At 59.4% G+C, this 57671-nt stretch carries 48 protein-coding genes, 4 tRNA genes and 1 pseudogene (1 of these 53 cut by a window edge); 18 read left to right on the top strand and 35 right to left on the bottom strand.

Features of this window, described 5'->3' with window-relative positions:
• Window positions 1–288: 288 nt before the first annotated feature.
• Window positions 289–1622 (top strand): annotated as a pseudogene (locus tag ACR9WD_RS07035) (IS1380 family transposase).
• 771 nt (window positions 1623–2393) lie between these two features.
• Here ACR9WD_RS07035 and serA read toward each other — a convergent pair.
• From serA to ACR9WD_RS06990, 9 genes are all read right to left on the bottom strand, one after another.
• Entirely contained in the window at window positions 2394–3989 is a 1596-nt protein-coding gene (gene serA, locus ACR9WD_RS07030; protein WP_434923048.1) for a phosphoglycerate dehydrogenase, read from the bottom strand.
• 460 nt (window positions 3990–4449) lie between these two features.
• Window positions 4450–5649 (bottom strand): non-hydrolyzing UDP-N-acetylglucosamine 2-epimerase, encoded by a 1200-nt coding sequence (gene wecB, locus ACR9WD_RS07025; protein ID WP_066137834.1) that lies wholly within the window; start codon window positions 5647–5649, stop codon window positions 4450–4452.
• Window positions 5642–6925 carry a UDP-N-acetyl-D-mannosamine dehydrogenase gene (gene wecC, locus ACR9WD_RS07020; protein WP_434923047.1) on the bottom strand — a complete coding sequence of 428 codons (1284 nt, stop codon included), beginning with the start codon at window positions 6923–6925 and terminating at the stop codon, window positions 5642–5644. Before wecC ends, wecB begins: the two co-directional genes overlap by 8 nt.
• Before the next feature lie 151 nt (window positions 6926–7076).
• The gene (locus ACR9WD_RS07015) at window positions 7077–8828 is read right to left on the bottom strand and encodes a glycosyltransferase family 4 protein (RefSeq protein ID WP_434923046.1); all 1752 of its coding nucleotides are present in this window, start codon (window positions 8826–8828) and stop codon (window positions 7077–7079) included.
• Window positions 8825–10006 (bottom strand): glycosyltransferase family 4 protein, encoded by a 1182-nt coding sequence (locus tag ACR9WD_RS07010; protein ID WP_038991401.1) that lies wholly within the window; start codon window positions 10004–10006, stop codon window positions 8825–8827. Before ACR9WD_RS07010 ends, ACR9WD_RS07015 begins: the two co-directional genes overlap by 4 nt.
• Window positions 9993–11900, bottom strand: a complete 1908-nt coding sequence (locus tag ACR9WD_RS07005) for a glycosyltransferase family protein (protein WP_434923045.1) — start codon at window positions 11898–11900, stop codon at window positions 9993–9995. Before ACR9WD_RS07005 ends, ACR9WD_RS07010 begins: the two co-directional genes overlap by 14 nt.
• Before the next feature lie 6 nt (window positions 11901–11906).
• The gene (locus ACR9WD_RS07000; RefSeq protein WP_434923044.1) at window positions 11907–14591 is read right to left on the bottom strand and encodes a glycosyltransferase; all 2685 of its coding nucleotides are present in this window, start codon (window positions 14589–14591) and stop codon (window positions 11907–11909) included.
• Window positions 14592–14594: 3 nt separating this feature from the next.
• On the bottom strand, window positions 14595–14951 hold the full coding sequence (locus tag ACR9WD_RS06995) for a hypothetical protein (protein ID WP_434923043.1): 357 nt from the start codon (window positions 14949–14951) through the stop codon (window positions 14595–14597).
• A gap of 55 nt (window positions 14952–15006) precedes the next feature.
• Window positions 15007–17895 (bottom strand): heparinase II/III domain-containing protein, encoded by a 2889-nt coding sequence (locus ACR9WD_RS06990; RefSeq protein ID WP_434923042.1) that lies wholly within the window; start codon window positions 17893–17895, stop codon window positions 15007–15009.
• Here ACR9WD_RS06990 and ACR9WD_RS06985 point away from each other — a divergent pair.
• Window positions 17894–18148, top strand: a complete 255-nt coding sequence (locus tag ACR9WD_RS06985; protein WP_434923041.1) for a hypothetical protein — start codon at window positions 17894–17896, stop codon at window positions 18146–18148. The genes ACR9WD_RS06990 and ACR9WD_RS06985 overlap by 2 nt on opposite strands.
• Before the next feature lie 550 nt (window positions 18149–18698).
• Window positions 18699–19109 carry an FAD-dependent oxidoreductase gene (locus tag ACR9WD_RS06980; RefSeq protein ID WP_434923040.1) on the top strand — a complete coding sequence of 137 codons (411 nt, stop codon included), beginning with the start codon at window positions 18699–18701 and terminating at the stop codon, window positions 19107–19109.
• On the opposite strand, the gene ACR9WD_RS06975 is transcribed toward ACR9WD_RS06980, so the two are convergent.
• Window positions 19010–19714 (bottom strand): class I SAM-dependent methyltransferase, encoded by a 705-nt coding sequence (locus ACR9WD_RS06975; RefSeq protein ID WP_434923039.1) that lies wholly within the window; start codon window positions 19712–19714, stop codon window positions 19010–19012. The genes ACR9WD_RS06980 and ACR9WD_RS06975 overlap by 100 nt on opposite strands.
• Window positions 19715–20126: 412 nt before the next feature.
• The gene (locus tag ACR9WD_RS06970) at window positions 20127–20396 is read right to left on the bottom strand and encodes a hypothetical protein (RefSeq protein ID WP_434923038.1); all 270 of its coding nucleotides are present in this window, start codon (window positions 20394–20396) and stop codon (window positions 20127–20129) included.
• A 280-nt stretch (window positions 20397–20676) separates the two neighbouring features.
• Between ACR9WD_RS06970 and ACR9WD_RS06965 the strand changes: the two genes are divergently transcribed.
• The 3 genes from ACR9WD_RS06965 to ACR9WD_RS06955 all read left to right on the top strand — a co-directional run bounded on the left by ACR9WD_RS06965 (window position 20677) and on the right by ACR9WD_RS06955 (window position 25577).
• The gene (locus ACR9WD_RS06965; protein ID WP_434923037.1) at window positions 20677–23058 is read left to right on the top strand and encodes a SpaA isopeptide-forming pilin-related protein; all 2382 of its coding nucleotides are present in this window, start codon (window positions 20677–20679) and stop codon (window positions 23056–23058) included.
• 91 nt (window positions 23059–23149) lie between these two features.
• The gene (locus ACR9WD_RS06960) at window positions 23150–24541 is read left to right on the top strand and encodes a SpaH/EbpB family LPXTG-anchored major pilin (RefSeq protein ID WP_434923036.1); all 1392 of its coding nucleotides are present in this window, start codon (window positions 23150–23152) and stop codon (window positions 24539–24541) included.
• 193 nt (window positions 24542–24734) lie between these two features.
• A complete protein-coding gene (locus tag ACR9WD_RS06955; RefSeq protein ID WP_434923035.1) occupies window positions 24735–25577 on the top strand; it encodes a class C sortase in 843 nt (280 codons plus the stop codon).
• Between the two features lie 139 nt (window positions 25578–25716).
• Here ACR9WD_RS06955 and ilvC read toward each other — a convergent pair whose 3' ends face one another.
• The 3 genes from ilvC to ACR9WD_RS06940 all read right to left on the bottom strand — a co-directional run bounded on the left by ilvC (window position 25717) and on the right by ACR9WD_RS06940 (window position 29274).
• A complete protein-coding gene (ilvC, locus tag ACR9WD_RS06950; RefSeq protein WP_038991389.1) occupies window positions 25717–26748 on the bottom strand; it encodes a ketol-acid reductoisomerase in 1032 nt (343 codons plus the stop codon).
• Between the two features lie 120 nt (window positions 26749–26868).
• Entirely contained in the window at window positions 26869–27387 is a 519-nt protein-coding gene (gene ilvN / locus ACR9WD_RS06945) for an acetolactate synthase small subunit (protein WP_038991387.1), read from the bottom strand.
• A 3-nt stretch (window positions 27388–27390) separates the two neighbouring features.
• Window positions 27391–29274 (bottom strand): acetolactate synthase large subunit, encoded by a 1884-nt coding sequence (locus ACR9WD_RS06940; protein WP_038991385.1) that lies wholly within the window; start codon window positions 29272–29274, stop codon window positions 27391–27393.
• 617 nt (window positions 29275–29891) lie between these two features.
• On the opposite strand from ACR9WD_RS06940, the gene ACR9WD_RS06935 reads away from it, so the two are divergent.
• Window positions 29892–30353, top strand: a complete 462-nt coding sequence (locus tag ACR9WD_RS06935) for a hypothetical protein (protein ID WP_434923034.1) — start codon at window positions 29892–29894, stop codon at window positions 30351–30353.
• A gap of 80 nt (window positions 30354–30433) precedes the next feature.
• On the opposite strand, the gene ACR9WD_RS06930 is transcribed toward ACR9WD_RS06935, so the two are convergent.
• The 9 genes from ACR9WD_RS06930 to ACR9WD_RS06890 form a co-directional block, all read right to left on the bottom strand.
• The gene (locus ACR9WD_RS06930; RefSeq protein ID WP_434923033.1) at window positions 30434–30958 is read right to left on the bottom strand and encodes a hypothetical protein; all 525 of its coding nucleotides are present in this window, start codon (window positions 30956–30958) and stop codon (window positions 30434–30436) included.
• 80 nt (window positions 30959–31038) lie between these two features.
• Window positions 31039–31563 (bottom strand): isopentenyl-diphosphate Delta-isomerase, encoded by a 525-nt coding sequence (gene idi / locus ACR9WD_RS06925; RefSeq protein WP_434923032.1) that lies wholly within the window; start codon window positions 31561–31563, stop codon window positions 31039–31041.
• Window positions 31564–31593: 30 nt separating this feature from the next.
• Entirely contained in the window at window positions 31594–32454 is an 861-nt protein-coding gene (locus ACR9WD_RS06920) for a prenyltransferase (protein WP_434923031.1), read from the bottom strand.
• Window positions 32451–32765, bottom strand: a complete 315-nt coding sequence (locus ACR9WD_RS06915; RefSeq protein ID WP_434923030.1) for a lycopene cyclase domain-containing protein — start codon at window positions 32763–32765, stop codon at window positions 32451–32453. Before ACR9WD_RS06915 ends, ACR9WD_RS06920 begins: the two co-directional genes overlap by 4 nt.
• Window positions 32755–33084: a lycopene cyclase domain-containing protein gene (locus ACR9WD_RS06910; protein ID WP_121866643.1), complete on the bottom strand. Its 330-nt coding sequence runs from the start codon at window positions 33082–33084 to the stop codon at window positions 32755–32757. The genes ACR9WD_RS06915 and ACR9WD_RS06910 overlap by 11 nt, the downstream gene beginning before the upstream one ends.
• Complete coding sequence (crtI, locus tag ACR9WD_RS06905; RefSeq protein ID WP_434923029.1) at window positions 33081–34673, bottom strand: phytoene desaturase family protein; 1593 nt, start codon at window positions 34671–34673, stop codon at window positions 33081–33083. The genes ACR9WD_RS06910 and crtI overlap by 4 nt, the downstream gene beginning before the upstream one ends.
• Window positions 34670–35614 (bottom strand): phytoene/squalene synthase family protein, encoded by a 945-nt coding sequence (locus ACR9WD_RS06900; protein ID WP_434923028.1) that lies wholly within the window; start codon window positions 35612–35614, stop codon window positions 34670–34672. The genes crtI and ACR9WD_RS06900 overlap by 4 nt, the downstream gene beginning before the upstream one ends.
• A gap of 5 nt (window positions 35615–35619) precedes the next feature.
• On the bottom strand, window positions 35620–36753 hold the full coding sequence (locus ACR9WD_RS06895) for a polyprenyl synthetase family protein (RefSeq protein WP_423299944.1): 1134 nt from the start codon (window positions 36751–36753) through the stop codon (window positions 35620–35622).
• Window positions 36750–37247 carry a MarR family winged helix-turn-helix transcriptional regulator gene (locus ACR9WD_RS06890; protein WP_434923027.1) on the bottom strand — a complete coding sequence of 166 codons (498 nt, stop codon included), beginning with the start codon at window positions 37245–37247 and terminating at the stop codon, window positions 36750–36752. The genes ACR9WD_RS06895 and ACR9WD_RS06890 overlap by 4 nt, the downstream gene beginning before the upstream one ends.
• A gap of 116 nt (window positions 37248–37363) precedes the next feature.
• On the opposite strand from ACR9WD_RS06890, the gene ACR9WD_RS06885 reads away from it, so the two are divergent.
• Together ACR9WD_RS06885 and ACR9WD_RS06880 are read left to right on the top strand one after the other, a co-directional pair.
• On the top strand, window positions 37364–38194 hold the full coding sequence (locus ACR9WD_RS06885; RefSeq protein WP_434923026.1) for a tryptophan-rich sensory protein: 831 nt from the start codon (window positions 37364–37366) through the stop codon (window positions 38192–38194).
• Entirely contained in the window at window positions 38191–39654 is a 1464-nt protein-coding gene (locus tag ACR9WD_RS06880; protein WP_434923025.1) for an SDR family oxidoreductase, read from the top strand. The genes ACR9WD_RS06885 and ACR9WD_RS06880 overlap by 4 nt, the downstream gene beginning before the upstream one ends.
• Before the next feature lie 21 nt (window positions 39655–39675).
• Here ACR9WD_RS06880 and ACR9WD_RS06875 read toward each other — a convergent pair whose 3' ends face one another.
• The 6 genes from ACR9WD_RS06875 to ACR9WD_RS06850 form a co-directional block, all read right to left on the bottom strand.
• Window positions 39676–40236, bottom strand: a complete 561-nt coding sequence (locus ACR9WD_RS06875; RefSeq protein ID WP_434923024.1) for a MarR family winged helix-turn-helix transcriptional regulator — start codon at window positions 40234–40236, stop codon at window positions 39676–39678.
• A gap of 112 nt (window positions 40237–40348) precedes the next feature.
• A tRNA-Leu gene (locus ACR9WD_RS06870) sits at window positions 40349–40433 on the bottom strand.
• Window positions 40434–40525: 92 nt separating this feature from the next.
• Window positions 40526–41017 carry a thioredoxin-dependent thiol peroxidase gene (gene bcp / locus ACR9WD_RS06865; RefSeq protein WP_434923023.1) on the bottom strand — a complete coding sequence of 164 codons (492 nt, stop codon included), beginning with the start codon at window positions 41015–41017 and terminating at the stop codon, window positions 40526–40528.
• A 66-nt stretch (window positions 41018–41083) separates the two neighbouring features.
• Window positions 41084–41156 (bottom strand) — tRNA-Lys (locus tag ACR9WD_RS06860).
• A gap of 434 nt (window positions 41157–41590) precedes the next feature.
• Window positions 41591–41663, bottom strand: a tRNA-Lys gene (locus ACR9WD_RS06855).
• A gap of 49 nt (window positions 41664–41712) precedes the next feature.
• A tRNA-Lys gene (locus tag ACR9WD_RS06850) sits at window positions 41713–41785 on the bottom strand.
• Window positions 41786–41958: 173 nt separating this feature from the next.
• Between ACR9WD_RS06850 and ACR9WD_RS06845 the strand changes: the two genes are divergently transcribed.
• From ACR9WD_RS06845 to ACR9WD_RS06835, 3 genes are all read left to right on the top strand, one after another.
• The gene (locus ACR9WD_RS06845; RefSeq protein WP_434923022.1) at window positions 41959–42891 is read left to right on the top strand and encodes a 2-hydroxyacid dehydrogenase; all 933 of its coding nucleotides are present in this window, start codon (window positions 41959–41961) and stop codon (window positions 42889–42891) included.
• A gap of 150 nt (window positions 42892–43041) precedes the next feature.
• Complete coding sequence (locus ACR9WD_RS06840) at window positions 43042–44886, top strand: ABC transporter substrate-binding protein (protein ID WP_434923021.1); 1845 nt, start codon at window positions 43042–43044, stop codon at window positions 44884–44886.
• 72 nt (window positions 44887–44958) lie between these two features.
• A complete protein-coding gene (locus ACR9WD_RS06835; protein WP_434923194.1) occupies window positions 44959–46452 on the top strand; it encodes a malate:quinone oxidoreductase in 1494 nt (497 codons plus the stop codon).
• A gap of 77 nt (window positions 46453–46529) precedes the next feature.
• Here the strand turns inward: ACR9WD_RS06835 and ACR9WD_RS06830 are convergent, their stop codons facing one another.
• Window positions 46530–47036, bottom strand: coding sequence for an OsmC family protein (locus ACR9WD_RS06830; RefSeq protein ID WP_434923020.1), 507 nt, complete (start codon window positions 47034–47036; stop codon window positions 46530–46532).
• 262 nt (window positions 47037–47298) lie between these two features.
• Here ACR9WD_RS06830 and ACR9WD_RS06825 point away from each other — a divergent pair, with 262 nt between their 5' ends.
• Both ACR9WD_RS06825 and ACR9WD_RS06820 read left to right on the top strand, forming a co-directional pair.
• On the top strand, window positions 47299–47886 hold the full coding sequence (locus tag ACR9WD_RS06825; RefSeq protein ID WP_434923019.1) for a helix-turn-helix domain-containing protein: 588 nt from the start codon (window positions 47299–47301) through the stop codon (window positions 47884–47886).
• 190 nt (window positions 47887–48076) lie between these two features.
• Window positions 48077–51466 (top strand): efflux RND transporter permease subunit, encoded by a 3390-nt coding sequence (locus tag ACR9WD_RS06820; protein WP_434923018.1) that lies wholly within the window; start codon window positions 48077–48079, stop codon window positions 51464–51466.
• A gap of 87 nt (window positions 51467–51553) precedes the next feature.
• On the opposite strand, the gene ACR9WD_RS06815 is transcribed toward ACR9WD_RS06820, so the two are convergent.
• The 3 genes from ACR9WD_RS06815 to ACR9WD_RS06805 all read right to left on the bottom strand — a co-directional run bounded on the left by ACR9WD_RS06815 (window position 51554) and on the right by ACR9WD_RS06805 (window position 53353).
• Window positions 51554–52189, bottom strand: a complete 636-nt coding sequence (locus ACR9WD_RS06815; protein WP_434923017.1) for a CueP family metal-binding protein — start codon at window positions 52187–52189, stop codon at window positions 51554–51556.
• A gap of 33 nt (window positions 52190–52222) precedes the next feature.
• Entirely contained in the window at window positions 52223–52825 is a 603-nt protein-coding gene (locus ACR9WD_RS06810) for a DUF305 domain-containing protein (RefSeq protein WP_066137750.1), read from the bottom strand.
• 93 nt (window positions 52826–52918) lie between these two features.
• Entirely contained in the window at window positions 52919–53353 is a 435-nt protein-coding gene (locus ACR9WD_RS06805; RefSeq protein ID WP_434923016.1) for a hypothetical protein, read from the bottom strand.
• Between the two features lie 144 nt (window positions 53354–53497).
• Between ACR9WD_RS06805 and ACR9WD_RS06800 the strand changes: the two genes are divergently transcribed.
• From ACR9WD_RS06800 to ACR9WD_RS06790, 3 genes are read left to right on the top strand one after another with little or no spacing between them, the layout of a single operon-like run.
• A complete protein-coding gene (locus tag ACR9WD_RS06800; RefSeq protein ID WP_236641100.1) occupies window positions 53498–53950 on the top strand; it encodes a MarR family winged helix-turn-helix transcriptional regulator in 453 nt (150 codons plus the stop codon).
• A 34-nt stretch (window positions 53951–53984) separates the two neighbouring features.
• Window positions 53985–54407, top strand: a complete 423-nt coding sequence (locus ACR9WD_RS06795) for an organic hydroperoxide resistance protein (protein WP_413456178.1) — start codon at window positions 53985–53987, stop codon at window positions 54405–54407.
• A complete protein-coding gene (locus tag ACR9WD_RS06790) occupies window positions 54400–54837 on the top strand; it encodes a DoxX family protein (protein ID WP_434923015.1) in 438 nt (145 codons plus the stop codon). The genes ACR9WD_RS06795 and ACR9WD_RS06790 overlap by 8 nt, the downstream gene beginning before the upstream one ends.
• Window positions 54838–54971: 134 nt before the next feature.
• Here ACR9WD_RS06790 and ACR9WD_RS06785 read toward each other — a convergent pair whose 3' ends face one another.
• Both ACR9WD_RS06785 and ACR9WD_RS06780 read right to left on the bottom strand, forming a co-directional pair.
• Window positions 54972–55739, bottom strand: coding sequence for a hypothetical protein (locus ACR9WD_RS06785; protein ID WP_434923014.1), 768 nt, complete (start codon window positions 55737–55739; stop codon window positions 54972–54974).
• The gene (locus ACR9WD_RS06780; RefSeq protein ID WP_434923013.1) at window positions 55736–56662 is read right to left on the bottom strand and encodes an ATP-binding cassette domain-containing protein; all 927 of its coding nucleotides are present in this window, start codon (window positions 56660–56662) and stop codon (window positions 55736–55738) included. The genes ACR9WD_RS06785 and ACR9WD_RS06780 overlap by 4 nt, the downstream gene beginning before the upstream one ends.
• Window positions 56663–56800: 138 nt before the next feature.
• Here ACR9WD_RS06780 and ACR9WD_RS06775 point away from each other — a divergent pair, with 138 nt between their 5' ends.
• Window positions 56801–57671, top strand: the 5' portion of a protein-coding gene (locus ACR9WD_RS06775) for a sensor histidine kinase (protein ID WP_434923012.1). The gene runs 479 nt beyond the window's last position; only the first 871 of its 1350 coding nucleotides appear in the window; it begins with the start codon at window positions 56801–56803; its stop codon lies off the right edge, out of view.

The following is a 57671-nucleotide window of genomic DNA, read 5'->3' as shown; positions in this document are numbered from 1 at the left end:
TCGCGTGACTCGATTTTGCCCGAATGCGCGGGCAGAAATAGGTCACTAATGAAAGATGCTCCCATAGGATTGAGATTTATGAGCCCGATTTAACCCGATTTAATGTGTTCCGTCCATGTGTAAACAGCTGCAACTCACTAAGAGGCTTGCGTAATATATACTAGTTAACCCGGGCATTTCATGAAGACAGCAGTCATTAACTGACTTAAAAGAAGAAAAGGTGACCTGAACTGGAAAAATAGGAGTTGCTGAAGCTCTAAATCACCAGATCGAAGGGTCACCTTTTCTGTGCACCATTCTACCCACGTTTTCGCTGCCATCCCGACCCAACTCACCAGCCAAACCCTCGTCTCCCACGCTGGGCTGTCGGTGCTCACCAGCTTTCTGAACGCCCTGGACTTCCGCCAGCTTTGCGAGGACCGGTTCAGCCAGTTCGTGCCAGCCACCGCAACCCACCGTCCAGGAAAGATCCTTGGCGCGCTGGCCCTGTCCTTGGCGGCTGGCGGCGAGCAAGCCACAGATGTTGACCAGCTTCGAGCCGCACCAGAACTCTTCGGACCCGTAGCGTCTGATGCCACAATCAGCCGATTCATGAGCCGGATCAAGGAACAACCAGACGCTTTCGCCTATGGCTTCGCCACCATGACCCGCTACCTTCGCTCCAAAGTTTGGGCTGCCGCCGGGCCACGGAATCCAGCGCAGGAACGTATAAAGAACGTATAAAGGCGGATACGGTTTCGCGCCCATGATCGCGATGGCTGACAACGGCAAGACGAATGGAACCGGAGAAGTCCTCGCCGTGCACCTGCGCCCGGGAAACCGGGGCGCGAACTCAGCCAAATCCCATATCGAGGTGCTCAACCAAGCGCTGGTCCAGCTGCCTGATGATTTCTACGACGAGCACGGAAACCTGTATGGAGAGAAGATCCTGGTCCGCACCGATAGCGCAGGCTCTTCCCGCGAGTTCTTGCACTACCTGGATTCGCTGGGGATCCAATTCTCCACCCCGTATTCGCTACCGGTCATCAAGGAGCGGTTCATCCGGTGGATCGATGAGAAGAAATACTGGGAACCAGCGCTGAGCGCTGACGGGGATCAGCGGGATGATGCGTGGGTGATCGACGCATCCAAGGTGATCGAGCTGAAGGACTACCCTCCAAGACCCCGGAGCGAAAGCGACCTTGTTCGATACCGACGGGAATAGGGTGACTGCATTCTTGACCAACAGCCCGCGGTTCAACGTGGCGTTCATCGATGCCCGGCACCGAGCCCGTGGCCGGTGCGAAAACCGGATCAAGACGCTGAAGAGCACGGGGTTGGGCAAGCTGCCGTATTGGTCTTTTGCCGCGAACCAGGCGTGGGCTGATCTGGCGATGTTCGCGCTGAATTTGGTGTCGTGGCTGCAACTTGCTGCGCTGCCTGGTGGCCATGCGGCAGGCTGCTGGGATATGAAGCGGTGGCGATACCGGCTGTTCTCGATGGCAGGGAAAATTGTCTCTGGCGGCCGGCAACGCCGGCTGCTGATTCCAGGCAAAGCGCCTGCAGCGCGGCTGTTATGCCAATTGAATGAGGGCATCGACTCGTTGTTCCAGCGATGGCGCCACGGCGAGCGGGCTGCCTGATCTGGTGGTTGTCCTGTTGTTTCTTTGGTTTCGAAAGGTCCTTACAATCCAGGCAAGTGGAGTCTGGCACCCAGCGCCGGTGCGTCAAGGCGTTATTTGGCGTGGGTAGAGTCAGGAACTGCCGCCGAGAACCGCTTGGTATCGGATCTTGGCGGCCGGCAGAGTCCTCATGAAAATTTGGGTTAACTGTTCATTTTTCGGGTTCCGAAAATGTTCAGTTTTCAACTTCCGCCGACAAGAGGCGGCGACGGCCACCGGGAATCTCTTGGGAATGGATTTCGGTGGCCGTCGGAGCCGTAATGAAAAACCTGGGCTAGTGACCTAATCATGTTTTTCCGTAAAGATATCCACGGCTGTGTACCCTTTTTACCGAGGTTTGTAATTGACTAGCACCGATCGGTAAAGAGCCCTCGGCAGGTGGATCTTTTTGATGCACGCACCTAGTGAAGCGTAGGTGATGGTCTTTTGAGCCAAGTTAAAAAGCAGTCCGACGGTATCTTCTGCCCCAACTGGCACGTCGAAATAATGTCACTTGGAATACTTCGAGGACAGAATTCCAGTGAATAAAATTGAGGTGACTCGAACTAACACTGCAGGGGAATCTCAGACTCGGCAATAACCAATAGAGATTTTTACGGACGCAGCCCGTCCACAGATCCAAAGAATCCGTAAACGGGCTACGAATAAAAGTGCGTACAATTATATGGCGGTTCGAATTGCACGTGAGAGTGTGTCCGTGGTCATTCGATTCCCCGAATAGCCAGGTAGTCCCTAGTCAGCGAGGTTGATCTCGCGGGCCACACTTGCACCGATGGCAGCACCAACAATGTCCAACACACCCTGCGGCAACGCGGAATCGATGTTGATAACAGCCAACGCTTCAGTCTTCTTCTCATCGCGCGACACCTGCATGCCGGCGATGTTGATGCCCTGCTCCCCCAGCACGTTGCCGAGCGCGCCGACAACACCTGGACGATCCGCGTAGCGAACGACGATCATGTGATCGGAAATCGGGATTTCGATCTCGTGGCCGTTGATGCCCACCAGCTTCTCAATCTGCTTAGGGCCAGTCAGAGTGCCAGCCACGGCAAGCTGGGTCCCTTCATTGGTGGATCCCTTGATGGTCAACTGGTTGCGGTACTCAGGCGAGTCTGGGGTGGTGATCAGACGGGTAGCAACTCCACGCTGCTCAGCCAGGACCGGTGCGTTCACGTAAGACACCTGATCCGAAACCACGTCCATGAAGACACCCTTGAGCGCCGAGAGCTCCAGAGCCTTGACATCGAGCGCAGCGATTTCGCCGGCGACTTCAACATCAATGCTGGTCAGCGAGCCGGAAGCCAAAGCGTTGAAGATGCGGCCCAGCTTCTCGATCAGCGGGATGCCAGGGCGGACGTTCTCATCGATGACGCCTCCTGCTACGTTCACAGCATCTGGAACCAATTCGCCGGCCAGTGCCAGACGGACCGACTTGGCAACCGAAACGCCAGCCTTCTCCTGTGCTTCGTCGGTCGAAGCGCCAAGGTGCGGGGTCACGGTGACATTGTCGAATTCAAAGAATGGAAGGTCGGTGCTTGGCTCCTTGACGAAGACGTCAATGCCAGCACCGGCAATTTCTTCATTCTTCAATGCTTCATACAGTGCGTCTTCGTCCACCAGGCCGCCGCGGGCCACGTTGACCACGTAGGCGGACTTCTTCATCTTGGTGAAGGCTTCCTTGCCCAGCATGCCCAGGGTTTCCGGGGTCTTCGGCATGTGGATGGTGATGAAGTCGGCTTCAGCCAGCAGTTCGTCCAGAGTCAGCAAGGTGACACCCAGCTGTGCGGCACGGGCCGGGGTGACGTATGGGTCATAGGCAACGATCTCCATGCCGAAGCCCTGCAGGCGCGCGGCAACGAGTGCACCGATGCGGCCCAGACCGATGATGCCGGCCTTCTTCTCGAAGAGCTCAACGCCGGTGAAGGAACTGCGCTTCCATGCGCCGCTCTTCAGCGATGCATTGGCTGCAGGAATGCGGCGTGCCAGGGACACAATGTGGCCCACGGTCAGTTCAGCAGCGGAGATGATGTTGGAGGTTGGGGCGTTGACTACCATGACGCCAGCCTGGGTGGCTGCCTTGATGTCCACATTGTCCAGGCCCACGCCGGCGCGAGCGATGACCTTCAGGTTCTTTGCCGCGGCGATTGCCTCTGCATCTACCTGGGTGGCGGAGCGCACGAGGATTGCGTCTACGTCGGCAATGGCTTCGAGCAGCTGGGAGCGGTCGGCTCCGTCGGTCTGACGAATTTCAAAGTCGGGGCCGAGGGCAGCAACGGTTGCTGGGGAGAGTTGTTCGGCCAGAAGTACGATTGGCTTGTTGTCAGACACGGGTGTGGCACCTTTGCGATTTCTTGGGCTGATGCTTGCATGAAAGCAGCTGTTAATCGCTGCTTTCATTTCAAGAGTAGCGCTATGCATCCCCCGTTTTCCCTTGAATTCACGCATGTTACGCAAGGAAAACCTGACTTTGTGAAAACTTTCACTTATTAGATAGACTGTGACGAGCACACAGATGCCTGCGTCAATTATTGCACCCGTTCGGCATTTCGTTAGCAGATTCTTCACGCTTGTTGAGCCTATGCGGAGGCCTGGTTTAAATCCTGTGCCGCTATTGATCGTTCTTCACTTTTAGGCCCAGGACGCCATCGCCTCGATTGCCGGGATTGTTGAATTGCCGCTAAGATCTTGCTAGCCAGTCTCGTTGCTTAATAGACAAAACACCGGCTGCCCCATTTGATGGGGTTTGCCGGTGTTCTGTGGAGCTTCAAGCTAAGTGCTATTGCAAGATCTAAGCTACCAAACGTCGCTTGGTTGCCCCTTTAGCTTCGGCCTCATCGTAATCGACGCTTCCGAATTCACCTATACGCGCACCAATTCCAAGAAGTTCTGCAATCGCGGCAACAGTACGCTCTGCGGCCAGCCCATCGCCATATGGGTTGACTGCGTTGGCCATTTCTGCGTAAACACTCGGGTCATTGAGCAGCTGGCTTACTGAATCCACGATGCGTTGTTCGTCCGTGCCGATGAGTCGCACGGTTCCCGCAGACACGGCTTCTGGTCGTTCCGTGTTTTCTCGCATGACCAGAACCGGCTTGCCCAGGCTTGGCGCTTCTTCTTGGACACCGCCGGAGTCCGTGAGCACGACATTAGCGGCATCCAGCATTCGAGTGAATTCACCGTAGCTCAGTGGTTCAGTCAACGTAATGTTCTGAATGCCATCGATGCTTGGAAGCAACGCCTCGCGGACTACCGGGTTCCGGTGTAGTGGCAAAACAAACTCCACGGTCGGCTCGGCCTGGGCGAGACTAGCCAGCGCCCGGGCTATACGCCGCATTGGCTCGCCCTGATTTTCGCGACGGTGCGTGGTCACCAGCACGATACGCTTGCCGCTGGCCACCAGCTCCTCTAGTTTCTGATCTTCAAAAGCTACACGCTTCGCCACTACAGTCAGCAACGCGTCAATCACAGTGTTACCGGTGATCACGATGTCTTCCGGATTCAGATTTTCGCGAACCAGATTGTTGCGACTGACACGTGTGGGCGCCAGATGCAATGCGGCCAGCTGACTCGTAAGTTTGCGGTTGGCCTCTTCCGGGAACGGCGAGTACAGGTCATGGCTTCGCAGACCTGCTTCGGCATGAATGACAGGGATGCCACGGTAGAACGCGGCCAATGCGCCTGCTGTTGACGTCGTGGTATCTCCCTGCACGATCACTGCATCCGGCTTTTCGCGTTCAAGTACATCGTCCAGGCCCTTGATCGTCTTGGTCAGCACGCCGTTCAGGGTTTGGCGAGGTTCAATGATATCCAAGTCGTAATCAGGAGTGATATCGAATAAGGCGTTTACCTGATCCAGCATTTCCCGGTGCTGTCCCGTTACCGTTACTACGCAGTCAAATTGGTCGCTATTCTTCAACGCGCTGACAATCGGCGCAACTTTGATTGCTTCTGGACGGGTGCCATAAATCGGCATGATCTTCTTAGGCATGGATGTTCTCCCGTACTTCATGCACATCGATATTTCCCTGATCGCAGAAACGCCACTGTCCACGGGTATCGATGACCTGTTTGCCTTTAAGTTGTGCCGGCTGGACGTCGGCGTACTCGTCATGGTCTACCAGCAGTACGACGGTTCCGGCCTGCTCGATAGCAGCATCCGGGTCTGCCAATTCAACATTCCCCATGACCGCGAATGTTGCCGGCAGCACCTCAACATTAGGCTCAGAGATGACAAATCGCGTTTCAGGATTCTTCTTAGCCAAGGCCAGCGCAATCTGCAGTGCCGGAGACTCGCGAAGGTCGTCAATATTCTTCTTGAATGCCAGTCCCAGGAGCGCAACGACTGGATTGCCAGCCTTGGACATCAATTCCTCAGTCTTACTGATCACCCAGTGCGGCTTTGCATCATTAGTGACACGTGCCTGGCGAATCAGTTGCGCCTCGTCTGGGGCTGCGGCAACGATGAACCACGGGTCGACTGCGATGCAGTGACCGCCAACTCCTGGGCCCGGCTGCAGAATATTAACTCGCGGGTGGTGGTTAGCCAACTCGATGAGTTCCCATACATTGATACCCAGCTTGTCAGAGATTGTGGACAGTTCATTTGCGAAGGCGATGTTGACGTCGCGGTAGGAGTTCTCGACGAGTTTCGACATCTCAGCAGTGATGGCATCTGTAGTAAGAATTTCTGCCTTGCAGAACGTCTCATAGAGTTTCTTGGCTAGCTCCGCGGCCCTTGGAGTCATGCCACCAACAATTCGGTCGTTGGTCACTAATTCCTTCATGACATACCCCGGCAAGACACGCTCAGGACAGTGGGCGACCAGAAGCTGATCCATGTCCAAATCTGGACGTGCGGCCGCTAGGTGGCGGGCCAGATGCTCGGTGGTACCCGGAGGTGACGTCGATTCGAGAATAACCAGTTCATCACCGGTCAGCAGTGGAGCGATGCCATCCGCTGCAGCTTCGATGTAGCTGAGATCAGCCGAGTAGTCATCATTGAAGGGAGTTGGCACGGCCAGAATGTATGCATCGGCAGCCTTGTTCTCCAAACTTGCGGACAGCATGCCAGCCTGCACGCCACGTGCCACGAAGTCACCGAGCTCCGGTTCTACAAACGGCACTTCACCATTGTTAACCGCGACAACGTTGCGTTCATTGACATCAACGCCATGAACCCGAATTCCATTAGCGGCGAGTATTGCGGCGGTCGGCAGCCCGATGTAGCCCAAGCCGATAACGGATACTTCTTTAATGCCAGTCACGTCGATGACTTCCTACTCATTAGAGGGAGCTAGTTGCAGATCGCCTACCGCTCCAGTTTGATTTTCCTGTAAATAGGAACAATCCCGTTGTTCCGTTTCACATCTTTAAACTTATGGAGCGATAGTTAATGGCACGTAAACAGGTGATTGACTATCGGGAATAAATTCTCTTAAGTTTGTGTGAACAAACTGCCCACGTTCGATCAGATAGAACTTTTTTCCTTCCTGACTGGCCTAGTTGTTGTCTGAACGATGGATCAACGAGCAGTTTTTCCAGGGATTCGCTCCACGCAATGACATCTCCAGGAGGGAGGAGAACCCCATCAACGCCATCTCGGATCAACTCTTCGAGTGCTGGCAATTTGGAGGCCATCACAGGAACGGCACTGGCCATTGCCTCGACCGGTTTCAACGGAGTGACATCACGTGTTACTGAAAGATTCCGGCGTGGAACTGCAAACACATCAAGAGCCGCATGGTACTTTGCCGCTTGCTGTCGCGACACGCGTCCTGTGAAAATGCAACGTTCACCCACGCCTAGTTCGCGGGCCAATCGCATGAGCACTTCGCGCTCCACTCCATCGCCCACAATCACTAAATACAGATCTGGCCGACGGTTCGCCAGCATCGCCATCACCTTGACGAGCGTATCCAAGCCTTCGTAGGCAACGAGCGAGCTGACTGTTCCGAAATACTCTGCATGCGGGTCCAGCCCCAACGCAGTTCTGACATCCACCGCGGATAATGGTTCATCAACAAATGGATGCCCGACACCGTTGGGAATAACCGTTATCTTCTCCGGGCTGACACCGAAGTGCTCTAGATTATCCCGCATTGCTTGGCCCAAAGTTAGTACTTCGTTCGCACTCGCGGCCAGTTCTGCTTCGCGCGCTTGGAAGAGTCGATATCGCTGTGAACCGCTTGCAGCAGCTGGCCGAGTCGATGCCCAGGTATCGGCCAGTTGCCCACGTACCTCGTAGACCCAAGGAAGATTATAGGATCTCGCAACAGCACGGACGGCAAGGGCATTAGTGAAGTCAGTTGTGGTATGCAAAACGGTTGGCTTCAGTTGCTCTACCAATGCTGACAGCATCTGCGTCTGCTGCTGGATTCTTCCCGCAGTGTCGAATTGCAAATGCGCCGGAAGTAGACGGTGATAGGAAATTCCGTCCACGATTGAAGTGCTTTCTGCCAAGGCGTGCCCAATCGATATGGGATATCCAACTCGCGTTACTGCTTGGACTTCGATATCTTCGTCCCGTAGTGCCAGAAGCAGAGAATGGGTTCGCTGGGTATAACCGCTTGCAGTAAATGGGAGAGAGTTGGTCGCTATATATAGAACGCGCGTCGATCCGTTTAATTCCCACTCGCGTTTCTTTGAATTAGCGACTGGATTCCAGGACTCAAGTACCCGGAGCTCACTGCGGTAGTGTTTCAGTTGCCGCGATTTGGAGTTGCCCATGCTAGAGAGTAGATTGATCGCTTCATCCAAGTTGCCCAGGGAGAATTCCAGACGCGCCTTCGATTTGGCAGTCGTTTTCGTTACCGGTGAGCTATCGAGAATCTCCGCAGCCAAGTCCCATAGTTGCGCTGCGATAGCGGTGTCCGCCAACCGTGCCGCCTTAGACGGCCGATTCCATTGCTTTTTCTGCGACGCTAAGTATTGCGCCACTGCTGTTCGATCTTCACTCAAGAGCGCAACCAGTCCGTCAAATTTACCTGAAACTAGAGGTGCACTTCTAAGTTTTTCCAAACGCTTCAACTGCGGTCTTTTCGCGAATTTCCGCACTGCTTGAAGACAGAAATACTGCGGATCATCTATAAGGTTCTCACCCATGAGCCGGAATACGTTTCGCATATTCTGTGCTTTGCTTCCAGGGAAATACCCCATCTTCGGATTCATCTCTTGCCTTCCGCTAGGGCGGTCAGCTCGCTCAAGTATCTGGCCCCAAGTTGATCCAGCGAAGCGTTTTCAAGTACCCATTGCGGCCCAATGCCTTTTCGAGTTCGTGACGCCGTGGATGCTCCCAAGGCATTCAAATGATCGACCAAGCTTTGCACGTTTTGCGGCACAATGTCTCCCGCATCCGATTCCTGGATAATTCTCGCTGCTTCGCCCCGGACCAAACCAGTAATATGCCGATTGAAGTAAAGAAGTTCATAGAGTTTCGAAGGAATCGTATGTTCAAAGCTCGGCCAGTCCGAACGGAGGCTGACAAGGCAAGTATCGGCCCATGCGTACTGTTCCAGAACCTTCTCGCCCCGTACGGGGTGCAGGAATTCAACAGGCGCGTCGAGGTAGGCTGCCAGCTGTTGCAGTCTCTCCCGTTCCGTTCCATCTCCAACGAAACGGACTCGCACAGCAGATCGTAGCTTAGCCGCAGCCTGAATCACCAGATCCAAGCCTTGGCTCAGTCCCAGGTTCCCCAAATAGAGAACGTGCAGGCGGGAGTCGTCATGACTGACTCGTGGAAGAGGCGACGTGTAATTCGACAGGTCAACTCCATTTGAAACGACGGAAACTCGTTGAGCACCCTGCATTCGCGCGACTTCGCCCAAACCGGGGGTTACAGTCACGACCAAATCAGCGCGGCTCAAGACGCGAAGGATCAGCTTGGTGGCGATAGGTTCCAATTTGGTTGACCGCAAGATATTGGACTCGCTGAGAAGGTTAGGCCAGGAATCTCGGAGATCCACGACGAGCTTGGAGCGAAATAGCCGGCTAACAATGTATCCGCTAAGCAAGGTGCTCAGCGCCGGGACGGTTGCAATCACGACGTCGGGCCGGCCTGCGAATAAGCAGGCAGGGATCGACGCCAGCGCCTGAAGTGCGCTGCGCAGGGCCTTGAACACCAATCGCTTTGGCTTGCCAAACGTTGGATACCGGACAATCCGGATGCCGGCATCTGTGATTTGAAAAAACTTTCCCCCCGTGTTGGGTGCAACGACACTGACTGAATTCCCATGATTAACAAAGACCTCGGTGAAGGCCTTCCAGCGCCGTTGCGGGGGCGTAAATTCCGGGGAAAAAGAATGGGTAATGAGCAGAACTTTTAAGCTCTTTGAATCAGAAGAAGACATGATGATCATTTCTGCCAAACCATTGGACGGTGCCACTTGCAGCGAGCTCGAGATCATTCGCCTTCCAAGTGTGGCCGGCCCCTGCAGAGCGCATCTGAACGAAATTGAACCGATCCGCCGAATAGATCCGCGCACCCGCTTGGCCTACACGGTTCAGGAAATCGGTGTCTTCCCCTCGACTACGATTCGCAAAGCGATGCTCCTCAAACAAAGTACGGGTACCTAATAACGTGGGCCCCATGACAATATCTGTAAAGCGATGTTCCCGGTCTGCCATACGAAGAAGCGTCCGGTTGCTTCCTTCGAGGTACATATAGTGTGCTTGTTTGCCCACAAGGTCTGCACCGCTATACCGCAAAGCATTGATTTGATCAGCCAGGTAATGGCAACCATAAAGGTCATCATCATCCATTTTGGCAACGAAGTCGCCACTGCTGCGATCAATACCTAAATTCAGGCACTCGCCAAGGCTTAAATTGCTATCTGCGCTAACCGTTACGATATCTCCAAAGATTCCATTTTCCAGCGCTTCACTAATCGTTTTCCGAGACGGCTCGAATCCGTGGGACACAAGTATTAATTGCAGTTCCACGCCGACCTGTCCACCAATCGCTGAGAGCATATGGGCAAGCTGTTCGGGTCGTCGTGTAGCTGCAATGACGCTCACATTTCGTTTCGCTGCCATAGAGAATTTGTTTGCCGATGCATTCGAGGACGAGGCATCTAAGCCTGCAAGCTTTAAAACGCTCTGGCTACGGTGGGCGTACGTATGGTTTGTCCAAATTCGACGTTGGGCCAAGTGTACGCTTCTGTCACGTTGTTCTCCGCTCCTCGCAAGCATCTTCAGGGTTTGAGAAGCCTGTTCCACGCTGGCTACCTCAAAGACTTCGTCAGCTGAAAAATATGAGGACAACGCTTCACTTGGAGCAGAAACCACTGGCGTGCCGCACGCCGAGATCTCGAAAATTCTCCGGGCACACATGCTTGGCGAATCAATGACCGAGTTGGCATTCAGGAAAGCAACGAAATCCTGGTAGGCGGGAACCATCTGATCATAGGATAAGGAGCCAATAACGAGCTGCTTGTACGGCTCCGGGAACTGGTAGTTCGGGTCTTTGCCCAGCTGGCGGGAGAAAATGGCTACTGGCTCTCCCCCGCGTCGAGCAGCATCGCGTGCACCATCAAGCAGAAGGTGCAATTGCTCACGACGTTCTGGATACTTGTGGGCGAAGTACATCCCGGCGAAGGCAATGCCTTTAGGGTCTACAGACCGTGCCCGAACAGGGTTGTGGATCTCAGGCTGGGCGGCAAAGGGCAGTACTGCGACACGGTCATGTCCAAGATCGTCACGGTAATTCTCAATCTTCTGCGAATCAGAAGTCAGAACCGAGTCGAATAGCTTCGCAGTCTCCAAGAAGTCGGCATAGTGCGGGGGGTCTTCCTTATTCCAAAATACTGTTGGGATTCCCATGACCTTGAATGACTGGATCATCTGCGCCAAGGCTTCTCGTGGTGCTGACGGTCCAGTGAGATGGTATTGCCATGCTCCGTTGTTTCCATTCCAGGCCGACTCCACGAACAACAATTCGAAATTCTCAGTTCGAATTTTTAGTTGCCAGTCCTCGGGAGTAACCAGGGAAAGGTTCCATTCAGCTCCCCACGCGGGCTGGCTGAAATCATCGAGAATTGCAGCTACACGTATAGGCGTCCGGGAACGCCCCTTGTTTGCAGCCTGACCGGCACGTCCGCTGCCGACATAGCTCTGGCCCCTTTTGCTCTTCGGAAGTGCAGGCGAATTGAGCCCCAATGCTTGGCGGCGCTGCCACTTCCTGAATTGCGGCAGCCCGCCCCTGCGCAGATGCCATATGCCTCTGCGCAGTGAATCGATGTCCATCTATTCCTAAACTCTCTCTTGCCCGACTCGTTCGTCTGCATTCTGCGAAATATCGCCTGCTGGCGCCTTGTTTGCCGCGAAGAACTCCTTGAGTTCTGGATCTTCCCATTGGTGGGCACCATAGAACTCAGCCAATTGGACAACCAATTGCTTGGATTCTTCCAGTTCTTCAGGTGCCACACGGTTCAATTTGTCGATATACCAGCCCTTGGTGAACTTCTCCATGCGGCGCTTGCGATATTCGCTAAGCAATCCGATGCTGTCCAGCCATTCAGCACGCGCGCTTTCCAACGGAATGTATTTTCGGTAGAACTTCGGACCGAGGCTGTTCACCGTGGAGTTGGATACTGCCGCGAAGTACATATGAATCGGTTCATTCAGCAGTGAAATCTGCTTAGCGTAATAGAGCATTTGCTGGAAGAAGTAGGAATCCTGGCCTACCGCGCCGACCGGCTGTTCAATTCCTAAGGATCGCAACCACTGCGTGTTGGCGACAAGAGCCTGAATGCTCATCGGCGTGAAATTAATCTTCCGCAGAACCGATCCATCTACCTTGTAGGTGTCTTCTGCCACTTCATCTTGGATGATCTGCTTGCGCAGGATACGAACATAGTTAACCAGCTTGCGGCCAACGGCGTTACGTGCCATGTTGCCAATTGCAAAGTCTGATCCATTATCCCGAGCGAGCTTCAGCAGCTTGGCGTAACCATCGTTGAGGGCTTCATTGTCTGGATCAAGGTAGGTAATCCAGTCCGCCGTCGCCATAGCCAGGCCATGATTGCGCGGACGAGAAGCACTGCCGGAACCACCAGTTTCGAAGAAGTAAGTCCTTACGTTCGAGAAGCGTTCAGCAAGGTTCTTGACTGTTCGAATGGTGTTCGGATCAGTCGATCCGTCATCAATTAGCAAGATTTCCATCTGGGCGAATAACGAGCTCCTTCGCAAGGACTCGAAGCACTTGAATTCCAGGTGTTCGCCATTGTTGTAGATCGGAATCACGACGCTGATCATTGCCGGCTCGTGGACAACGTGAAGAGTTTCCCGGCCGCGCTCCGCAACTTCGAAACCATCTAGACGGTAACTTTGCCCGTAAGTCGAAACGGCTGCACTGCTTGGGGTAAGCCAACGCAACGCCCCATGGTTGGGTTCAGCATCCTCGGTGAACGCGTGGTGCGACTTGTAGTCGTCGGTTTCTCCCGCTTTGAACACGACGTCGCTGGCAACGTACTTCGTCGCATTCAACAAGTCCTGCAGATAGTGCTGACCATAATCGAATCCACCTGCGACCGTGCAAGCCAAATCGAAGCCAGCTTCACGTGCTGCTTCTACCGAGTTAAAAACTGGTAGATCATCTTGGTACGACTGGCCGTCCACGAATTCTTGAGCTGTCGAGAGCGCTCCAACCACCGCCAGTTTTGGTTGCGGCGAGACTGCTTCTGCCAGTCCGCATACGCTTAGAAGCTGACGAATTCGATCAAAGTTCACATGATTGGTGAACACGTTGCGCAGGCCAGCCATCTGGTTACGGTACTGATGTTCGGGAGTCAGCGATTCGATGATGCTCCGGGTTTCCTGTGCGCTGTCTGGCATGAAAACGTTCGGGAATTGATCGTTGACACCGGCACTGTAGTTGGAAAGTACGGTACAGCCCATTGCCTGAAGCTCAACGACGCGATTCGCATACATGGTGGGGCTACCTACAACTGAGTTGAGGTTAATTACCAGATCGCTCGTGCGATGAATCTGCAACAGTTCATCATGCTTGATCGCTGGCTCTACGTACGGAAGGTAGCGCTCCGGGAACAGATACTTTTCGTTGTCCAGAGACCAGTTCCGGTCAATAATGCGGAGATTCCGTCCTGAATCAATGACCCCGTCGAAGATCTGCAAAGCCGAGCGTCGACGCTCGTGATATTTGTGGTTGTGCCACGAACCGGCGAATACAACATCATCAATTCGATTCTTTCGGCTTCCGATGGGGTTGTGGTGTCGGTAGTCAACGCTGAAAGACAATACATCAATTGCTTGGGCGCGTGGACATGCCTTTTCATAATCCGGGATCTTTTCCACCGCGCTGGTAAATACGAAATCGCACTTCTTAGCCGTCGAAAGGAATACTTCGAAGTTTGGTGGGTCTTCTTTCGAGTAAAAGGCCACTGGAGTGCCTGCATCCTGGTACAACGGTATCAGTTCATTTTCAATAAGTTTCCGAATTCGGCTTCGCTGCTGCGACGCGCCAACCCATTCGCCGGAAAGTCCTCGCCAGCTCGTGGTAACCAAGACCAGATCCAAATGGCCGACATAGTCGCGGAAGTTTTTTGGGGTCAGCGGGACGAAATTGGCAGTCGATACGAAAGATTTGTAGAGGAACTCATCGGCAATAATTCCAATTCTGGTGTTGAAGGGCACGTACCAGCGCTGGCCATTGGATTCTTCTCGATTGATGATTCCCTTGTACTGCTCAGCGAGTCCAGCGCGCAGAGAGTCAAAGTGGGCTCGGCGTTCAAAATAGTCTTCAGCGTTTCTTGCGGGTTCCAAAAATGGGTGATCCCCCAGCAGAGAATTACGGAAATAGGCTGATTCCAGGTGCTTCGCAATATGGAAACCCATAGGATACCCAAGGGGCGCTTCGAGCGTCTCTATGCGTCCTTCAATGGTATTGAGCCTCTTTTTCAGACTTGCTGCATCCATGGTTTAGTTTCCTGCTTTCTTGCGCCAGTACCAAAGTTGAAGCCTTCCGAGTTTGGAATTTTTCAAGGCCTCATAACGTTTTTGTAGGTATTCCAGGTCAGAATTGAGCCTGGCAATTTCCTTGCGATCCGCTGGACGCGACACCTGTTTCTTCTTGATGGGCAACTTGATTGACCTGCCGGAAGCTACCTGTGCAAGCTGCTCGTCGCGTTTATCAATGATCTTGAGGAGCTTCATTTCTCGCTTATAGAGATCAGCGAGCTCCTGCTTGAGCTGTTCGTTCTCGGCTTGATACTTCAAAGGGAGAAAACTTGCGCGTTCGCCCAGCGCTTTCAGATCTTCCGCATCCTGATGGATCATTTAGTTAGTTTCCCTTCAAGTTCTTCACTTCGCATGGCCAGTGTTGATGGAGTGCTCAATGCTCAGCGCCATCTTGGGCTAGTTCCATTTCAACCGGATGCAGGCCCGCTTCGCCCAATAGGCGCAGATACACTTCGGCATTCGGGCTTCGATGTCCGCTTCCCCATGATTCGGTGATCGTCCGTGCCGAAATGCCTGCAAGATCCTCAACCTTCTCCAAGAAAGGCTGGCGATGCTGGCTCGAATGATGTGAATCTCCGTCATTACAGATGAAGAGCACGTCAACTTTTGGTTTAAGTTCCTTGTATCGTTCTGCAACGTCCAGCCGCTGGCGAATCCCGTGGTCGTTGAAAACACCGTCCGGGAAGACCACATCCGTAGCCTTTTGAGCCAATCGCGCATGGTAGGCGGTAACGCAGGTCTGAGGATTAAACGCAATAACCTTGCTTTCTGGAAGGAAAGCAGCAACTTGGAGTGCAGCGAAACCACCGCCAGAGCTTCCAGAGAGCACCACTCGTTCTATTCCAAGAGCCCTCATTCGTTCTTCGATCAGCAAAGCCATCTCGCTATGCAGGTCCTGCGTTTCAGTGCCGAGGAACCATGCCAAGCTGACGCTGGGGTCAAGATCCAGAGTTGGGTCGGCAAATACCATCTGGTTGATTCCTAGTCCCGATAAGCTTTGACCCCGTTCAAAGCGAGGGAGAGAGTATTTGCCGCGATCCAACGCACCGTGGAATGAAACGTGCAAAGTTTCCCCTTGGCCTGGGATGGTGGCTATGGGCAAGGTCAGCCGGCCATAACGGTAGCTTTGGATGCCCCGATAGTCTGAATCTTGAGCAACGGCGCTCCTCGACGCATAGCTCCGGATCTTCCCGTTTCTGTTCGAAATCGGCTTCTTCGGGTTCCAGGAAATCAGCGGGGCACGCAACTTGGCCGCATCATTAAGTTCTTCAGGCAGCGCCAAGTCCGTACCGGCCAGATCAATGATTCCCGTGACCAGCCCTGATCGGTAGCCAGCTTTGATGCCGACACGTTTGATTTCTTCATAGGCAGAGTTCAGCGCCGTTTGGCGTTCGGCCACTGTGCTGATGCCTGGAATCAGAGAGTCGAAAAGGTCTTCGGCGAAAAGCGTGGATTTGGCCACTGTTTCAGCAGCAGTCGAAAAGTAGTCATTTATCCTTTCTTCACGAAAAGGATGATCAGAAATAACGGCGCCTTTTTTCCCGACAAGTACGTATTCAGTGCCGACTCGCCCATGAACGGTAAATTCTTGATATCCCGGAGCTATACGGCGCATGGTACTCAACGAACCGTCCGTTGCGGCGCTCGCGCCAACTACTGTGCGGAAAGTTAATTGAGTACCCTTTTGCACAGCGCTGATAACAGTAGTTTCTTTGTTCTTACGCCATCCAGTGCTGGTCCACCCGTTATATGGCTTTGTTTCACCCCTGGCAGTGGTAAGCCTCCCGTTACGTCCTACCCACTGCAATAGGCACTCGGCATTACCGTTGCTGAGAACGGCAGACGCTTTCGTCAAGCTTGCGGTAGCAGATTCATGAGCGTGCCACCGTTGCTCAATTTCTACTTCTTCCTTCGCTGATACCGCATCGATGATCAGCAAGTACTCGCCGCGCTTTGAGAAGATGACACGGCGTGTCATCAGAATGTCCTCGTAGCCCGCATCCCGGGTCACGGCTTCGAAGTGTCGAGCGGTTTCGTCTATGCGGAAAAGGGTTACATTTGTCGCGCGGTCGTACTTTCGGCCATTAGCAACAAGCAGATTATGTCCGGGGCGGTTGACTACGTAAGTTCGCATCGGATGGCGCCCATACAAGTACTTTCCCGTATCAATGAGCCATGGGTATCCGTTGGAGAAGAAGGTAATGGAGCCGCCGTCAGCCTGCCCGTGAATTTTGCGCTGTGGGCCGAAGCAAAGCGAAAAGAACGTTTCCTGCGCAAAGTCCCGTTCAGTTTCTCCCCAGCCGCTTCTCCCATACACATAACCAGCCTCGTAGACCTTGATCAGATCTCGTGGCGCGCTCCCCTTTGATCCGCCCGTGCTGACGTACTGCGTATATGGCGATTCGATCTTCGAAGGTCCACCGCTGTCCATGTCGCCGATGCGGACGTAGTTGCCGTTGGGCTGCGTGGCGTGAGCAAGCGATTCAGGTGCCGCATCGAGGACTGCCGCCCATGATGGCCTAGCAATCCCTTCGAGGTCCAGACGGCGAAGCGCTTCATGCCACCAACGATAATTTGCTTCCTGGTAAGAGATGCTGCCTTCTTCGTTTACACCTTGGACGTCGTAGGATCCGGAAACAAGTTCTCCCATGCGTTGAATAGCAAGGTCTACCAATGTTCGTTCTTCAAGAATGCTCGCGGCAACGAAAAGTGCCTGGTGCTGGTGCAATGCATGGTTGCCGTGCCCGAGATTGTTCTCGTCCGCTAGCCAGTGCATGTGCTGCTCCAGCGAGTCAGTAAGCCATTGCGGAGGGTCGACGTACATGTTCAAGCCAAAGGACAAGACGTAGGTACGCAAAGCATCACCCATGTCGATCCACGCCCATTTAGTCCGGCTGGTCCCTGGAGGATTTGTGGCAATCCAAGATTGAACGTAACGCTCCCAAACTTGGCGTGACTTGTCATCTCCAGACTCGGCTTCACGGCGCAAGGGATCGAGCCAACGCAAGGAGTGGTACTGGAACTGCCAGTTATCATCCTTCAACGGATTTTCGAGCCACGATGGATCTTCAGGCAACGTCCATTCTGGGTGCGGCGACATCGCGAGCCGGCCGTCCAGTACTCGTTTGGCAAGGATTTTATCCTTAGTAGTCCGCTCGTAACGAGCACCGAAGCTTTGGCGCTTTGCGCACTCAAGATTCATGGATTTTCCTCCAGTTATTGCTGAACGATCATCGCTCGCATCGCACTTTTCTGGATCCATGCTATTTGCTTTAATTAGCCAAAATGCCCATAAACAGGCTAGTCAACCGGATGTTCTCACGTTGTTCACCCGCGGTTCACTCTTGGCTATATCGGCTTGGTTGACAGAAAGTTATGTGACCCCAATTGGAGACGTGATCACGCCCATTCCGGAAGGCAGAACTAAAGTCAGTCAGCTGCAAAGTTGCAATTTTGGCTTGGCCGAAGTCAGCACGCATCTGGAGTCGGCAGGAACGGATCCACGCATCGAATAGCAAATGGCATCGCTTGCCCTCGATCATCACGTTAACCGACAAAAAGCACTAGCCATCATCTTCCACATGAAACAAACGAAAGTAATAGGCAGCCAAATTCCCGAATCGCTAGGGGTTTGCGGCCGGCTTTCATTGCCGATATTTTGTCGAAAGCCCCGTCAAATCCGCTAAAGTGTTCCTCTCGTACCAAGACGACTGCTCAGGAATCCCCGCCTCGTGCAATGCGTGTTGCGTTAGAGTACTCCAGAAACGTGGACAGGTGCTAACAGCTAAGCTCACCGTTTCAGATTTTTGGAATTTCACTGACTGCTTTGTTCGTGGATTTCCGAAAATTTCCTTGTACTCAAAACTTGTAGTTGAGCAATAGGATTTGCAGGTAAATATACGCGGGTCGCGCCATCACTCGTGCTGCCCCGGATTCACCGATCTGCCGTTACCTGAAGTATCGAATATGCACACCCGTGTATGTGTTCATGCAGTCCGGATACCATCAGTGAGCATCTGAATCCTCCGCTACACCAGGAGTTGCGGACTTACTTCTTGGGGTGCCATGGAAACACGTATCAGGATCACTGGCGGCGGGATCCTCGGGATTGCCTTGGCCCGCACACTGTCCACCACCGCGGGGCATCACGTCAAGGTGCAGGAAAAGGAAGCAACCCTGGCCAACCACCAGACCGGACGCAAATCAGGCGTGGTCGATGCCGGGTTGTACTACCAGCCTGGCTCGCTCAAGGCCCAGCGCCCTAAGCTCCCCAGCAGTTCCCTCATCCGCCAATCCATCAATCGTCTGCCGGGCATCCGGTCCGGCAGATGTCCATCTCCTGGCACGGAATCTGCCGGCGCCAAGAGGAGCAAACCCTACTTGGCCGACCGCAACTCGAAGAAGATGAAGCTCAGGAAAGCATCCCGCTCGCGTATCCTCTCGGGCACGATCTGCTCGGGCGCGTCCTTGGAATAAGGCGGTTCCCAGACTTTCTCGATGCTGAAACCGGCTTCCAGGAAGGCGGTCATGGTCTCATGCAGCGGCCGATGCCAATAGGTCAGCGACGCGGGCTGTCCGGCGAAGGACAGTTCGTCGGTGTACTGGATCCGCTGGAAATAGTCTTCGCCCGGATGATTCCACGGGTACAGGATCGGATGGTTCAGCGAGAGCAAGAGCCTGCCGCCAGGCTTGAGCACACGCCTGATTTCTGCCAGTGCCCGCGTCCAGTCCTCCAGGTAGTGCAGGACCAGCGAGGCGATGGCATCATCAAAGGAGTCCGCACCGTAGGGCAGCTGCTCCCCCAGATTGGCAACCTGAAGATCGGCCCCCTCCCCGAGCCGCGCACGCGCCAAGTCGATCATCCCTTGGCTCGCATCGAACCCGCTCACTAATGCGCCGCGCGCCATGAGCTCATGCGCGAGCGGTCCCGACCCGCACCCGATATCGAGGATCCTGCGCCCGGCGACCTCGCCGGCCATCTGCAGCATGGCCGGACGCTCGTAGAAGGCATTGAGCAAGCTCGACTCATTCTCATCCGCATAGGCCTGGGCGAAGTCATCGTAGTTGGTTCCAGCAGCCACAGCTCAGCTCCACTCAAGTTCATTTTTGTTACTTCTGAGATTTTCTAAGACCTCACAATATCCGTTTTTCAAGAAAACTCGCGCTTTCTCGGCTTTTCCAGCCAATAAATTTAGCGCCTGCATCGTTTTATTAATCTTCGATGTTGACGAAAAGGAAAATCATCCGATACGCTGTCGCCATATCACTCGCTCGGATGTTGGGGTTCCGGCAAAACTTGGGGAAAGCCAGTTGATCGTGGGGATCAAGTGGCTGAAATTTTGGCACCCGTTTTGGGAAACGAGCGCCAAATTCTACGCACCAATCTGCGTTCTCCAGGTCTAGCACCCCCAGTGTCCTCGGATATTGGGGAATTCTTTTGTTTGGCAATCCTGTTGGGGACAGAGTTGCGCGTCGGAAATTGAACCGCCGCCATCAATCCACGCCGTTTTTCTGGCGAACATCTTCGTTCAAGACGATTTCCGGTGCCTCCTTGGCCTTGGCGCTATCAGCGTCAGTTGCCTTGCCTGCGGTACCGCAGACGCTTACCGCGGCCACCGCAGCCCAGGCTGATACGGAACGAGCCGCTACCGTCGAACCGGCCCAGGACTCGAGCACCGAGATTTCACGCACGAGCGGCCCGGCCGGCGAAAGCTCAGCCAGCGCATCGGCAACCGCCAGTGCTGAGGAAGTTCTGAAGACCAACGAACCGGAGCTTCCATCGCCATCTGAAACGACAGCAGCTCCAACCGCTCAAAGTACCGCGAGCCCGGAACCGACGAGCTCACCGAACCCAAAGCCCTCCAGCGCGCCGAGCCAGTCCGCTTCGCCTGATCCAGCCCCCACGCTTGCTCCCTCACCAATTTTGATTCCAGAAGCCACGAAGGCTCCAAAGAACACTGATTCTTCGCCGAGCGCCAGTGCCAAGCCGAAAGAATCCGCTTCAGCGAGCCCCGAGATGAAGCTTCAAGAGCAGAACAAAGTCATGAATGCAATCACTTCGACCTGCACGGACACGCAGTTCCTCAACGCAGTCATTGCTGGCGTCGAAATCGATGGCAACCTCTGCTCCAATGGCGCAGAGGATTGGACCACGATACTGAATGGTCCTGTCGCAAATGACGGCAGCAACGACAGCACGCAGTTCACAGAGGGCGCTTCCGAAACCAACTGGCCTTGGACCGGCGACAAGATTACCGGTGTCAACACCGCCGGTGACAAATCCGACATCACCAACATCTACGCCACGCAGCGTTCTTTCGACGGAAACGTTTACGCCTTCTTCGGATTTGAGCGTGCCACCGCAAACGGCAGTACGCAATTCGTAGTTGAGTTGAACGCCAAACCGAACCCTTTGCCGAATTCCCCTTCACCGGATCGAAGCACCGGCGATTTGCGCCTGCTCATCGAACAGGGTGGAAACAACACCTTGACCCTGACTCGGGCCGATGAATGGAACTCAACCGGTGCCACCACCGGTTCATGGAACCAGCTGCCGAGCACCGCCGGCTTCACCGGCATCGCGAATGACAAGGCCATCGGAAACTTCGACCGTACCGGAAATCTGGTCAAGGGTGCCTTCGCCGAGATGAGCCTCAACCTGACGGCCCTGTTCGGCAATGCGGATTGCAGCGGCAACTACGGAACTCTCAATGTCCGCTCCAGCGCTTCGGGTGATACCTCTTCCCTGAAAGACTGGGTGAAGCCGATTGCCTTGAGCATTCCGAGCACCTGCTCAAGCGTCCAGGTCGATAAGATCTGGGAGATTGACGGCCAGAGCTACAGCCACGGGCAGCAGCCAGCCGGATTCACCGCCGCACTGAAGCTCGGTGGCCGAGACGATGCGGTCTTCGGCACCAGCTATGCCACCCGGAGCAACGGCTCCAGCTACGAGCAGGGACAGACTGTCACCATCGATGAAACCGTCGGCGCCTTGCCCGCAGGCTGCACCAACGTCGCTTCCGGAGATATCGGATCGCACACTCTGGGCGCCGGACACAATAGCTTCACCATCACCAACAAGGTGACCTGTACTGAACTGACCCTGATCAAGAAGGTCGTTGGCGATGCCTCCGCGGACAGCTGGACGCTCACCGCGACGGGCCCTACCCCGCTCAGCGGTGCCACCGGCTCGACTGCTGTCACCGATGCGGGCGTCAAGCCAGGCACCTACATTTTGGGTGAGACTTCGGGTATCGAGGGCTACCGCCTGACCAGCATCAGCTGCGGCGAGAACCACCCGGTGTCGCTGGACGAGAAGACGGTAAGCATTGCAGCTGGCGACAAGGTCACCTGCACGCTGACGAATACCGCCGAGGTGGCATTGACTGTCACCAAGACGTGGATTGTCAACGAGGTTGAATACCCGGACGGCGAGCAGCCTGTTGGTACCGCCAAGCTCACCGTGGACGGCGAGGAGGCCGCATTCGGCGACACCATCACCGGCTACGTGATCGGTGATGAGGTCGCGATCGCTGAAACTGTCGATGACCTGCCGGCATTGTGCACGCTGACCGGCACCACCATTGACGGCGTCGAGGGCCAGACAGCTGCCCATGCCATGACCGGTGATCCTGATCCAAACGTCGTCAAGGTCGTCAACACGGTTGACTGCGTCCAGCAGCTGACCCTCATCAAGAAGGTCGACAACGAGGAGTTTGCAGGCACCAGCACTCGCGACGACTGGACCCTGACTGCAACGGGCATCGACCACGAGTCCGTGTCAACCGGCAAGACCGGCGATGCTGCGGTGACAAAGGCCGAGGTGCCCGTCGGAAACTACACCTTGTCGGAGAACGGTCCGGCAGGCTATGCGGCCGGCGCATGGACTTGCGAGGGCACCGGCAGCTACGCGGACGGCAAGCTCAAATTGGAACTCGGCCAGGAAGCAACCTGCACCATCGTGAACACCGCGAATCCGGGCGCAGTCACCTGGACCAAGACCGATGCGCAGTCCCGGTTCCTGGCAGGATCCGAATGGGAACTGACCGGACCTGATGCCGGCACAGCCGTAGCCATCACCGACTGCACCGAGGAGGGATGCGCCGGGCCGGATCTGGATCCACGAGCTGGCCACTTCATGCTGGAAGACCTTAAGTGGGGCAACTACACCTTGACCGAAACCTTGGCACCTCCGGGCTACAAGCTCGGAGAAAATCCAAGCATCGATTTCACTGTGGCCGGTGATGAACTGCAGGTTGAACTTGCAGCAGTCGTCAACGAGCAACAGGAGGGACCGGCCCTGCCGCTGACCGGCGGCATCGGACGGGACCACGTATATCTTCTAGGCGGCACGCTCCTCACGCTGGGGCTTGGCGCGCTAGGGACCCGGTTCTGGACTACCCGGCGTAATCGCACGATTCGCTAGGTCCTCGAACCAACACATCACCACGCGCTGCCGGATTCATTTTGGGGGGCCGGCAGCGCACCATTCGCAAACACTTCACTAGGGAGAGAACGTGTTCACCGAACAGAAAATCGGCAAGCTTCTTGCCGGAGCCAGCGCATTGGCGCTGGCAGGCGTTGGATTCTTGGGGGCCACCGCCGCAAACGCCGCTGAAACCGGAAACATCGACGGCAGCAAGCTGGGGTCGATCACCATCCACAAGTCCGCTGCTGCCCCAGGCGAGGCCGGCGACGGCACCGCGCTGCCGGAGGATCCTCAGCCGACCCTGGAGGGTGTCACCTTCACCATCCAGCCGGTCTTGCATGACGGGGTCGAGCTGGATCTGAGCACCGCCGAAGGCTGGGAGCTCGCAGAGGCGCTGGGAACAATCCCAACCCTCCCGCTGACCGGGGATTACTCGCTGGGCACTAGCCAGGCAGTGACCACCGATGTCAACGGTGTCGCCACCCTGTCGGGCCTGAAGCTCGGCCTGTACCTGGTGACCGAGACTGATTCGGGCAACAACCTGATCAAGGACAAGAGCGCACCGTTCTATGTGTCCGTGCCGAACCCGCAGGATAACGGCCAGTGGAACTATGACGTGCATGTCTACCCGAAGAACACACTGAACGAGATCGACATCGTGAAGACCGTGGATGATGCGGCAAAGCTCATGGGCGATACCGTCACCTGGACGCTGGAAACTGCTGTTCCGGCTTCCCCACTGCCGTACAAGTCCTTCAAGCTGACCGATGTCCTGCCAACTGGGCTTGAATTCATTGCCTGGGAGTCCGTCTCGATCGGTGGCACGCCACTTGTGGCTGGCGACTACACCATCTCGGATGACAAGACGGAGATCACCCTCACCGCGGCCGGCTTGCTGGAGCTGGATGACGCCGGGGCCACCACCGTGACCGCAGTGCTGAAAACCAAGGTCACCGCCATTGCAGAGGATGGCAAGATCACCAACGATGCCACCGTGACCATCAACGGCACCAGCGACAACGACCCGGCCACCACCAACCTGGGTACGCTGAAGCTGATCAAGATGGACGAAGACCAGAAGATCCTGCCGGGCGCCGAGTTCGAGCTGTACGCAGAGGCTCCAGTTGATGGCCAGCCAACTGGCGAACCGCTGGCCACGGGCGTATCCAACGCCAACGGCGAGATCATCTGGCAGCTGCACCTTGGCATCGAGGGCGACGCCACTGAGAACTACTGGGTTCTGGAAACCAAGGCACCGGCCGGCTACGTGCTGCCAGCCAACCCATGGTCCGGGGAGCTGATCGTCAATGGTGGCGAAGTCACCACCAACGAGGTCACCAACCACAAGCCAGTGGGTCCTAACCTGCCCATGACCGGTGCACAGGGAACCATGCTGTTCTCGATTGCCGGTGTCGGCCTGATGGGTGTGGCCGCTGGCGGCGCCCTGCTGCAGCGCCGCCGGGCACGCCAAGGGAACTAGTTCCCTCAGCGGCGATCCCGCAACTCACTAAGTGGTGGGAGGCACCATGCCTCCCACCACTTAGCCGTTTCAGAACCACTATTCGCCAACTTCAACGGTCTAGAAACCAGGACGGCAAATGACCACCATGCACTCGGCTCATTCCCTAGCTTCCGGGAAGCCGCAAAGATGGAAGCTTCCGAAGGCAACTTTGGTGATAGCTCTCGTCTTTCTCCTTGGTAGCCTGACCCTGCTGTACCCGACTACGGCCAGCTGGTTTGCGCAATACAATCAATCCCAGACCATTGGAGTCATCAACTCCGACATTTCTGCCGAGGAGCCTGAGCTTCTGCACAAGGAAGTGGCAAGGGCGCAGGAGTACAACGAGAAGCTCGTGGGCGGGGCGTTGCTCTCCCCCAGCAGCAACGTGCCAACCAGTGACGGCCGCACGGCGTCAGGACTGCGGTACGACGATCTGCTGAACGTCAGCAGCGATGGACTGATGGGACGACTGCGCATCCCAGCCATCAACGTTGATCTGCCGATCTATCACGGCACCGATGCGGCGACGCTCGAACGCGGTGTAGGCCACCTGGAAGGCACCGCCTTGCCGGTGGGCGGCGTCTCTCGGCATACGGTGCTGACCGCGCACCGGGGACTGCCCGAAGCGACCCTGTTCAATGATTTGCCCAACCTGGAAATTGGAGACACCTTCACCATCGAAGTCTTCGGCGAGGTGTTGACCTACAAGGTTTTCGAAACCCAGACGGTGCTTCCTGACGAATCCAAGGCTCTCATCCCGCGTTTCGGCCAGGACTTGGCTACCCTCGTGACCTGCACTCCGCTGGGAATTAATTCACATCGCATGCTGGTGACAGCGGAGCGTATCCTGCCGACCCCCATCGCGGATATCGAGGCCAGCGGCAAGACCCCGGACATTCCGGGCTTCCCCTGGTGGGCAGTCTTTGCCGGTGCCGCTCTGGTCTTCTCGGCCCTGTGGGTTTACATGGCTGGCCGGGTGAAGCCAGCCGAGGAAGCTGGTCCCCTCAACTCGTAGGTGAGGCGTTCGCATCCCTGGCCAATATGGCTCGCAAATCCAAAACAATAGGCAACGGCGGCCCCTTCCCGAAGGAAGCGGCCGCCGTTGCCTATTCTGTTCCCAGTCGCAGGGCGACCAGGCCAGGCTGTGCCTGCAATTAGCGGGCTACGGAACCGTCAACGTAGTCATCCGAGGATGCATCCGAGATCCAGGAGAACAGCGAGCGCAGTTCGCGGCCGGTGGTCTCGATTGGGTGTGCTTCGCCCTTGGCACGCAGTTCCTTGAACTCAGGAGCGCCGGCCTTCTGGTCTTCCATGAAGCGGTTTGCGAAAGCGCCGGACTGGATGTCAGCCAGGACAGCCTTCATGTTTTCCTTCACCTCTGGGGTGATCACGCGTGGGCCGGAGACGTAGTCGCCATACTCAGCGGTGTCGGAGATCGACCAGCGCTGCTTGGCGATGCCGCCTTCCCACATCAGGTCGACGATCAACTTCAGCTCGTGGAGCACCTCGAAGTAGGCGATCTCCGGCTTGTAGCCAGCCTCGGTCAGGACCTCGAAGCCGTACTGCACCAGCTGGGAGGTGCCGCCGCAGAGCACAGCCTGCTCGCCGAACAGGTCGGTTTCGGTCTCTTCGGTGAAGGTGGTCTCGATGACGCCGGCGCGGGTGCCGCCGATGCCTGCTGCGTAGGACAGTGCCAGTTCCTTGGCGCCGCCGGTGAAGTTCTGCTCCACGGCGATCAGGTCAGGGATGCCGCGGCCGGCTTCGAATTCGCGGCGCACGGTGTGGCCTGGCGCCTTAGGGGCAACCAGGGCAACGTCAACGTTGGCTGGTGGCTGGATGAAGCCGAAGCGGATGTTGAAGCCGTGGCCGAAGAACAGGGCGTTGCCCTCTTCGAGGTGCTCGGCGATCGACTCGGTGTAGACCTGGGCCTGGACCTGGTCCGGGGTCAGGATCATGATGACATCTGCCCAGGCTGCTGCCTCGGCAACGGTGGCGACCTTCAGGCCTTCGGCCTCAGCCTTGGCGCGGGACTTCGAGCCCTCGGCCAGGCCCACGGTGATTTCGACACCCGAGTCGCGCAGGCTCAGTGCGTGGGCGTGGCCCTGGGAGCCGTAGCCAATGATGGCTACCTTCTTGCCCTGGATGATCGAGAGGTCTGCGTCGTCTTCGTAATACAGATCAGCCACTGTAATTCTCCTTATATGTGCTTCTGGTGAAGAAGTCTTTGCTGAGGCACTGTTGCTTACTTCCAAGCTAGGTGCCAAGTATCTAAATTTTGTAGTTCGTGTCTCTTGAAGTCGTTGCGCCTAGGCGGAAATCGTCTTCAAAGCGCGGTCGCTCATTGACTTGGATCCGCGGCCTACGGCCAGGGTTCCTGCCTGGACGATCTCGCGGATGCCGAAGGGCTCAAGCACTGCCAGCAGCGCATCGATCTTCGCGGCGTTGCCGGTGGCCTCCACGACCAGCGAGTCGGTGGATACGTCGATCACCGAAGCACGGAACAGTTCCGCGGCCTGGGTGACCTGCAGGCGGGTCGTTGCATCGGCGCGCACCTTGATCATGATGTGGTCGCGCTGCACCGAGGTTTCGGGCAGCAGTTCCACGATCTTGATGACGTTGACCAGCTTGTTCAACTGCTTGGTGACCTGCTCCAGGGAATCCCCCTCGGCGTCGACCACCACGGTCATGCGGCTGATGCCGGCAATTTCCGTCGGGCCCACAGCCAGCGAGTGGATGTTGAAGGCACGGCGGGCGAAGAGGCTGGCGACGCGGGTCAGCACGCCGGGAACGTCTTCAACCAGTACCGAAAGCGTATGCTTTGCCATGTTCTAGTCCTCCTCTTCCCATTCAGGGGTCATGCCGCGGGCAATCTGGATCTGGTCGTTGCTGACTCCCGATGGGACCATTGGCCACACCATGGAATCGGCTGAGACCACGAAGTCGATGACTACCGGGCGGTCATTGATTTCCAATGCCTTCTGGATGGTCGCATCGATGTCCTCGTCGCGTTCGCAGCGCAGGCCAACGCAGCCGTAGGCGTCTGCCAGCTTCACGAAATCGGGAATCCGGGCGGTTCCATGTCCGGTGTTCAAATCGGTGTTGGAGTAGCGGCCATCGTAGAACAGGGTCTGCCACTGGCGAACCATGCCCAGCGACGAGTTGTTGATCACCGCAACCTTGATCGGGATCTGGTTGATCACGCAGGTGGCCAGTTCCTGGTTGGTCATCTGGAAGCAGCCGTCGCCGTCAATGGCCCAGACCACGCGGTCCGGCTGCGCCACCTTGGCGCCCATCGCGGCAGGCACCGAGTAGCCCATGGTGCCCAGCCCTGCGGAGTTCAGCCACGAGCGCGGACGCTCGTACTTCACGAACTGCGCAGCCCACATCTGGTGCTGGCCCACGCCTGCCACGTACACGCCCTCAGGACCGGTCAGCTCGCCGATCCGCTGGATGACATTCTGCGGAGCCGAGAGGCCATCATGGGTTTCGGTGTAGCCGATCGGGTAGGTTTCGCGCAGGCGGTTGAGCAGTCCCCACCAGCCGGTCAGATCCTGCTGGGCTTCGTTCTCGAAGCGTGCGGCGCATGCTTCGTGCAGCTGCGGGATGATCTCATCCAGCGAACCCACGATCGGCACATCGGCCACGCGGTTCTTGGAGATTTCCGCGGGATCGATATCGGCGTGGATCACCTTCGCGTTCGGCGCGAAGGTGGAGAGCACGCCGGTGACGCGGTCATCGAAGCGGGCCCCGAGGGTGATCAACAGATCCGCCTGCTGCAGCGCGGTCACCGCGGACACGGCGCCGTGCATGCCCGGCATGCCCACATGCTGTTCATGCGAGTCCGGGAATGCGCCGCGGGCGGTCAGGGTGGTGACCACCGGTGCGTTGATGAATTCCGCGAATTCCTTCAGCTGCTCGTGCGCATTGGCCTTGATCACGCCGCCACCAACGTACAGCACCGGGCGGGTTGCCGAAGCGATGAGCTTGGCGGCTTCGCGCAGCTGCTTGTTGTGGCCACGGGTGACCACGCGGTAGCCGGGCAGGTCCACCTTGGGCGGCCAGGAGAAGGTCATCTCGGATGTCTGCGCATCCTTGGTGATATCCACCAGCACCGGACCGGGACGGCCGGTCTGCGCCAGGTAGAACGCGCTGGCCAGCGTGCGAGGAATGTCCTCTGCGTTGGTGACCAGGAAAGCGTGCTTGGTGATCGGCATCGTGATGCCGACAATGTCTGCTTCCTGGAATGCGTCAGAGCCAATGAAAGCGCTATTGACCTGACCGGTGATGGCCACCATTGGGACCGAGTCCATATTGGCATCGGCCAGTGCGGTGACGAGGTTGGTTGCGCCTGGACCGGAAGTGGCGATGCAGACGCCCACTTCCCCGCTCACCATGGCGTAACCCTGTGCGGCATGGCCTGCACCCTGTTCGTGGCGGACCAAGACGTGGTTAATCTTGGTCGAATCCATCAGTGGATCATAAGTGGGAAGGATGGCCCCACCTGGTAATCCGAAGACGTCTTTGACGCCCATTTCTTCCAGCGAGCGGACGATGGCTTGTGAGCCCGTCATCTGTGTGGGAGCAACGATATTATTCGGACCCTGGACCGGGTTCGAAGCTTCCACGACGGAAGAGACAGCGGCGGCGGCATCCTTGGTTCGATTGATTGACTTCGCAACCGACGCCGGATTGGCGGGTGTTGAGTTGCTCATCGGGATCCTTTCCATTTCTATCTCTTCGTTTACGCATAAAAAACGCCCCGCGGCCGTCACTGATGACGAAAGGGGGCTTGCGCGTTACCGGTGTACCGTCCGTGGTGTTGGACAGCGCCTCAGGCTCCGCGCCTGATAACTAGTAGTACATCGGTGTTTATTTGCATGCCTCTAGTTTTCTCCACCTCACGGCAAAGAGCAACTAGACACCCTGTTTATCTCATTATATGAGATGAATGTCCAAAGATTGGACGCGTCCCCACGTTCAGGCTTTGGCCATTTCGCTTGCCGGGCACTGAAAGCGCCTGTCGAAGCGGGTTTAGCTGGAGACAAGCACCAACTGCCAGGGATGCGAATAATCCAGCTCGCAGCCCTTGCCCCAAGGAAACCGCCTGCCCTGCAGATGGTTTCGCTTGCAGCTTTAAGCCAAGAAGGGCATGAATCGGGCCAGTGGCCACACGTGCGCATGGCGTCTAGACTCAATTAGCATCTTGGCTCATTAATCCCATTCTAGAAGTCAATATGACCAATCAGATAACCCATGACGTGTCGATGACATATTTCGATAAGTGTTGCGTCTGATCAAATTGTCCAAACTTATCGGTAGAGTAAGGGGTATGGACAAGCGCCCAGACGAAAATCCGACCCAGCAGGTCAAAGACCGCCTCCACGAGGCTTTTGACTCGCAGATCCCCAATTTCGCCAGCTACAATCTCGTGGCGGGCACCGGCATCGCCGGCTCCGGGGGGCTCAAGGTCATCGGATATCGACGCCAGCCGGCGGAGCTGATTATTGCGCCAATCAATGCAAGCAGCTTGGAAGCCTCCGAAGATGCCATCAACATCAACAACACGAACGTGAACCAGCTGGCCGAGCTGAGCGATGGCGGCTACGAGATTGCGATCTCTACCGGCCGGGTGTTCCGCTTCATCGTTCCTGAAGCACCGAGCATCGACTTGCATGTGGATGATGCGGTCAGCATTGGTGCCACGCTCGACCAGAAATCGGATGCCGAAGACTTTGCCGATTTCATGGATCACTTCATGAACACCATCGAAGGCACCGAGAACTTCGTATAAGCAGCAACAGCATCCCAAAACGAGAAGGCCATCTCGCCTGCCAGCTCCATCGCGAGCCCTGCGGCGAGGTGGCCTTTCGTTCACAGCGCCCCGGGGTGATTCCCGCGGTAGTCGGAAGCGAGCAACTCACCTTCTACGGTGATAATCTCGACCCGGTCCAATTCGCTGGATTCGTAGCCGACGGATGTGATGACCAGTTCGGCATAGCGGACGGCACTGCCATCGGCGATCCAGTCACTGCCCTCCACGACGATAGCGAGCACGCCCTGGACCGGAGAAAGCCAGCCGACGGTGGCGTATTGGATGGAATCCTTGGCGAATGAATGGAATCCCGCAGCGCCCTGGCCGTTGAGGTACTGGAAGATTTTCTGATCAGCCCATTCCTGCCGTCCTTCGACTTCCTCCAGGTTATCGGCATACTTCGGCAGCGCCGCGATCGTCGCGTTTGCACCCGGGATGCGGTCGGATGCTTCGAACTGCAGCGGCGTGCAGCCGGCCAGGCACGTTGCCAGCACCAGTCCGGCAGCTACGACGCAAGTTTTGCCCAAGGCATGCCTGGCCTTTGAGCGCCGCTTGATACCGGCAGCAATTACTTGAAGCACCATGCAATTGAGCCTAGCCCATGGCCAGGACATCTCTACAGGCCATTACCGAACCGGCGTTCATGCCGGCGCCGCGCTCGGGGTCAGCCTTGCGCGGCCTGGTACAGGGAAAGCTGCTCGGCCTGCATCACCAGCCACGGGCTGAAGGCCCACGGGGTTGCGCGCAGTGCTGCGCCCAGCTGCACCGGATCCACCCAGCAGTAGTCCATGACTTCATCCGGGTTCGCGGTGATCTCGCTGTCAATCACGGCAGTGAAGACCGGGCAGATTTCATTCTCCACAATGCCCGAGGCATCCACGGCGCGATAGCGGAAAACCGGCAGCGCCGATTCGATGCCGCTGACCTTGAAGCCGAGCTCATGGGCCGCATGGCGGGCAATCGCTTCCTGGAAGCTTTCACCGGGCTGTGGATGCCCGCAGAAGGAATTGGTCCATACCCCTGGCCAGGTCACCTTGGACAGTGCGCGGCGGGTCACTAGCACCTGGCCGGCGGCATTGCGCACATGGCACGAGAATGCCTGGTGCAGCACGGTATCCGTGGTGTGGACCAGTTCTTTCGGTCGCACGCCGATTGGCTGGCCATCCTCCGAAAGCAAAATGACATCCATTGAAATCCTTGATTCCCCATCCGGGTCTAGTTAGGTGAAAAGTGCCGAAAAGATCAGGAGCATGGTCAGCAGGAAACCGCACAGGTAGTTGATCCACAAGAATCTCTTCCATCCTCGATTAACCGTACCCGAGCTCGCGTCGCTGACCCCAAGATGCGGTAGGACGTTGAGCACATAGGGCAGGGCCAGCAGCGACTCCCAGCGGCCGATCCCCTGCACCCCGGCGACCACCAGCACTCCGGCCAGCACATAGCCGGCAAGGACCAGCCAGATGGTGGTGCGGGCGGACAAGGCGGTGGCAATCGAAGACAGGCCGCCCTGGCGATCGGGAATGATGTCCTGGATTGCGCCGAGGGCATGGCTGGCCATCCCCCACAGCAGGAATGCGCCAAAGACCAGCCACTGCCCGGGCTGCACACTGGCACCAGCGAGCACCCAGCCGTAGACCGCCGGCGAAACGAAATGCACCGCGCTGGTCAGCGAGTCCAACCCGGGCCGTTCCTTGAAGCGCAGCCGCGGTGCCGAATAGGCAAGCACAGCGAAGATGGACACGGCCAGCACGAGGTTGGCCACCAGGCTTCCCGCCGCTGCGAGCACCACGAGGAACGGAACGGCGCACGCAACGCAGGCGACGAGCAGCGCCTTGTGGCTCTGCCGGGACAGCAGCGCGCCCTCGATTCCGCCCTTGCGTGGATTGCGCAGATCCGATTCGTAGTCGAAGACATCGTTGATGCCGTACATCAGCAGATTGTAGGGAAACAGGAAGAACACCGTGCCCACGGCCAAGCGCCAATCAACTCCCCCGCCGGCCAGCAGATAGGCGGCGGCGAACGGGTAGGCGGTATTCACCCAGGAAATGGGCCGCGAGCTGGCAACGATTCCGCGGATCATGAAGCATCCTTTCTGCCTTCGCCGAGCAGCCACCACAGTCCGGGGAGAAGGAAGACCGCGCAGGCGGCATAGAAGAAGTCCTCGATCGGGGCCAGGCCGATATGCACCCCGGACAGCGTGCCGCTGCCGTAGCCGAACAGCCCGGCGTAGATCATCAGGTTGTCGAAAATCGCGGTGAGCACCAGCATCACGGCCAATGCGGCGCACAGCGGCTTGATCACCGTGCGCAGGCGCTGCTTGCTGGCGGCCAGCCCGGCGGCGAAGATGGCCATGGCCGCGGCAAGGAAGCAGAAGCTCAATTCAAGGAACATGCCGCTCACCTCGCAGCCCGCGGACCAGCATCGGCAGGCCGGCGAAGGCGATCATCGCGCAGTAGCACAGGAAGATGAGGAAGAAGACTTCTTCCAGCGGGAACTGCTCGCCCACCATGATCCCGGTCATGAGCTGCGATTCCTTGTGCAGGAAGATGCCCTGCCTGATGGCCAGCACATCCCAGAGCACGAAGAAACCGGTGCCCAGCGCGAGGGCCAGGATCCCGCGCACGGGGTGGCGGAAGAGAAACAGCTTCCCCTTGGCATCCAGCAGCACCATGCAGGCAAGCAGAAACAACAGGATGCCCAAATAGATCATGCTCCGGCCTCCTGCGCCAGCGTTGCAGCACCGCTTTCGGCCATCGGCCCGGCACCGGGGACACCGAGCACCGCCTTGGCTGCCAGCTCCCCGCTGATCAGGCACATCGGCACCCCGATTCCGGGGCGCACGGTGCTGCCGGCATAGTGCAGCCCGCGCACGGTGGCGCTGCGGTTGCCCGGACGCAGCATGGCGCTTTGCCCCAGGGTATGGGCCAAGCCCAGCGCACCGCCCTTGAAGGCGCCGTACTGGGCGGCGAAGTCCCCCGGGCCGATGCTCTGGCGCACCACGATCCGCGACCGCAAATCCTCGATGCCGGCCCAGGAAGCCAGCTGGTCGATGGCAGCGTCGGCCACCGCCTCGACCATCTCGGCTCCTGCGCCATCGGCGGCGCCCATCCCCCATCCGGGCACGGCCGGGGCTGGGACCAGGATGAACAGGTTCTCGCAGCCCTCCGGTGCCACGTCCGGGTCGGTGGCGCTGGGCTTGCAGACATAGATGCTGGTTTCTTCCTGCAGCGCCTGCCCATTGCGGATGCGCGAGAAGTTCTCGTCCCAGTCGGTGGTGAACAGCAGGTTGTGGTGTTCCAGCTGGGGCAGGTGGCCTTTGACCCCCAGGCAGAGCAGCACCGCGCTGGGGCCGGGATCCTTGCGCTGGAAGCTCTTGGCAGTATGGGTCTGCAGTTCTTCGGGCAGCAGCTCGCCGTCCAGGTGGCGCACGTCCGCGGCTCCGATGACATGCGTGGCCTCGGTGCGCTGCGCCTTGCCGTGCTCATCGATCCAGCGCACCGCGGTGACCCGCGGGTTCTTTCCCGGGCTGGTTTCGATGGCCGTTGCGGTGGCCGAGAGGTGGATGGATGCGCCGTGCTTCTGTGCCAGTGCGGCCATCGCATCGGCCACGGCGGCGAAGCCACCCATCGGGTATTTGACCCCGTCGGCCAGATCCAGGTGGCTCATCAGCTGGTAGAGCGCTGGGGTGCGCTTCGGGCTGGAGCCCAGGAACACCGCCGGGTAGCCGAGCAGCTGGCGGATCTCGGTGCTGGCAAAACGCCGGGCGGCATGGCCTGCCAGGCTGGTGGCCAGCAGCTTGGCCAGCTGCGGGGCGCGGCGCAGGATCTTCAGGTGCAGCAGCCCGGTCAGCGAGCTGAAATCATCGTAGAGGAAATGCTCCAGGGCCAGTTCGTAGCCTTCCTTCGCGGTGCGCAGGTAGCGTGCCAGGGCTGGAGCGCTGCCCGGTTCCAGGGCGTCGAACAGGGCGCTGGCCGCGGCGCCGGTGCCCACGTCCACGGGTGCGTCGCGGTGCTGGAAGAAGACGCGGTAGCCGGGATCCAGCTCGCGCAGCTGAAGCTGTTCGCTGGTGCTGGTGCCCATGAGCCGGAACCAGTGCTCGAAGACCTCGGGCATCAGGTACCAGGAGGGCCCGGTGTCGAAGCGGAACCCTTCGCGTTCCAGGCGCCCTGAGCGTCCGCCGGGATGCGGCTGCTGCTCGATGACGGTGACCTTGCAGCCCCGCGCGGCCAGCAGCCCGGCGCTGGCCAGGCCGGAGAAGCCTGCCCCGATGACGACGACGTCCGGGTTTTCGTTCTTCATCTGCGTGCTCTTTCCATGAGTTGCTTGCGGTGCGCGCTGCGGCTGGTTCCCAGCAGCACGCGGGCGGCGATCAGCGCCTTGCGCGGGGTGGAGACCGAGATGCGGGTGCGCAGCAGGTCGGCGGCGTCGGCCTTGCCCAGCTGGGAATTCAGTTCGCGGAACAGGTCATGGGCCAGGCGCACCGCCCGGGCCGCTGCTGGGGCCAGATACGGCATCCCGGCGCGGGCTTGGGCCAGGTCCTGCTCGATCTGCTCCACCAGCAGCGCCTTGGCCTGCTCGTCGAAGCGGGCCGGGTTGATCCCGGGAAAGTAGCTGCGTCCCAAGTCCTGGCTGTCTTCGGCCAGATCGCGCAGGAAGTTGACCTTCTGGAAGGCCGCGCCCAGGCTGCGGGCAGCCTGGCGGGCCTGCTGCTCCTCGGCCCGGTCCAGTTCAGGTGCGCCGGGCATCGCCTGGAAGACCTGCAGGCACATCAGCCCGATGACCTCGGCCGAGCCGTAGATGTAGTCCTCTAGGCTGCGCGCGTCGTGCTGCCCGGTGGAGAGGTCCGCGCGCATGGATGCGAAGAACGGGCCGGTGAGCTCGGCGTTGATGCCGGTGGCCCGGGCGGAGATGGCGAAGGCATGGACCACCATGTTGGTGCTGTAGCCGCGGTCCATCGCGCGCAGGGTTTCGGCTTCCAGCTCGTCGAGGCAGCCTCCGATGGCCTGGTTATCCAGGCCGGCCTGGCAGGCCACCCCGTCCACGATCTCATCGGCCAGGCGCACCAGCGCATAGATATTGGCAATGTGCCGGGCACTGCCGGCATCCAGCATCCTGCAGGCCAGCGAGAACGAGGTGGAGTATTCGCCCAGCACCACCCGTGCGCTGCGCTGGGCGGCGCGCGAGTAGTGCTCCAGGGCGGCGGTGCCGGCAGCGGGCTTCAGGGAAGTATCGCGTTTCATGGTGTTCAGCTGCTTCGATCCAGGATCAGGCTGGTGCATTCGAGCAGCAGCGTGCGGGCTTCTTCGGGCAAGTCCAGGAAGGCGGCGGAGCCGGTGGCCCGCGAGCACAGCTGCGCAGCCAGCTGGCGGGCGAAGCGCTCTGCTCCCTGCGCCGCCAGTTCCTGGCGGATCCTGCCGGCATCCACCGTTCCCTCGCGGAATCCGGTGAGCAGTGCGGAGAATTCTGGTTGCTCGCTGGCCAGGGACAGCAGGATGGTGCTCTTGAATTCGCGCAGATCAGATTCCACCGGCTTGCCGGTGCGCGCCGGATCACCGAAGGTGCCCAGCACGTCATCGATGATCTGGTAGGCCACGCCGAGCTGGCAGCCCACCGTGCCGAGGGCTTCGGCCTGCGCGGGGTGCGCCCCGGCCAGCAGGGCTCCTGCCTGCAGCGGCAGCTGGAAGGAGTAGGCGGCGGTTTTCATCTGCTCCATGCGCAGCACCTGGCTGGTGGTGGCAGGAGCCGGGCCCAGCGAGTAGAGCAGGTCTTCGAGTTCCCCGGCTCCTGCCTGCTCGATGGCTTGGAAGAAGGCTTGTTCCACGCCGGCTTCGGCATCGCTGCCGGCCGCGGCGCGGGCGGCGAGCTTGATCGCCTCGCTGATCAGCAGGTCCCCGGCGATGATGCCCACCGAATTGCCCGCATGCTCGGCATCGGCAGGATTCCGGCCGTTGGCCAGTGCGTGGTCGCGGTAGACCGCCGAGATGGTCGGCTCGCCGCGGCGCACGAAATCGCGGTCCACCACGTCGTCGTGGATCAAGAGGGCCGCGTGCAGCAGCTCGAAGGCGCAGCCCAGGTCGATGGCGCGGGCTTCGTTGCGTCCGCCGAACGCCCGGTATCCGAGCATCACCATCCCTGGCCGCATGAGCTTGCCGGTTCCCAGGCGTGCGCCGATGCGGGACCAGAGCAGCGCGGTCTGCTCCGAGTAGGCGGCGCTGCGCCGCTGGGCCTGGATGGCCAGAAGTTCCAGCCGGTCGCTGATAGCCTGCCGGGTGGCGTCATCGATGAGCCCGCGCGCGGCCGGTGCGGTTTGCGATAGCGCAGTGTGCGCTGGCGCTGTTGGGGCCGGCAGGGACTGGTGCGTGGTGGTGTGCGTTCTCATGATTCCCTGCTCCCAGGTTGTGGTGTGGTTGCTTGGTGTTCTTCACTGCTCCCGGTCTCCCGCTGGTCCAGTTCACGCCGGGAAGCTTCCAGCTCGGCGCGCAGCCGGACGCGATCCGGCTCGTCGAGTCGCGCACTAAAGGTGTGCAGATGCCGAAGCAGTACCTGTCCCGGTCCGGTGGACACAGGGAAATTGGGTCCCGGGACCACCAAGGTGCGCCGGCGGTCCGAGGCGTGATGCCGTCTTTCCACCACTCCGCGGGCCTCCAGCCGATCCAGGACCGAGGTGATTCCTGCCGATGAGACCCCGAGTTCGCGGGCCAGTTGCCCGGAGCTGGGTGTTTGCATGGAGCGCAGCAGGTTCACCGCGCGCAGGTCTGTATCGTTCAGGTCAAGCCGATGCCGCAAGCGTGCCTCGCACAGGGCGTAGGAGCGCGTCAGCCGCAACAGCTCCCGGAAGAGTTCCGAGGTCGTCAGCACTGCTGGACGTTCCATGATCACTTCTCTCGGCTTGTTGATATTCAGCTTATCTAGATACATCATGGTTTAACTATCTCGTTTTGTCGACCCGATACGGGAAATACTTTCCATCCACCTTTCAGGAGCGCACGATGAGCAGTCCAGCCAATTCCCCCGATTTCCCCCTGCCGGCCCGAACGGCCACGGCATCGTGGACGCTGCCGGTGACCACGGCGCTGGCACTGGTTCTTGCCATCGCCGTCTCGTTCATCGGCAGCGGGGCCCTGGGCGGGACACCGATCCAGCAGGCAGCCGGCGGCTATCTCAGCGCCGATGCGACTTTGCTGGCACCGGCCGGCCCGGCGTTCTCCATCTGGAGCGTGATCTATGCAGGGCTGGCCGTCTACGGTATTTTCCAGCTCACGCCCGCCGGGCGCCGCTCGGCCTGGGCGGCCCGGCTGCGGATGCCCGCGCTGCTTTCGGCTCTGCTGAACGCCGCCTGGATTACAGTCGTGCAGCTTGGCTGGCTGGGAGTAAGCGTCGCGGTGATCTTCGCGCTGGTTGCCTGCTTGGCCTGGATGCTGTCCATCATGATGGCCGGCACCCCTGGATCGCGCACCGAATACTGGATCATGTGGCTGACCTTCGGCATCTACCTGGGCTGGGTCTGCGTGGCCAGCATTGCCAACACCGCAGCGTGGCTGCTCTCGCTGGGCGTTGGCGAAGGCGCTTCCTGGACGCCGGGATTGGCTGTGGTGCTGCTGGTGGCGGCAGCGGGCATCGGTCTGGGCATCACCGCCTACTCGGGCAGGATTTTCACCGCGGTGGCCATCGCCTGGGGCCTTGCCTGGATCGGCGCGAGCCGGCTGGCCGGCAGCAACCAGTCCGAGCTGGTGGGCTACGCCGGCTTGGGCTGCGCTGCATTGCTGCTTCTCGGCTCGCTGGCCATCGCCTGGCGCCAGCGCGGGGTGACGGCGCCATGAGCTTGATCGCGGTAACCGGAGCCAGCGGATATATTGGCGGACGGCTGGTGCCGCTGCTGTTGAGCAATGGGCACCAGGTCAGGGTGTTCACCCGTGATGCTCAGCGCCTGCGCGATATACCCTGGCGCAGCCAGGTGGAAGTCGTCGAGGGCGACCTGCAGGACCGGGACGCCGTGGCCAGGCTCTGCAAGGACGTGGACCTGCTCTACTACCTGGTGCACTCGATGTCGGGAACCCGAGATTTCGCGGCCCAGGAGAAAGCCTGCGCACAGGTTGTGGCGCAGGCCGCGCGGGAGCAATCGGTCGGCCAGCTGGTCTATCTCTCGGGCCTGCATCCCGCCGGCGAACTCAGCGAGCATCTGGCATCACGGGTGGCCGTGGGAGAAATCCTGTCGGAGGCCGCCAGCACGCTGGTGCTCCAGGCGGGCCTGGTGATCGGCTCGGGCTCGGCCAGTTTCGAAATGGTCAGGCACCTGAGCGATGTGCTGCCGGTGATGCCGGCACCGCGCTGGGTGCTGAACCAGGTGCAACCCATCGCCATCCGCGACACCCTGCACTACCTTGCGGCCTGCGCCGAGCTGGCGGAACCCGTGCAGGGCACCTATGACATCGGCGGGCCAAGCACCTACAGCTACGCCCAGCTGATGAAGATCTATGCCCGGGTGGCCGGCCTGCGCGAGCCGAGCATCTGGCCGCTGCCGCTGCTGACCCCGCGGCTGGCCTCGCACTGGGTGAATCTGGTGACGCCGTTGCCGCACACCCTGGCATCGGCGCTGGTGCAGTCGCTGCAGCATGATTGCGTGATGGGCTCGCGGAAGATCGATGCGCTGATTGCCCCGCCAGCCGAAGGGCTGTGCGACTATCCGCGCGCGGTGCAGCTGGCGCTGGCGAAGATGGATGCTGACGCGGTGCAAACCAGCTGGGCTACCGCCCAGCCGATCGCTGCCCCGGCCGAACCGTTGCCTTCAGACCCGGACTGGGCAGGGCGCAAGGCCTACACGGACATCCGCCGGATCAGCACCAGCGCCACCGAGGCGCAGCTGTTCAGTGTGCTGCAACGGCTTGGCGGGGATTCGCACTATTTCGCCTTCCCCGCCCTGTGGAAGCTGCGCGGCCTGATGGACAAGCTGGCGGGAGGCGTAGGCTCACGGCGCGGCAGGCGCTCGCATAGCACCTTGGCGCTGGGAGATGTGCTGGATTGGTGGCGGGTGGAAGCCCTGGAAGAGAACAGCCTGCTGCGCCTGCGCGCGGAGATGCGCGCCCCGGGGCGGGCCTGGCTGGATTACCGCATCGGGAAGGACAGCGAGGGGCGAACGGAACTGATCCAGCGTGCGGTGTTCTTCCCGCGCGGCCTGGCAGGACGCTGCTATTGGTGGGCGGTATTCCCGTTCCATGGCGCCATTTTCCCGGCCACCATCAAGAACATCGTGCGCGCCGCGGAAGAGCAGGAGGAGGGCTGAGCAGCTCCTGCTGCTCCGGGGCTATCCGGTTTCGCCGGGGCCCGCTTCGTCGAGGCTGCTTTCCATGGCATCAGAGGTGCTGGCAAGGAACCGGATCACCACTTCCCGTTCTTCGGGGCTCAGCGATTTGGCGACTTCGAATCGCTTGGCATGATGCCGGCCGACCTGCTCGCGGGCGGCCAGATGGGTTTCCTCGGTCACTTCCACGCACTGCGAGCGACGGTCGGTTGGATGCTTGGTGCGCCGCACATGGCCATGGGCCTCCAACCGGTCAATCATCTTGGTGACCGACGCACTGGAAATTCCCAAATACTGGCTCAGGGCGCCAGGAGTGACCGATTGCCCGGCATGCTTGGCGGAGATCATCTTGCGGATGGCGCGCATGTCGGTTTCGTTCAGTTTCATGTACTGCTGCGAGCTGCGCATGATCCTGCGCTCGATCTGGCGCATCCGGCCCATTTCAGCCATGATCCGGTCGATTTGCTGCAGATCCGCATCCACGACGCCAGCCCGCTTGATCAGCTTCTGGCCAGGATCGGATTCAGCTAGCCCGTACATGGTGGGCAGGTCTTTGGCGGACATGGTGCCTCTCCTGATCGGATCTCGGTCGCGTGCCTAATTGGATCTTACGCCGTGCGTGATGGATGCATGCAGAAAACCCTGCGGCCGATGGAATCAGACCGCAGGGTTTTGTTGGTGCGAGTAGAGAGACTTGAACTCTCACGTCCGAAGACACTGGAACCTAAATCCAGCGCGTCTACCAATTCCGCCATACTCGCTAGCGCTACACCGGAAACACCGTTTCCCTGAAGGCGACCTCACTTAGTGTAGCGGAACTTGGGCCTGATATGAAATCAGTCAAGGGCAGCTGTTACTTCGGATCAATCCCCAAGTCACGGCGCAGCTTTGCCACATGTCCGGTGGCACGCACGTTGTACTGCGCGAGCGCAACATTACCCTCTTCATCGACCACGATCGTGGAGCGGATCAGGCCTTCGTAGACCTTGCCGTAATTCTTCTTTTCTCCCCAAGCACCATAGGCTTCAGCCACCGCGTGATCTTCATCGGAAAGCAGCGGGAAATTCAGTTCTTCGTTGGCAACGAACTTTTCAAGCTTTGCGGTCTTGTCCGGGGAGATGCCCAGAACTGCATAGCCCAGGCCCTTCAATGATTCGAGCGAATCACGGAAGTCGCACGCCTGCTTGGTGCAGCCAGGGGTGGATGCCGCTGGATAGAAGTACACAATGGTCTTCTTGCCACGGTAATCGGACAAGGAGACGGAATTGCCGGCAGCGTCCTGCAAGGTGAAATCAGGGGCCTGGTCGCCGACGGACAGGCGGTTAGCCGTTGCGGGGGTACTCATGAGCTGATCCTCTTTTCTTTGCGGTATACAAAAAATCCGACCTGATGAATCAGATCGGATCTACTGTGCGCCCTCCGGGACTCGAACCCGGAACCTAATGATTAAGAGTCATTTGCTCTACCAATTGAGCTAAAGGCGCTTCCTCGCTCTGACTAGTTCTTTTTCAGAACCCGTCATTGCGACGTAGACAATCATAGGCAGAAATGGCGCAAAAGCGAAAATCGCCCAGCATCCAGTCCGCAAAGATAAACATCCAAGTCAGGTTCATGTTATCACGACTACGCCGATGGCGAAGTAATCTAAAACACACACAAGTTTTCACTTCGGCAATGCCCATTGCCATCGCGCACCGTAGTTACATATTCCATAACGCCGACCACCCGCTAGAAGTTCGCCATCGCGGTCGCTGCGCCGCGAGCCGCAAATGGGCACGAGTCGAAACGCTGATCCGCCCCGGCATTGCCAGCGGACAAGCCCCGCGGCCGGTAAATTTCGGCCTGGCGCCATGACCGGAAGCGCAGAATCGCGCATGGTCACCAAAAAAGGCCAGACCGAAGCCTGACCTTTGTTTTGTGCGCCCTCCGGGACTCGAACCCGGAACCTAATGATTAAGAGTCATTTGCTCTACCAATTGAGCTAAAGGCGCGTATTGATTTATATAAACAAGTTGCCTGGTGAACCGAACAAATTGTTCGTGCGCCCCCCGGGACTTGAACCCGGAACCTAATGATTAAGAGTCATTTGCTCTGCCAATTGAGCTAGAGGCGCCCGCTGCGATGTTCTAGAAGCTTTTCGGGCTTCGCGCTTTCGCAACGAGATAAAACTTTACCAGCAATTTCCCTCAGCGCAAATTCGATTGCCAGCATTCCGCGGTGACCTTCATTACAGGAGATGACTAGGTGTTACTACCAAAGAGCGGAAGGGGTTTGTACAGTGATTCCATGAGCACCCAACGAAGGATTTCATTCCCCACCCAAGAACTGATTGATGCGGTCGGACCGATCCCGGAAAATCTCAAGGCAGTGCTCTGGGACTTGGAGAACGACCCCGAGACCCCGCTGGAGGACATCGACATTGCCATCCTTCCCTACATGGCGAATCCCCAGACGCTGAAGAACGTCCGCAAGGCGCCTAATGTCAAGGTGGTCCAGACGCAAACAACCGGTTTTGATGGAATGATCGACCTGATCGGCGACCGCGCCGATATCAATACAGCGGCCGGCGTCCACGCGGCGGCTACCGCCGAGATGGCACTGGGACTGGCCATCGCCTCCTTGCGAGGCTTTCCGCAATCGGTGCGCGATCAGCAGCAGGGCCGATGGAATCCCCAGCAATGGCCCGGGTTAGCTGACCGTACCGTGGGCTTGGTTGGCGTGGGCGGCATCGGCGAGGAGATCCGCAAGCGCCTGGAGCCTTTTGAAGTCGATCTCTTGCGCTTCGGATCGACCGCCCGCACCGATGAGCACGGCGAGGTCTTCGCAACCTCCGAGCTGGCGGCTCGGGCGCCGGAAATCGAGGTGCTGATCCTGATCGTGCCGCTCAATGATTCCACCCGCCACCTGGTGGATGCGCAATTGCTGGCCAAGCTTCCTGACGGCGCGACGGTCATCAACGTGGCCCGCGGTCCGGTGGTGGACACCGACGCCATCGTGGCGGAAGTCGCCTCGGGCCGCTTGAACATGGCATCAGATGTCTTCGACCCGGAACCGCTGCCTGCCGGCCATCCCCTGTGGCAGCACCCCAATGCGTTGGTCATTCCGCACAATGGCGGGAACACCAAGGCGTTCTTCCCGCGCATGGTGAAGCTGCTCAAGAAGCAGGTGCAGGCCTGGGCGGCGGGCAACGACGGCGAGAACCTCGTGCACCGCAGCTAACAATTTAGTGACAGTTGACGGCTCCGGGAGTTTTGGCTCCCGGAGCAGTGGATGTGGTGCGCTATCTTTGATAAATACCTTTGCGCATTGCTCCCTGCTTGTTCCCTGCGCAAAGCAGTACCGCCTGCCGAAGGAAGATGAGCCATCCCCGTGCCCGAATTGCCACCGAAACCCGTATCACGACGCGCATTGCTGACCGGTACATTGGCGACAACCGCACTGGCGCTGACCGCCTGCACCGGCAATTCCGGGCCCGCTGCCTCCGCTTCGCCCTCGGCCTCCGCCAGCGCGACGCCTGTTCCGCGGACCCTGCGCTTGGCGGCAGCCGCTCCCCCGGTCAAGCTCGATCCAGCCATCGTCGGCGATAACGAATCCTTCCGGATCACCCGCCAGGTTTACGAAACACTGGTCGACATCGATCCGGATACCGGCAGCACCGTAGCCGGCCTGGCCGAGTCCTGGACCGAAAGTCCCGACGGCCTGCGCTACACCTTTACCCTGCGCCAGGGCGTGCTCTTCCATGACGGCACCGAATTGACCGCAAAGGCAGTGGTCGCCAACTTCAACCGCTGGGAGAACTTGTCGCCGCAGCTGCGCACCGCCTCCAGCCAGGGTTTCGCGAACATCTTCCACATCGATAGCGACATCCCCAAGCTGCCCACCGCCAAGGAACTTGAGAAGACCTTCAAGAGCACTGGCGAGGCTACCGAAGAAGAGCTGGCCACCCAGCAGTCGCGCACCGAGCAGCTCGAAGAGTTGTCCAAGCAGTTCGAGACGAAGCTCTTTGACGGCAAATCCTCCGCGGGTTCGGCAAGCTATTTCGCGTCCGTCGAGGCCACCGGCGAGTACGTGGTCACCTTGAACCTGCGCCGCAGGCTGCCAGGGCTGGTCGACGCGCTCACCTTGCCGGGCATGGCCATCGCCGCACCCAGCGCGTTGACCGGCGGACCAAAGCAGAATCCTGCCCAGTCGCTGTCCACCCACCCGGTAGGTACCGGGCCCTACACCTTCGTCTCCAATGGCAACGGCGTGGTGCGCCTGGAGATCTTCAAGGACTACTGGAACCAGGCGCGCCTGGACAATAACACCGGGCATCCTGAAGTCGCGCTGATCTCCGCAGTTCCTTCGCCCTACAACCGCGAAGGCGCGCTGCTGGCCGATGAAATCGACGGCTTCGACATGGTGTCGGTGGACATCATGCGCACCCTGGTGCGCAATGCCAAGGTGGTCGTCCAGCGCGACCCCTTCTCGGTGCTCTACCTTGGCATGGACCAGCGCAACAAGTGGCTGGCCAAGCCGGATTTCCGCCTGGCCATCGCCCATGCGATCAACCGCAGCTCGCTGGCCGAGAAGCTGTTCCTGCAAGGATCCAAGCATGCTTCCACCCTGCTGCCTCCCGCGCTGAGCATTCCGGCTCCGGAAGAAACCCCCAACCACGACGCCACGAAGGCCAAGGCGTTGCTGGACGAGCTGGGCTACGACGGTGAAGAAATCGAATGCGCCTATCCGCTGCGGGTCTCGCGCAACTACCTGCCGTTGCCCGAACGCACCTTCGCGCAGATCGCCGACGACCTCGCCGCGGTGGGGATCCGCATCAAGCCCAAGCCGATCGCCTGGACCGACGGCTATGTGCAGACCGTGCAGTCCAAGGACTTCAATGGGCTGCACCTGCTGGGCTTCTCCGGCGGCTACCGTTCCGCCGACGACTTCCTTTCGGGCATCCTGGCTTCCAAGGAGAATGAGTTCGGCTACACCTCGGCGTTACTTGACTCACAGGTCATGCTGGCCCGTTCCGTCCCATTTGGCGAGGAGCGGACCGCCGCCTATGCCGATATCCTCAAGACCCTGAACACCGATCTGCCCGCGCTCCCCTTGGTCTTTCCGATCTCTGCGCTGGCGTTTAACGGGAACGTCACCTTCTATCCGCCATCGCCAATGCTCAATGAGTGCTACGCGGATGTGCAGATGACAAATTCACCGTCCATCTCAAGTTAGCGACCGTTAACCCAGTTAACGATTTCTGGCCCCCGGGGATATGGGTCTACTCTGGGAGAGAGCAAAGTATCACTGTCGATGGAGATCCTCGTGCCTTCTGAAACGTCAACCGAATCTTTTGACGTAGTACTAATCGGTGCCGGCATCATGAGTGCCACCCTTGGCACCATGATCAACCAGCTGGAGCCAACCTGGTCCATTGGTCTTTTCGAGAACCTGGACAAGGCCGGGCAGGAATCCTCCTCCCCTTGGAACAACGCAGGCACCGGCCACTCGGCACTGTGCGAGCTGAACTACACCGCTGCCAAGGCTGACGGCTCGGTCGATCCGGCCAAGGCCATCGGCATCAACGAGCAGTTCCAGGTGTCCCGCCAGTTCTTCTCGTGGGCCGTGGAGAACAAGCGCGTAGCTGACAACAGCTTCATCAACGCCCTGCCGCACATGTCCTTCGTCATCGGCGAGGAGCACTCCAAGTACCTGCAGACGCGCTACGAGGCGCTGAAGCCGAACGCCCTGTTCGACGAACTGGAAATCACCAACGACCTGGACACCATCAACGAGTGGACCCCGCTGGTTGCCCAGGGCCGCGACGCCTCGCAGAAGGTCGCCGCGTCCCGCGTCGTCTCCGGCACCGACGTCGATTTCGGCCGGCTGACCCGCGAGTTGACCGACTCGCTGAGCGCCGCCGGCGCCTCGGTGAACTACGGCCACAAGGTCAAGGGCCTCAAGCGTTCGGGCGCCGGCTGGGAGCTGACCGTCAAGGACAACGCTTCGGGCGCAGTGAAGAACGTCAAGGCCAAGTTCGTGTTCGTCGGCGCGGGCGGCGGAGCACTGCCACTGCTGCAGAAGGCAGGCATCGACGAGATCAAGGGCTTCGGCGGATTCCCGGTCTCCGGGCAGTTCCTGCGTTGCACCGACGAGACCGTCATCGACCAGCACCATGCCAAGGTCTACGGCCAGGCTTCCGTGGGCGCACCTCCAATGTCGGTGCCGCACCTGGACACCCGCTTTGTCGACGGCAAGCGCTCGCTGATGTTCGGCCCGTACGCCGGCTTCTCGATGAACTTCCTGAAGTCCACCGGCCAGCTGGATCTTCCACTGTCCCTGCGTCCGCACAACATCATCCCGATGCTGGCCGTGGGCAAGGACAACCTGGATCTGACCACCTACCTGATCAAGGAAGTTCTCAAGTCGCGCGCCAAGAAGGACGAGTCGCTGGCAGAGTACTTCCCTCAGGCGGATGGCTCCAAGTGGGAATTGATCACCGCTGGCCAGCGCGTCCAGGTCATCAAGAAGGATGCCAAGAAGGGCGGCGTGCTGCAGTTCGGCACCGAGGTCATCACCTCCTCGGACGGCTCGATCTCCGGCCTGCTCGGCGCTTCGCCAGGCGCTTCGACCGCTACCCCGATCATGATCGGCCTGCTCTCGCGCTGCTTCCCTAAGCAGTTCGCTGGCTGGGAGTCGAAGCTGAAGGACATGATTCCTTCCTACGGCCAGAAGCTGAACGAGAACCCGGCACTCTACGCAGAGGTCAAGGCAGCTACCGACAAGTCCCTGGGACTGTAGCCACTTGGCACCACGAGAACCGTCCACCAGCATTGGTGGGCGGTTCTTCGCATATCCGGGCTAAGCAGTACCGCGGGTTATTGCACCGACGCGGCGACCTCGATGTCCAGCGGGGATTCCAAGGTCTGGAGCACCACGCAATACTTTTCGGTGGCCTCGATCAGCTGCGCCACTTCCTGCTCGCTGGCCTCGGTCTGCAGCTCGAAGGACAGCTTGATCGAGCTGAACCCCACCGCGGCGTCGGGATCCAATCCCAAGGTGCCGCGCACATCCAGCACGCCGCTCGCATGGACGCTGCCGCTCACGCTCAGCGAGCGGTTGATCGCCACCGCGGCCAAGGTGACACCGGCACAGGCCACCAGCGCCTGCAGGAGCATGTCCCCCGAGCAGGCCAATGTCCCGTCCCCGCCGGTGGACGGGTGCAGGCCGGCGTCCACCAGGGCTTGGCCGGTGTGCACCGAGCAGGACAGCCCTTCTTCTCCGAGCGTTCCGCTGGCCTCCAGCACGATGCTTCCAGCATCCGGCTGCTCGCGGTACAGCTGCTTCAATGGCCGCTGCACGCGGCGTAGAGTATCCCGATCCATGGCTGCCCTGCCCCTCTGCGAAGTTCCGCGGGACTATCCCGTAGATCGAGTATGCGCGCGATTCCGCACAAAAGAGCCGGACGATCGGCAGGTTCTTCGCGCCGGGTTAGTTGCCTGAAGTACTCTGCTTCGCTCACAGTATGCATCGCCAAATCCAGTGGCATCGTAGGTTCGACGATCTAGCGCCTCGACATCAAGAGTCGATTCCGAAGTACGACTTGGATATCTACATTTAGTATGCGAACGGTGCCATAATGCAGGAATGGGAACGATTAGTACTGCACATGATCTGGGTCGAGCAATCCGTGGCGCCCGGATTCAAAACGGCTTGAGCCAACAGGAGCTCGCAAGCAAAACCGGGCAATCACGAAAGTTCATCGTAGATCTTGAATCAGGCAAAGAGACGGCTGAGCTCGGCGCTTCGTTGCGAGTTGCCAATGCCTTGGATATCCACTGGGCTGCCCCACTTCCGACTCCTCAGTTGATACTCGACGAGGCAGCCCGCGATATTGCCCACGAGCTGTCTTCCGGCGACAACGAATTCGCTCTAAGAATCGCAATGGATTCATTGAAGCAATTGAAAATGATGAAACCGGAGCACCTGAAGAAGCCCAAATCTACCGGGAGCGAACGATTCGATGCCTTGCTGGCAGCGGGCGCGCGGATTGCGCTTGATGGCGTTTCTGCGCGGAAGCCCCGGTGGGGAGTGAAACTGCAGAATCCGTGGTTTCCAGGTGCCGATACCCGGAGCATGAGCGAGGCGTTCAAGGAATTGACGATAAAGCGCACCCCGAAGGCGTTCGCTGATTTCAATATTTTCCTCAAGGATAATTCGCTGGTGATGGAGTGAGCAAAGACTGCACGTGAGATCAGATTCGCAAACTGCTCATCTAACTACCAGCCGCCACAGGCAGCTGCCGGGTAGTCCATTCGGATGATTTTTGCGTGCTTAACATCTCTCGGTGACCGTTGTGCAATGGCAACCAACTAAAGTTGGTTATAAGCCCTTCCCACTGCGACACAACGAGGACCGCACCCGCATGCAGCGCTTGGCCATCTTGTCATTGAAGAACCGGGCGCTCATTGCGCTCATCACGGTTTTCGCCGCCGTTTTCGGCGTGATTTCCATGGGATCACTCAAGCAGGAGCTGATCCCGGAACTGGAATTCCCGCAGATCTCGGTCATGGCAACCCAAATGGGTTCCAGCCCCGAGGTGATCGACGAACAGGTCGCCGAACCGCTGGAAACCGCGCTGCAGGCTGTCGAGGGCCTGGAATCCTCCACCGCCACCTCGCAGACCGGCTTCACCCGCATCGGCTTGACCTTCGAATACGGCACAGACATGGACCGCGCCCGCACCCAGGTGGAACGGGCCATTGCCAACTCCAAGTCCCAGCTGCCCGAGGATGTGGAGCCGACCGCCTTCGCCGGTTCCATCGCCGATTTCCCGGTGCTGGTCCTGGCGGTCTCCTCGGACCAGTCGCTGGAAGCGCTCAACGACGACGTGGAGCGCATCACCCTGCCCAAGCTGCAGAAGATCGACGGCGTGCGCGAGGCCTCGGTCTCCGGCGGCTCCTCCCAGCACATTGCGGTGATCCCGAAGGACAGCCAGATGCGCGAGGCCGGGCTGTCCGTCGCGGACCTGAAGGACGGCATCGAGAACGCCGGCTCCCCCATGCCCATCGGCAACATGGACGTCGACGGACTGGAGCTTCCGGTGATTGCCGGGTCCACCCCGGATACCCTGGACGCCATCAAGGACATCCCGCTGGTCACCGACAACGGTCCGGTGCTGCTCAAGGACGTCGCCGAGGTCTCGGTGCAGGCCGACGAGGCCACCAGCATCACCCGCACCAACGGCGAGGAAACCCTGTCCATCCAGGTCACCAAGACCCCGGATGGCGACACCGTAGCCATCTCGCATGCCATCACCGCGATGCTCGCCGAGCTGGAAGCGGAGCTGGGCCACAAGGCCACCATGACCACGATCTTCGACCAGGCGCCGTTCATCGAGGACTCGATCAAGCACCTGGCACTGGAAGGCGCGCTGGGCCTGGGCTTCGCCGTGATCATCATCCTGGTGTTCCTCTTCTCGGTACGCTCCACCCTGGTCACCGCAATCTCCATCCCGCTGTCGCTGATGGCGACCTTCATCGGGATGAACGTTTTCGGGTACACGCTGAACATGCTGACCCTGGGCGCTTTGACCATTTCCATCGGACGAGTGGTGGACGACTCGATTGTGGTCATCGAGAACATCAAGCGCCATCTGGCCCACGGAGAATCCAAGGCGCAGGCCATCTTGCTGGCGGTCAAGGAAGTTGCCGGCGCCATTACCGCGGCGACCCTGACCACCGTGGCGGTGTTCCTGCCGATCGCCCTGGTGGGCGGCATGGCCGGCGAGCTGTTCAGCCCGTTCGCGCTGACCATGACCATCGCGCTGCTGGCCTCGCTGCTGGTCTCGCTGACCATCGTCCCGGTGCTGGCGTACTGGTTCCTGCCGCACCGCCCGGGCAGCGGCGAAACCCACACCGTGCACGTGGCCGAAGACAAGTCCTGGCTGCAGCGCGCCTACATCCCGGTGCTGAAGAAGACCCAGAAGCACCCGGTCATCACGCTGCTCGCCTCCGTGCTGGTGCTTGCCGGCACCGTGGCGATGACCCCGCTGCTGAACACCAACCTGCTGGGTTCCACAGGCGAGAACTCGATCTCCATCACCGCCGAAATGCCGTCGGGCACGGCCATGGAAACCACCGAGAAGGAAGCGGCGAAGATCGAATCCAAGCTCGCGGACATCGACGGCATCGAAGATGTCCAGCTGACCGTGGGCACCGCCAGCGGCATGGCGGCCATGTTCTCCTCGGGCTCGGACACCGCCAGCTTCACCGTGATCACCGATCCCGATGCGGACCAGGAAGCGCTGAAGAACACGGTGCGCGAGCAGGTCGAGGCACTGGACCTGCCCAAGGACCTGGATCTGAGCTTCGGCTCGAACTCCTCGGCCATGATGTCCAGCGATGTCACCGTCGAGATCAAGGCCCCGGATGAGGGAATCCTTCGCGAGGCGACCACCGCGACGCGCGAGGCGCTGGAAGGCACCGCGCACGTCACCGAAATCTCCGATAACCTCTCGGCCGAACGCGAGCAGGTCTCCATCGATATCGATGCCACCAAGGCCGCCGAGGCCGGGTTGACCGAAACCCAGCTGGCGGGCATGGTCGCCTCCCAGGTCTCCCCTGTTCCTGCAGGTACGCTGCGCCTGGACTACACCGACATGACGGTGCAGATCGGCGAGGGCATGGACCTGGACAGCCTTGACAAGCTGCGCGAGCTGGAGATCCCGACCGCCGCCGGCGTCAAGGAACTGCAGGACCTGGCCACCGTGGAACGCGCCAAGGTGGTCCAGCAGGTCACCACCTCCAACGGCGAGCGGATCGCCACCGTCACCCTGGCCCCTGCGGAGAACATGCTCGGGGATGTGTCCAAGAACGTCACCGAGCGCCTGGAGTCGGTGCAGCTGCCCGAGGGCGCCACAGCCGAAATCGGCGGCGCGGCCACCGAGCAGGCCGAGTCCTTCAACCAGCTGTACCTGGCGTTGCTGGCGGCCATCGCGATTGTCTACGTGATCATGGTGGCCACGTTCAAGTCCCTGATCCAGCCGCTGATCCTGCTGGTCTCGATTCCCTTCGCCGCCACCGGCGCGATCGGCCTGCTGCTGATCTCCGGCATCCCGCTGGGCCTGCCGTCGCTGATCGGCATGCTGATGCTGGTGGGCATCGTGGTGACCAACGCGATTGTGCTGATCGACCTGATCAACCAGTACCGCGAGGATACGCCCGAGCGCCCTGCCATGGCGCTGGAAGATGCCATCATGCACGGCGCCCGCCAGCGCCTGCGCCCGATTTTGATGACCGCGCTGGCGACCATCTTCGCGCTGGTGCCGATGGGCCTGGGCCTGACCGGCCAGTCGGGCTTCATCTCCCAGCCGCTGGCTGTGGTGGTCATCGGCGGCCTGGTGTCCTCCACCTTGCTCACGCTGATCCTGGTGCCGGTGCTCTACCGCCTGGTCGAGTCCCGCAAGGAGAAGAACGCCAAGGCCCGCTCCGCGCGCAAGCATTCGGCGCAGCAGCACACCGCGGCCCAGGACCTGAGCCGTGCGATGGACAGCGCCAGCGCCAAGATCGCGCCGGAGGCTGCACCGGCAGCCGATGGCAAGTCAAAGTCTGAAGACAAGGCCGGAGACAAGGCCGGAGTCACGGACAAGGGCAAGGAACAGCCGAAACCAGCCGAGGCCGGCAGGAATGAGAAGCCGGCGGCGCCGGCCGATCAGGTCGTCAACCCGTTGACCGGACAGATTCCGGTCTCGCGCAAGGAACGCCGAGCGTTCGAAGAGATGATGAAGCAGACGCCGCCCAAGACTGACGGCTAGCTTTCAGCATCGATAGAAATCGGGCCTGCAACCACAACGGTGGTTGCAGGCCCGATGCCGTTATCGCGGAGCCAACGACAGCTGGTGCTACACAAGCTGCAGCTCGGTCAGGCAGGTCGCGTTCTCATCCCCGGCGGTGGATACCGTGGTTTGCGCGGTCTTTCCCTGGTACGTGAACTCCAGGTCCACCGTAATTCCCCGCGGAACCCACAGGCCGATAAATCCGTTGTCGAAGGATTCCATGTCCTTGTCCACCAATACTTCACCGGTATCCGAGTTGACTGCCTTGACCTTCATTTCCACGCCTTGCAGCTGCCCCACGCAGGTGGTGAGGCTATGGAAATGGCAGCTGTGCGTCTGGTCCACGTAGGGTGCGGCTGAGAGGTAGTACTGGTCTTCGGGCAGCGGCAGGTTCGCGGTGCGTCCCGATTCATCGGCCAGCACCAGCTGCGTTGGCTTCACCTGGGCGGTGAAGTTCTGAGGCCGTTGGTCCTTCGGCAAGCGATCGAGCTGGTCGATGACCTGCTTGGCGTCCAACCCCTCCAGTCCCAGTTCGGCAAGGAACTGCCCTGCGTGCTCGGCGTCGATCGCCGTCGTGGCAGACTGGCTTGCTGGCTGCCCGGCACTGCACCCTGCGAGGAGGGCCAGTGCCAGGACGGTTCCAGCGCCAGTTGCCGCCGCCTTCCAGCGTGCAGTGCAAGGGGGCGAAATTCGTTGAGTCAAGTGATATCCCATCTTCCTGGTTCGCAGCACCGTTTACAGGCCGGCCAGCAGCTGCTTCATCTCGTCGATTTCAGTGGTTTGCGAGTCGATGATCTGCCCAGCCAATTCCTTGGCCTCGGCATCCTGGCCGTCCTCCAGCTCCGACTCGGCCATGTCCACCGCACCTTCGTGATGCATGATCATCTGCTCGAGGAACAGCTGCGCCGCTTCCTTTCCGGAAGCTTCCTGCAGTGCCTTGATCCCGTCTTCCGGAACCATGCCATCGTGCTCCATGCTGCCGTGGTCCATGCCTTCTGGCATGTCCCACTCGTCCAGCCATCCATCCATTCGCTCGATCTCCGGCGCCTGGGCTGCCTTGATGCGCTCGGCCAAGGCTGTGACCTCCTGCGGGATGTCTTTCTTGCCCAAGATCATCTCGGACATCTCGATCGCCTGTTCATGGTGCACCTTCATGCCCGAAGCAAAAGCCATATCGGCATCGTTGGCTGACGCTGACTGGTCCATGGAATGGCCGGCATGCGAATCGGACGCTGAGGCGCTCGGCGCCGGGGTACTTGATGATTCCCCCGCGCATCCGGCGAGGGCGAGCGTTGCGCCCAGCACGAGGGCGCTGCAAATGAGGATCTGCTTGTTCATGGTAATTCTCCTGGTGGATATCGAACGTGAACGGCGCCCGCCTGCGGCGGCGCCGGAACCAGCCGGAGGCCGGTGCGTGGACCGGCCAAGCCCTCACGTTCGGCAGATCCCCAAGGCAACCAGATCAGGTTTTTCCGGCCCGATACCAGGCAGCGCCGATGCCGCGCGCAACGTCTGCGGGAACGCCGTCGGGAGCACGGCTACGGTATGCGGCGGCCGCAAGAACAGCAGCATGGCCAGCAGCGCCAACACGCAACCCGCGGCGGCCATGCCATGGTCCATCGGACAGTCGGCGCAGCCCTGCTCCGAGCCACCCGCGTCGGCTGGCGGCGCATGTGGCGTGGGCTCGGCGTCTGCCGGATGTGCATGGGCCACCGGGGCCAAGGACTGCGCCTGGGCTCCATGGTTCATCACATGCATCGAGAACAAGCCGAGAAGCACCGCGCTGATCAGGAACAGCGAGCGGACGACCGCCAGGCGGGGGCAGTTGCGCCCGCTGGCCTTCGCCGGGTGTTTTCCGATGCTCATGGATCCCAGCTTAGCGACGGCAGCTCACGGACGCGAAGCGCGTCCACGTCCGAATCCCCGTTCTGCGTTGATTGCAGCTCCAAGCTCGGATAAACCATTAATATTTAAGTTGTGCACAATTGAATTGTGTGCAATCATTATTCCATGGCAATAGTTGACGATATGGTGTGCTTCTCCCTCTACTCGGCAAGCCGGGCAACCACTCGCGCATATACCGAACTGCTCGCCCCGTGGCAGCTGACCTACACCCAGTACTTGGTGCTCGTTTCACTGTGGACCGAAGGCGATAAGCCGGTGCGCGAGATCGGCGAAATGCTCCAGCTGGACTCCGGGACCCTGTCTCCGCTACTTCGCCGGCTGGAGCAGAAGGGCTTTATTGAACGCCGCCGCGATGGCCAGGACAGCCGCGTCGTCAACGTCAGCTTGACTCCCGCTGGAACATCCTTGCGCAAGGACTTGGCGCACATACCGGCGCAGATTGCTTGCGGTACCGGACTGCCGGATATGCAAAGCGCCAAAGCGCTGCTGGCAACCCTGCACCGCATCACCACTTCCATGCAGGAAATCCCTGCTCCGGAGGGATCCTCCGGAAAATAGCTGCGAGCTTTTACCATCAACGAAAGGCAATTCCATGGAAACCCTGTACACCGCAGAGTCCCTGTCCACCGGCCAAGGCCGCGAAGGGCGCGTCCAGACCCCCGACGGCAAGCTCGACCTGGTTTTGGCCTCCCCGGCAGAACTAGGCGGTTCGGGCGCCGGGACCAACCCGGAACAGCTGTTCGCCGCTGGCTACGCCGCTTGCTTCCACTCGGCATTAAATCTGGTCGCGCGCGGCCGCAAGGTAAAAATTGACGACTCCAGCGTCGGCGGCCGTGTCCACCTGAACCGCGACGGGGAGAACGGATTCAAGTTGTCGGTAGAGCTGGAAGTCATCATTCCCGGCCTGGAACCCGCACTGGCCCAGGAACTGGCCGATGCGGCTCACCAAGTCTGCCCCTACTCCAATGCCACCCGCGGCAACATCGATGTCCTGGTCAGCGTCAGCGATGACTAGCTCCTGGGAGGGGAAGCCACTGGGCTTCGCCCGGCACGGAGCGCGGATAGCGCTCGGCTCATTTCTCGGCTTCGCCGGGGTCAGCCATCTGACCTTTGCCCGCGAGGAATTTCGCTCCCAGGTCCCGGACTTCGTCCCGCTGGATCCGGATCTGACGGTCATCCTTTCCGGTGTCGCCGAAATCGGCCTGGGACTTTCCTTGCTCGCGCTGCTCAGGAAGCGGGTAGCCGTGGGGTGGATCGCCGCGCTCTTCTTCGTCGCGGTGTTCCCCGGCAATTTAGCCCAGTGGCAGGAGGGACGCGATGCGTTCGGCTTGGACACCGACGCGAAACGACTGGCCCGGCTCTTCTTCCAGCCGGCGCTGATAGCGCTCGCACTGTGGAGCACCGCAGCATGGCGCGACCGGGCCCAGCTGCGGTCCAAGGCCTAGAAAAGCGGCGGCATGCGCACGGCGGGAGTTTCGGGCATCACGCCGGATGCCCCGCCGTGCACTGCCTGCGCAAATTCGCTGGCCGGCGGCCTGGCGCCCGCCCATGGCTAGGCATCCCGACGTTTCAAGCTGATTCATCCGGCGCCGAGCAAAGCAACGCTCCACGCAATCAGGACCATCAAGGCCACCAAAGGCCCGTACGGTTCGCTGGCTCCGGTCACCATGAACGTCGCCGCGTTGGTTGGCAAATACTGGATCACTTCTTGGATCCACTCAATGGGGATCAGCTGCAGAATCTGCGGCAACCCGATGACCAGCATGATGGCGCAGACGATGGTTCCCGCAGAATTGCGGCAGAGCAAACCCAATCCAAGAACCATCAAGCTCAGCAAGCCCAGGTAGGTTCCGGCTCCCAGTGCCGCGGACACCAGGTCCGAGAAACTGAATGTGCCGTACTCCCCTGCGCTCAGCGCTGTGGGAATGGTGACCAGCGAGATCATCACAACACCGGCCAAGAAATTCACCGCAATCAACAGCAGCGCTTTGGCCCCGAGGAATACGCCGCGTCGCGGGACAGCCTGCAAGGAGCTGGCGATGGTTCCACTGGAGTACTCGTTGGTGATGTGCAGCGCTGATGCCGCCGCGAAGAACAGCTGGCCGAATTGCAAGGTTGCAAAGGCCAGCAACGGGGCTGGCATCGCCGTGTCGAAGCCGTTGTCGCCGCTGGCTTTCGCGCTGATGCCCAGGACCCAGCTCAACGCGATGGTTGCCATGATTCCGGTCAGCAACAACCCGGTCAGGGATCGCAGGCCAAAGAACTTGGTGGTTTCCGCTCGGGTTGCGGCCATCAGCGCTGGGGCTGACAAACCGGACGTTGCTTGGTTGATTGCTGGCGAGCTCATTTGCCCATCACCGTTCCTGCCGTGCTTGAAGTGAATTCCACAGTGTCTCGTGTCAATTGGTCATAGGCCGATTCAAGTGATCCGCGTGCCTGGCTCAACTCGTGCAGTTCGAAACCGTTGCTGAACGCGATGGCGCCGACTTCCGCCAGGGAAAGCCCGGAAATTTCCAGACGGTTTCCGCCACCCTCAGTGACTTCAGCACCGTGGCCGGCCAAGGCTCCGGCGAGCGCCGAAGCTTGCGGCGAGCGGACTGTAACCACTTGCCGGGCGAAACCCCTGATGAGCTCCTCGGTAGGTGCCTGGGTGATCAGTTCTCCGCGTCCGATGAGGACCAGCTGGTCTGCAACCTGCTGCACTTCGCTCATGAGGTGGCTGGAAACGAAAACCGTTCCTCCCTGCGCGGCCCGGTTCTTCATGAGCTGGCGGATCCAGGCGATGCCTTCGGCATCCAGTCCGTTCATTGGCTCGTCCAGGATGAGGATCTGCGGGTCGCCGAGCAGAGCGGCGGCGATGCCCAGGCGTTGGCGCATGCCCAGCGAGAAACCGCCGATGCGTTGTGCCGCTACCGATTCAAGTCCGGCATGGGCCAGGACTTCATCGATGCGGCTGGCCGGGATCTGGTTGGATTGCGCGAGGGCTTTCAGGTGCGTACGAGGCGTATGTCCGGGGTGGCCGGCGGTACCTGTGATGTGCGCTCCCACGGTGCGCATGGGATAGTGCAGTTGTTCATAGCCCACCCCGTTGATCAGCGACCTCCCGCTGGTTGGCGCGTCCAGTCCGAGGATCATGCGCATGGTGGTGGATTTGCCGGCCCCGTTGGGTCCGAGGAACCCGGTGACGGTTCCGGGCTCTATGGTGAAGCTCAGTTCGTTGACGGCTCGGTTGTTCCCGTAGTCCTTGGTCAGCGATTGCAGGGTGATCATGGTGTGCTCCTTGGGTTGTGCTTCAACCCTAGGAATTCTGCTGTGCCGGCACATCGGAGGTTGGTCGGCAGTTCTGAGGGCGAAATGCACGACTTTCGTCGGTGTTCGCTGCGCTGCATCATGCGTAGCATGAGTTCCATGACTACTTCGTGGAAGCAGCTCGGGCTTCTGATTGCCCTGGCATTGTGCGCGTACTTGGTGCCGATTTCCACGAATGCCGCATGGATTCTTCTGGCGCCTTGTGCGGCTTGGATCAGCTTCCTGGCCGGGCGGCATGTGGCCTCGTTGCTCCATGGCGTGCTGGCCTTCGCCGCCGGCACGCTTGCCGCTGCGCTGACACTGGTTTTCTCTTCGCATGTCAGCTTGCTGACCTTTGCCTTGAATATCCTGACCGGTCTGGTGCTGTTCACGCTGTTGCCTTGGTGGATGGGGCGGTCCCGGCGCAATACGGTGCTGTTCCGGGCCCAGGAACGCGAGCATGCGGTGGTGCAAGCCGAGCTTCGCGAGAGAGCCCGCATCGCCGAAGCGATGCATGACCAGCTGGGGCATGATTTGGCGCTGCTGGCCCTGTCGGCCAGCGGGCTGCAGGTCACCGTGGCGAAAGACAGCGAAGCCTATGCGCAGGCTTCACGGATCCGCGAGCAGGCAGATGCTTCCATCGACCATCTGCACCAGATTATCGGCGTGCTGCATGATCCGGATCAGCAAGCTCCGTTGGATCCAGCAGTTGAGAGCATCGACCGCTTGCTCGAACGGGCACGTGCCAACGGCATGGGCATCAGCTATGAGCATGACGGCGGCAAGTCTTCTTCGCTTTCTGCCGATGGCGCGTCGGCGTTATTGAATCAGGTGGTGCAGGAAGCACTGACCAACGCTGCCAAGTATGCCCCCAACCAGCCGGTCAGCATCAAGCTGGATACGCGCACTAGTACCGCTGTGCTCCGCATTGCGAACTCGCTGGCCGGGGACTTCCCGGAGCCGCGGCCCGGGGCCACGGGATTGGCCTCGT

Source organism: Glutamicibacter sp. PAEs-4, from assembly GCF_051161755.1.
Lineage (GTDB): Bacteria > Actinomycetota > Actinomycetes > Actinomycetales > Micrococcaceae > Glutamicibacter > Glutamicibacter nicotianae.
The sequence above is the reverse complement of the archived record's forward strand: the minus strand, read 5'-3'. Positions and strand labels throughout refer to the sequence as shown.

Coding starts and splice junctions, on each gene's coding strand:
- ACR9WD_RS06915 (WP_434923030.1), bottom strand. CDS start 32,765: ATGTTCCTTGAATTGAGCTTCTGCTTCCTTGCCGCGGCCATGGCCATC.
- ACR9WD_RS06990 (WP_434923042.1), bottom strand. CDS start 17,895: ATGGATCCAGAAAAGTGCGATGCGAGCGATGATCGTTCAGCAATAACT.
- ACR9WD_RS06980 (WP_434923040.1), top strand. CDS start 18,699: ATGGAAACACGTATCAGGATCACTGGCGGCGGGATCCTCGGGATTGCC.
- ACR9WD_RS06790 (WP_434923015.1), top strand. CDS start 54,400: ATGACTAGCTCCTGGGAGGGGAAGCCACTGGGCTTCGCCCGGCACGGA.
- ACR9WD_RS06830 (WP_434923020.1), bottom strand. CDS start 47,036: ATGGATCGGGATACTCTACGCCGCGTGCAGCGGCCATTGAAGCAGCTG.
- ACR9WD_RS06930 (WP_434923033.1), bottom strand. CDS start 30,958: ATGGTGCTTCAAGTAATTGCTGCCGGTATCAAGCGGCGCTCAAAGGCC.
- ACR9WD_RS06800 (WP_236641100.1), top strand. CDS start 53,498: ATGGCAATAGTTGACGATATGGTGTGCTTCTCCCTCTACTCGGCAAGC.
- ACR9WD_RS07000 (WP_434923044.1), bottom strand. CDS start 14,591: ATGGATGCAGCAAGTCTGAAAAAGAGGCTCAATACCATTGAAGGACGC.
- ACR9WD_RS06910 (WP_121866643.1), bottom strand. CDS start 33,084: ATGATCTATTTGGGCATCCTGTTGTTTCTGCTTGCCTGCATGGTGCTG.
- ACR9WD_RS06935 (WP_434923034.1), top strand. CDS start 29,892: ATGGACAAGCGCCCAGACGAAAATCCGACCCAGCAGGTCAAAGACCGC.
- ACR9WD_RS07005 (WP_434923045.1), bottom strand. CDS start 11,900: ATGGACATCGATTCACTGCGCAGAGGCATATGGCATCTGCGCAGGGGC.
- ACR9WD_RS06805 (WP_434923016.1), bottom strand. CDS start 53,353: ATGAGCATCGGAAAACACCCGGCGAAGGCCAGCGGGCGCAACTGCCCC.
- ACR9WD_RS06885 (WP_434923026.1), top strand. CDS start 37,364: ATGAGCAGTCCAGCCAATTCCCCCGATTTCCCCCTGCCGGCCCGAACG.
- ACR9WD_RS06845 (WP_434923022.1), top strand. CDS start 41,959: ATGAGCACCCAACGAAGGATTTCATTCCCCACCCAAGAACTGATTGAT.
- ACR9WD_RS06965 (WP_434923037.1), top strand. CDS start 20,677: ATGAATGCAATCACTTCGACCTGCACGGACACGCAGTTCCTCAACGCA.
- ACR9WD_RS06995 (WP_434923043.1), bottom strand. CDS start 14,951: ATGATCCATCAGGATGCGGAAGATCTGAAAGCGCTGGGCGAACGCGCA.
- ACR9WD_RS06820 (WP_434923018.1), top strand. CDS start 48,077: ATGCAGCGCTTGGCCATCTTGTCATTGAAGAACCGGGCGCTCATTGCG.
- ACR9WD_RS06875 (WP_434923024.1), bottom strand. CDS start 40,236: ATGTCCGCCAAAGACCTGCCCACCATGTACGGGCTAGCTGAATCCGAT.
- ACR9WD_RS06785 (WP_434923014.1), bottom strand. CDS start 55,739: ATGAGCTCGCCAGCAATCAACCAAGCAACGTCCGGTTTGTCAGCCCCA.
- ACR9WD_RS06895 (WP_423299944.1), bottom strand. CDS start 36,753: ATGAGAACGCACACCACCACGCACCAGTCCCTGCCGGCCCCAACAGCG.
- crtI (WP_434923029.1), bottom strand. CDS start 34,673: ATGAAGAACGAAAACCCGGACGTCGTCGTCATCGGGGCAGGCTTCTCC.
- wecB (WP_066137834.1), bottom strand. CDS start 5,649: ATGCCTAAGAAGATCATGCCGATTTATGGCACCCGTCCAGAAGCAATC.
- ACR9WD_RS06985 (WP_434923041.1), top strand. CDS start 17,894: ATGCTATTTGCTTTAATTAGCCAAAATGCCCATAAACAGGCTAGTCAA.
- idi (WP_434923032.1), bottom strand. CDS start 31,563: ATGGATGTCATTTTGCTTTCGGAGGATGGCCAGCCAATCGGCGTGCGA.
- ACR9WD_RS06780 (WP_434923013.1), bottom strand. CDS start 56,662: ATGATCACCCTGCAATCGCTGACCAAGGACTACGGGAACAACCGAGCC.
- ACR9WD_RS06880 (WP_434923025.1), top strand. CDS start 38,191: ATGAGCTTGATCGCGGTAACCGGAGCCAGCGGATATATTGGCGGACGG.
- ACR9WD_RS06920 (WP_434923031.1), bottom strand. CDS start 32,454: ATGATCCGCGGAATCGTTGCCAGCTCGCGGCCCATTTCCTGGGTGAAT.
- ACR9WD_RS06795 (WP_413456178.1), top strand. CDS start 53,985: ATGGAAACCCTGTACACCGCAGAGTCCCTGTCCACCGGCCAAGGCCGC.
- ACR9WD_RS06940 (WP_038991385.1), bottom strand. CDS start 29,274: ATGAGCAACTCAACACCCGCCAATCCGGCGTCGGTTGCGAAGTCAATC.
- ACR9WD_RS07010 (WP_038991401.1), bottom strand. CDS start 10,006: ATGTCTTCTTCTGATTCAAAGAGCTTAAAAGTTCTGCTCATTACCCAT.
- ACR9WD_RS06890 (WP_434923027.1), bottom strand. CDS start 37,247: ATGGAACGTCCAGCAGTGCTGACGACCTCGGAACTCTTCCGGGAGCTG.
- ilvN (WP_038991387.1), bottom strand. CDS start 27,387: ATGGCAAAGCATACGCTTTCGGTACTGGTTGAAGACGTTCCCGGCGTG.
- ACR9WD_RS07015 (WP_434923046.1), bottom strand. CDS start 8,828: ATGAATCCGAAGATGGGGTATTTCCCTGGAAGCAAAGCACAGAATATG.
- ACR9WD_RS06810 (WP_066137750.1), bottom strand. CDS start 52,825: ATGAACAAGCAGATCCTCATTTGCAGCGCCCTCGTGCTGGGCGCAACG.
- ACR9WD_RS06900 (WP_434923028.1), bottom strand. CDS start 35,614: ATGAAACGCGATACTTCCCTGAAGCCCGCTGCCGGCACCGCCGCCCTG.
- ACR9WD_RS06825 (WP_434923019.1), top strand. CDS start 47,299: ATGGGAACGATTAGTACTGCACATGATCTGGGTCGAGCAATCCGTGGC.
- bcp (WP_434923023.1), bottom strand. CDS start 41,017: ATGAGTACCCCCGCAACGGCTAACCGCCTGTCCGTCGGCGACCAGGCC.